At 64.8% G+C, this 57671-nt stretch carries 44 protein-coding genes and 1 tRNA gene (2 of these 45 cut by a window edge); 27 read left to right on the top strand and 18 right to left on the bottom strand.

Annotated elements, in window-relative coordinates:
- On the bottom strand, positions 1–190 hold the 5' portion of the coding sequence (locus ACT2BZ_RS13910; protein ID WP_457935732.1) for a DUF2793 domain-containing protein. Its footprint begins 1265 nt before the window's first position; the window shows 190 of its 1455 coding nt (coding positions 1–190); it begins with the start codon at positions 188–190; the stop codon falls past the left edge of the window.
- Between the two features lie 193 nt (positions 191–383).
- On the opposite strand from ACT2BZ_RS13910, the gene ACT2BZ_RS13915 reads away from it, so the two are divergent.
- The 3 genes from ACT2BZ_RS13915 to ACT2BZ_RS13925 are packed head-to-tail and all read left to right on the top strand — an operon-like array spanning position 384 to position 3765.
- Positions 384–2300, top strand: coding sequence for a polysaccharide biosynthesis protein (locus ACT2BZ_RS13915; protein WP_457935733.1), 1917 nt, complete (start codon positions 384–386; stop codon positions 2298–2300).
- Positions 2301–2332: 32 nt separating this feature from the next.
- Positions 2333–3232, top strand: a complete 900-nt coding sequence (locus ACT2BZ_RS13920; RefSeq protein ID WP_457935734.1) for a glycosyltransferase — start codon at positions 2333–2335, stop codon at positions 3230–3232.
- Positions 3233–3234: 2 nt separating this feature from the next.
- The gene (locus ACT2BZ_RS13925; RefSeq protein ID WP_457935735.1) at positions 3235–3765 is read left to right on the top strand and encodes a sugar transferase; all 531 of its coding nucleotides are present in this window, start codon (positions 3235–3237) and stop codon (positions 3763–3765) included.
- 2 nt (positions 3766–3767) lie between these two features.
- On the opposite strand, the gene ACT2BZ_RS13930 is transcribed toward ACT2BZ_RS13925, so the two are convergent.
- The gene (locus ACT2BZ_RS13930; RefSeq protein ID WP_457935736.1) at positions 3768–5048 is read right to left on the bottom strand and encodes an O-antigen ligase family protein; all 1281 of its coding nucleotides are present in this window, start codon (positions 5046–5048) and stop codon (positions 3768–3770) included.
- 273 nt (positions 5049–5321) lie between these two features.
- Here ACT2BZ_RS13930 and cysD point away from each other — a divergent pair, with 273 nt between their 5' ends.
- The 3 genes from cysD to cysQ are packed head-to-tail and all read left to right on the top strand — an operon-like array spanning position 5322 to position 8962.
- The gene (gene cysD, locus ACT2BZ_RS13935; RefSeq protein WP_457935737.1) at positions 5322–6227 is read left to right on the top strand and encodes a sulfate adenylyltransferase subunit CysD; all 906 of its coding nucleotides are present in this window, start codon (positions 5322–5324) and stop codon (positions 6225–6227) included.
- A 1-nt stretch (position 6228) separates the two neighbouring features.
- Positions 6229–8166 (top strand): sulfate adenylyltransferase subunit CysN, encoded by a 1938-nt coding sequence (cysN, locus tag ACT2BZ_RS13940; protein WP_457935738.1) that lies wholly within the window; start codon positions 6229–6231, stop codon positions 8164–8166.
- Positions 8144–8962, top strand: coding sequence for a 3'(2'),5'-bisphosphate nucleotidase CysQ (gene cysQ, locus ACT2BZ_RS13945; protein ID WP_457935739.1), 819 nt, complete (start codon positions 8144–8146; stop codon positions 8960–8962). Before cysN ends, cysQ begins: the two co-directional genes overlap by 23 nt.
- Positions 8963–9000: 38 nt before the next feature.
- On the opposite strand, the gene ACT2BZ_RS13950 is transcribed toward cysQ, so the two are convergent.
- The 4 genes from ACT2BZ_RS13950 to ACT2BZ_RS13965 form a co-directional block, all read right to left on the bottom strand.
- On the bottom strand, positions 9001–10143 hold the full coding sequence (locus ACT2BZ_RS13950) for a DegT/DnrJ/EryC1/StrS family aminotransferase (protein ID WP_457935740.1): 1143 nt from the start codon (positions 10141–10143) through the stop codon (positions 9001–9003).
- 240 nt (positions 10144–10383) lie between these two features.
- Positions 10384–11307, bottom strand: a complete 924-nt coding sequence (locus ACT2BZ_RS13955; protein ID WP_457935741.1) for a carbohydrate kinase family protein — start codon at positions 11305–11307, stop codon at positions 10384–10386.
- Positions 11288–11749 carry an RbsD/FucU family protein gene (locus ACT2BZ_RS13960; protein WP_457935742.1) on the bottom strand — a complete coding sequence of 154 codons (462 nt, stop codon included), beginning with the start codon at positions 11747–11749 and terminating at the stop codon, positions 11288–11290. Before ACT2BZ_RS13960 ends, ACT2BZ_RS13955 begins: the two co-directional genes overlap by 20 nt.
- A 2-nt stretch (positions 11750–11751) precedes the next feature.
- On the bottom strand, positions 11752–12978 hold the full coding sequence (locus tag ACT2BZ_RS13965; RefSeq protein ID WP_457935743.1) for an ROK family transcriptional regulator: 1227 nt from the start codon (positions 12976–12978) through the stop codon (positions 11752–11754).
- Between the two features lie 224 nt (positions 12979–13202).
- On the opposite strand from ACT2BZ_RS13965, the gene ACT2BZ_RS13970 reads away from it, so the two are divergent.
- The 14 genes from ACT2BZ_RS13970 to ACT2BZ_RS14035 all read left to right on the top strand — a co-directional run bounded on the left by ACT2BZ_RS13970 (position 13203) and on the right by ACT2BZ_RS14035 (position 34734).
- Positions 13203–14234, top strand: coding sequence for a substrate-binding domain-containing protein (locus ACT2BZ_RS13970; protein WP_457935744.1), 1032 nt, complete (start codon positions 13203–13205; stop codon positions 14232–14234).
- A gap of 113 nt (positions 14235–14347) precedes the next feature.
- The gene (locus ACT2BZ_RS13975) at positions 14348–15445 is read left to right on the top strand and encodes an ABC transporter permease (RefSeq protein WP_457935745.1); all 1098 of its coding nucleotides are present in this window, start codon (positions 14348–14350) and stop codon (positions 15443–15445) included.
- Entirely contained in the window at positions 15421–16224 is an 804-nt protein-coding gene (locus tag ACT2BZ_RS13980; protein WP_457935746.1) for an ATP-binding cassette domain-containing protein, read from the top strand. The genes ACT2BZ_RS13975 and ACT2BZ_RS13980 overlap by 25 nt, the downstream gene beginning before the upstream one ends.
- A gap of 137 nt (positions 16225–16361) precedes the next feature.
- Positions 16362–18830, top strand: coding sequence for a glycogen/starch/alpha-glucan phosphorylase (locus tag ACT2BZ_RS13985; protein ID WP_457935747.1), 2469 nt, complete (start codon positions 16362–16364; stop codon positions 18828–18830).
- A 60-nt stretch (positions 18831–18890) separates the two neighbouring features.
- Positions 18891–21104 (top strand): 1,4-alpha-glucan branching protein GlgB, encoded by a 2214-nt coding sequence (glgB, locus tag ACT2BZ_RS13990; protein WP_457935748.1) that lies wholly within the window; start codon positions 18891–18893, stop codon positions 21102–21104.
- Positions 21105–21121: 17 nt separating this feature from the next.
- Positions 21122–22390, top strand: a complete 1269-nt coding sequence (gene glgC / locus ACT2BZ_RS13995) for a glucose-1-phosphate adenylyltransferase (protein ID WP_457935749.1) — start codon at positions 21122–21124, stop codon at positions 22388–22390.
- 19 nt (positions 22391–22409) lie between these two features.
- Positions 22410–23855 (top strand): glycogen synthase GlgA, encoded by a 1446-nt coding sequence (gene glgA, locus ACT2BZ_RS14000; RefSeq protein WP_457935750.1) that lies wholly within the window; start codon positions 22410–22412, stop codon positions 23853–23855.
- A 1-nt stretch (position 23856) separates the two neighbouring features.
- Entirely contained in the window at positions 23857–25485 is a 1629-nt protein-coding gene (locus ACT2BZ_RS14005) for an alpha-D-glucose phosphate-specific phosphoglucomutase (protein WP_457935751.1), read from the top strand.
- Complete coding sequence (gene glgX, locus ACT2BZ_RS14010; protein ID WP_457935752.1) at positions 25485–27521, top strand: glycogen debranching protein GlgX; 2037 nt, start codon at positions 25485–25487, stop codon at positions 27519–27521. The genes ACT2BZ_RS14005 and glgX overlap by 1 nt, the downstream gene beginning before the upstream one ends.
- Positions 27521–29152 carry a beta-galactosidase BglA gene (gene bglA / locus ACT2BZ_RS14015; protein ID WP_457935753.1) on the top strand — a complete coding sequence of 544 codons (1632 nt, stop codon included), beginning with the start codon at positions 27521–27523 and terminating at the stop codon, positions 29150–29152. The genes glgX and bglA overlap by 1 nt, the downstream gene beginning before the upstream one ends.
- Before the next feature lie 266 nt (positions 29153–29418).
- Complete coding sequence (locus tag ACT2BZ_RS14020) at positions 29419–31011, top strand: peptide ABC transporter substrate-binding protein (protein WP_457935754.1); 1593 nt, start codon at positions 29419–29421, stop codon at positions 31009–31011.
- A 70-nt stretch (positions 31012–31081) separates the two neighbouring features.
- Positions 31082–32005, top strand: a complete 924-nt coding sequence (gene oppB, locus ACT2BZ_RS14025) for an oligopeptide ABC transporter permease OppB (RefSeq protein ID WP_457935755.1) — start codon at positions 31082–31084, stop codon at positions 32003–32005.
- Positions 31998–33116, top strand: a complete 1119-nt coding sequence (locus tag ACT2BZ_RS14030) for an ABC transporter permease (protein WP_457935756.1) — start codon at positions 31998–32000, stop codon at positions 33114–33116. Before oppB ends, ACT2BZ_RS14030 begins: the two co-directional genes overlap by 8 nt.
- Position 33117: 1 nt before the next feature.
- Positions 33118–34734 (top strand): ABC transporter ATP-binding protein, encoded by a 1617-nt coding sequence (locus ACT2BZ_RS14035; RefSeq protein ID WP_457935757.1) that lies wholly within the window; start codon positions 33118–33120, stop codon positions 34732–34734.
- Here ACT2BZ_RS14035 and ACT2BZ_RS14040 read toward each other — a convergent pair.
- Together ACT2BZ_RS14040 and ACT2BZ_RS14045 are read right to left on the bottom strand one after the other, a co-directional pair.
- Positions 34718–35461, bottom strand: a complete 744-nt coding sequence (locus tag ACT2BZ_RS14040) for a glycosyltransferase family 25 protein (protein WP_457935758.1) — start codon at positions 35459–35461, stop codon at positions 34718–34720. The genes ACT2BZ_RS14035 and ACT2BZ_RS14040 overlap by 17 nt on opposite strands.
- A 260-nt stretch (positions 35462–35721) precedes the next feature.
- Positions 35722–35798: transfer RNA gene (locus tag ACT2BZ_RS14045), tRNA-Pro, on the bottom strand.
- Positions 35799–36000: 202 nt separating this feature from the next.
- Here ACT2BZ_RS14045 and ACT2BZ_RS14050 point away from each other — a divergent pair.
- On the top strand, positions 36001–37521 hold the full coding sequence (locus ACT2BZ_RS14050; RefSeq protein WP_457935759.1) for a phosphomannomutase/phosphoglucomutase: 1521 nt from the start codon (positions 36001–36003) through the stop codon (positions 37519–37521).
- Positions 37522–37547: 26 nt separating this feature from the next.
- Positions 37548–39785, top strand: a complete 2238-nt coding sequence (locus ACT2BZ_RS14055) for an AGE family epimerase/isomerase (RefSeq protein ID WP_457935760.1) — start codon at positions 37548–37550, stop codon at positions 39783–39785.
- On the opposite strand, the gene betB is transcribed toward ACT2BZ_RS14055, so the two are convergent.
- The 5 genes from betB to betI all read right to left on the bottom strand — a co-directional run bounded on the left by betB (position 39779) and on the right by betI (position 46073).
- Positions 39779–41242 (bottom strand): betaine-aldehyde dehydrogenase, encoded by a 1464-nt coding sequence (gene betB, locus ACT2BZ_RS14060; protein ID WP_457935761.1) that lies wholly within the window; start codon positions 41240–41242, stop codon positions 39779–39781. The genes ACT2BZ_RS14055 and betB overlap by 7 nt on opposite strands.
- Before the next feature lie 68 nt (positions 41243–41310).
- Positions 41311–42966, bottom strand: a complete 1656-nt coding sequence (gene betA / locus ACT2BZ_RS14065) for a choline dehydrogenase (RefSeq protein WP_457941319.1) — start codon at positions 42964–42966, stop codon at positions 41311–41313.
- Positions 42956–43960 carry a threonine/serine dehydratase gene (locus ACT2BZ_RS14070; protein ID WP_457935762.1) on the bottom strand — a complete coding sequence of 335 codons (1005 nt, stop codon included), beginning with the start codon at positions 43958–43960 and terminating at the stop codon, positions 42956–42958. Before ACT2BZ_RS14070 ends, betA begins: the two co-directional genes overlap by 11 nt.
- On the bottom strand, positions 43957–45483 hold the full coding sequence (gene betC / locus ACT2BZ_RS14075) for a choline-sulfatase (RefSeq protein ID WP_457935763.1): 1527 nt from the start codon (positions 45481–45483) through the stop codon (positions 43957–43959). The genes ACT2BZ_RS14070 and betC overlap by 4 nt, the downstream gene beginning before the upstream one ends.
- Positions 45480–46073, bottom strand: coding sequence for a transcriptional regulator BetI (gene betI / locus ACT2BZ_RS14080; protein WP_457935764.1), 594 nt, complete (start codon positions 46071–46073; stop codon positions 45480–45482). Before betI ends, betC begins: the two co-directional genes overlap by 4 nt.
- Positions 46074–46244: 171 nt before the next feature.
- On the opposite strand from betI, the gene ACT2BZ_RS14085 reads away from it, so the two are divergent.
- From ACT2BZ_RS14085 to ACT2BZ_RS14095, 3 genes are read left to right on the top strand one after another with little or no spacing between them, the layout of a single operon-like run.
- The gene (locus tag ACT2BZ_RS14085) at positions 46245–47411 is read left to right on the top strand and encodes an acetyl-CoA acetyltransferase (protein ID WP_457935765.1); all 1167 of its coding nucleotides are present in this window, start codon (positions 46245–46247) and stop codon (positions 47409–47411) included.
- Positions 47408–48145 (top strand): SDR family NAD(P)-dependent oxidoreductase, encoded by a 738-nt coding sequence (locus tag ACT2BZ_RS14090; RefSeq protein ID WP_457935766.1) that lies wholly within the window; start codon positions 47408–47410, stop codon positions 48143–48145. The genes ACT2BZ_RS14085 and ACT2BZ_RS14090 overlap by 4 nt, the downstream gene beginning before the upstream one ends.
- A 13-nt stretch (positions 48146–48158) precedes the next feature.
- Entirely contained in the window at positions 48159–49163 is a 1005-nt protein-coding gene (locus tag ACT2BZ_RS14095) for an asparaginase (RefSeq protein WP_457935767.1), read from the top strand.
- 23 nt (positions 49164–49186) lie between these two features.
- On the opposite strand, the gene ACT2BZ_RS14100 is transcribed toward ACT2BZ_RS14095, so the two are convergent.
- Entirely contained in the window at positions 49187–50566 is a 1380-nt protein-coding gene (locus tag ACT2BZ_RS14100; RefSeq protein ID WP_457935768.1) for a TIGR03808 family TAT-translocated repetitive protein, read from the bottom strand.
- A 117-nt stretch (positions 50567–50683) separates the two neighbouring features.
- On the opposite strand from ACT2BZ_RS14100, the gene greA reads away from it, so the two are divergent.
- On the top strand, positions 50684–51154 hold the full coding sequence (gene greA, locus ACT2BZ_RS14105) for a transcription elongation factor GreA (RefSeq protein WP_457935769.1): 471 nt from the start codon (positions 50684–50686) through the stop codon (positions 51152–51154).
- A gap of 46 nt (positions 51155–51200) precedes the next feature.
- On the opposite strand, the gene scpA is transcribed toward greA, so the two are convergent.
- Complete coding sequence (gene scpA, locus ACT2BZ_RS14110; RefSeq protein ID WP_457935770.1) at positions 51201–53324, bottom strand: methylmalonyl-CoA mutase; 2124 nt, start codon at positions 53322–53324, stop codon at positions 51201–51203.
- Positions 53321–54763 (bottom strand): methylmalonyl-CoA mutase family protein, encoded by a 1443-nt coding sequence (locus tag ACT2BZ_RS14115; RefSeq protein WP_457935771.1) that lies wholly within the window; start codon positions 54761–54763, stop codon positions 53321–53323. Before ACT2BZ_RS14115 ends, scpA begins: the two co-directional genes overlap by 4 nt.
- A gap of 211 nt (positions 54764–54974) precedes the next feature.
- Here ACT2BZ_RS14115 and ACT2BZ_RS14120 point away from each other — a divergent pair, with 211 nt between their 5' ends.
- Positions 54975–56540, top strand: coding sequence for a helicase HerA-like C-terminal domain-containing protein (locus tag ACT2BZ_RS14120; protein ID WP_457935772.1), 1566 nt, complete (start codon positions 54975–54977; stop codon positions 56538–56540).
- Positions 56541–56574: 34 nt separating this feature from the next.
- On the opposite strand, the gene ACT2BZ_RS14125 is transcribed toward ACT2BZ_RS14120, so the two are convergent.
- Positions 56575–57303, bottom strand: a complete 729-nt coding sequence (locus ACT2BZ_RS14125) for a L,D-transpeptidase (RefSeq protein ID WP_457935773.1) — start codon at positions 57301–57303, stop codon at positions 56575–56577.
- Positions 57304–57470: 167 nt separating this feature from the next.
- On the bottom strand, positions 57471–57671 hold the 3' portion of the coding sequence (locus ACT2BZ_RS14130; RefSeq protein ID WP_457935774.1) for a haloacid dehalogenase type II. It continues 462 nt past the right edge of the window; 201 of the gene's 663 nt are visible here — the last part of the coding sequence; its start codon lies beyond the right edge, outside the window; its stop codon occupies positions 57471–57473.

Below are 57671 nucleotides of genomic sequence, written 5' to 3' on the forward strand. Positions count from 1 at the left end.
CGCTGGCGGCTGCCGCGACGATATAGCGGTTGCCGTTCGAGGGAGAGATCGGCGGCGACGCGAGGTGGCGGTCGAGCACGGCGAGTTGCACCAGCGCGTCGAGCGTCCTGATCGCTTCGTTGTGGGTAACATGTTTCTGCGCCTGCGAAGGCAATATGTAAGGAAGGCTAAGGTTTGCGGACTGGTCCATCTGGCGTTCCCCGATCAAAGAGGAGCCATTCTATTGCTGCAGGTCGGGGCGTGGATAAAATGGGTCGCCCTGGCACTGGACAGCCTGGGAAAGCAGGAGCAAAACGGACCTTGATTTATTTGCTGCAACAGACTCAATTGTAGTCAGGTAACTGAATCTCTGTTCTGAAAAAACTGACTTTACGGCAGTATAGATGTATCTAAGGCGGCTTGTGCATAATTTCATTGCGTTGCCCCGAGGCAGAAAGAAATTTATTTTCGTTTGCTTCGACGTGGCACTCTTGCTGATTCTTCAGTGGGTAAGTTTCTCGCTCAGATTGAAGGTGTTCTTCGTCCCGAATTTCTCCCAGGCCATCCTGATGATCGCTGCGCCGGCCATCGCGCTGCCGGTCTTCATCCGCATGGGGCTTTACCGATCGGTGCTGCGCTACCTGCCCGAGCGGGCGATCTGGACCATCCTTCAGGCGGCCTCCATCGCCGCGCTGGGCTGGGTTGGACTGGTCTTCCTGACCAGCATGACGGGCCATGGCGGGGCGGGCGTGCCGCGCTCCACGGCGGTCATCTACTGGCTGCTCAGCGCGTTCTTCCTGGTGGGCAGCCGCTTTGGCATGAAGTGGCTCCTGCGCGACAAGCCGGGCTCCCGGGCCGATACCAAGCGCACGCTGATCTACGGCACGGGCCGCTCGGCTCTGCAATTGACCAGGGCGCTCACCACCGCCCACGAACGAACCGTCTTCGGCTTCATCAGCGACGACGCCAGCCTGCAGGGCATGGATATCCTCGGCATCAGGGTCTATCCGCTGCAGGGGATCCCGGCGGTCATCGCCAATTTCGGCATAGACGAGATCATCGTCACGACGCCCTCGATCAGCAGTGCGGCGCATCGCGATCTGGTCCAGAAGCTGTCCGATCTGCCGGTCAGGCTCCGGATCCTGCCAGCCATCGCCGATCTCGCCGACGGCAAGTATTCGATGCGCGACGTGCGTGACATCGACATCGACGACCTGTTGCGCCGCTCGCCGGTGCCGGCCGACCCTGAGCTGATGCGCGGTGTCATCGAGGGGCGCGTCATCCTGATCACGGGGGCCGCGGGTTCGATTGGCTCGGCGCTCAGCAGGACGGTCGCCAAGCTCAACCCGCAGAAACTGATTCTGATGGATTTCAACGAGTACGGGCTCTACGAGATCGGCCGCGAGATCGCCAAGAACGCCGGCTTCCCGGTGCTGCGCGTGCTGGGGTCGGTGACCAACCCGGAACTGGCGCGGCGCACGCTAAGGCAGCACCGCGTCGAGACCGTCTACCACTGCGCCGCCTTCAAGCACGTGCCGATCGTCGAGACCAACTGCATCGAGGGCGTGCGCAACAACGTGCTTGGCACCTGGACCATCGCCGAAGCGGCGCATGAGTGCGGGGTCAAGACATTCGTCCTGATCTCCTCCGACAAGGCGGTGCGCCCGGCAAACGTGATGGGCGCGACAAAGCGCTGGGCCGAGCTCATCATCCGGCACTTTGCGGCGCTTTCCGATACAGAGACGGGAGTCAATTTCTCCACCGTTCGCTTCGGCAACGTGATCGGATCGAGCGGCTCCGTAGTGCCGCTCTTCAAGGAGCAGATCGCCGCCGGCGGCCCGGTGACGCTGACCCATGAGGAGATGACCCGCTACTTCATGTCGGTGCGCGAGGCCGCCGAACTGATCATCCAGGCCAGCGCCTTGTCGAAGGCCGGCGACGTGCTGCTGCTTGAGATGGGCGACCCGGTGCGGATCCGCGACCTCGCGCAGGACATGATCATGCTGGCCGGCCTGACTGTCCGCAGCGACGAGAACCCCGACGGCGACATCGAGATACTGACCATCGGCGCGCGCGAGGGCGAGAAGCTGCACGAGGAACTCGTCTACGAGCCGTCCGGAATCCAGCGGACCAGGCATCCGAAGATTTTGCGGGCCAGGCGCTTCAACGGCGTGACGACAGAGGTTCCAGGCCATCTGTCGGCGATGTTCGACAGGGTCGAGGCCGGCGACGAAGTCGCGGTGCGGCAGATGCTGTTCGATTTTCCGACCCATCGCGAGGAGCACGCGCAGGAGCGGGAGCTCAGGGCCGCCGAGGTCTGAGATTGGGAAGTTCCGGCAGCATTGCGATCCTGTTGGCGACCAGAAACGGCGCTGCTTTTCTCGACGAGCAGCTCGTTTCGCTGGCCGCGCAGAAGGCCGGTGTCATCGACGTCTGGGTCTCCGACGACGGCTCGACGGATGACACGCTGGCCATTCTCGCCGCCTGGAAGGAGCGTTGGAGCAGGGGCCGCTTCGAGGTTCTCAAGGGGCCGGAGAAGGGGTTTTCGGAAAACTTCAGGTCGCTTGTGACCAACCGCGCGATCGAAGCGGACTATTACGCCTTCTGCGACCAGGACGACATCTGGGATGACGACAAGCTGGAGAAGGCTACCGGCTGGATCGAGGCGCAGGCGAAAGACAGGCCGCTGCTCTATTGCTCGAGAACCATGAACGTGTCGCAGAGCGGCGTGCCCCTTGGAGCCTCGCCGCTTTTTGCGCGACGGCCCTCCTTCCGCAACGCGTTGGTACAGAGCATTGCCGGCGGCAACACCATGGTGATGAACCGGCGGGCTCGGAGCGTTCTTGCGGATGCCTCGGAACGCACCGGCTTCGTCAGCCATGACTGGTGGGCCTACCAGATCGTCACCGGTGTCGGCGGGCTGGTCAAATACTGCCCGGAGCCGAGCGTGCGCTACCGCCAGCACGACGGCAACCAGGTCGGCGCCAACACCTCCTGGCGGGCGCGACACGTCAGGTTGAAGATGCTCCTGCGCGGCCAGTTTTCGGAATGGACGGCGGCCAATCTGACGAGCCTCGGTCTTTGCCGGGACATGCTGACGCCGGACGCGCGCGCGGCGCTGGACCTGCTGGCAAAGGTGCATGGCGGGAGAGGACTTTCGCGGCTATACGCCCTCAAACGCTCGGGCGCATACCGGCAGACGCTGGTCGGCAACATCATGCTGTGGTTCGCCGCCGCCGCAGGGTGGATGTAGGCATGAAGCGCTTTCTCGATGTGGTCATTGCGCTGCCGCTTCTCGCGCTGATGTCGCCGCTGATGCTCCTGGCGGCGCTGTGGATCAGGCTGACTTCGGCGGGCCCCGCGGTATTTTCCCAGTTGCGCGTCGGCAAGGATCAGGCGCCTTTCCGCTGCCACAAGCTGCGCACCATGTATGCCGATACGGCGAGCCGGCCGACACACGAGGTGGCCGTGAATGCCGTGACGCCCTTCGGCAGGCTGCTGCGACGCTGCAAGTTCGACGAGTTGCCACAGCTCTGGAACGTCATAGAGGGCTCGATGAGCCTGGTTGGCCCGCGTCCATGCCTGCCGATGCAGCACGAACTGATTGCCCAACGTCAGAGGCTCGGCGTCTTCTCGCTGAGGCCCGGCATTACGGGGCTGGCCCAGGTGCGCGGCATCGACATGTCCACGCCGGCAGCGCTCGCCGAGGCCGACGCGGAATATCTCGCGAAGCAGTCGCTGTGGCTGGACCTGGGCATCCTGTTTCGGACCCTCATCCGGTTCTAGTCCTACCCACCCGGCTTCCAGCGCGTGATTGTGCCGCTCGACAGGAAGGTGCCGACGACCAGGAAGGCGATGAAGGCCGCGTCGAGAAGGTCGTGCCCGACGATGAGGCCGGTCATGCCGCCGATTCCGAAGGTCGCGACAAAGGTGACGAGCACCGCTGAGCCGAAGCGCTCGACCGGATCGTGGCTGGCGAATTTTCGCAACGCCGTGAGGCCAGCAAGCAGGAAGACCGCTACCAGCGAAATCAGACCTATGGGCCCGGCCTCGACCCAGGCTCCCAGAAATCCGTTGTGGAAGTGGGAAAACCGCAGGGGCAGCTCGCTCTTGACGGGATACTCGTCGCGGATGAGCAATTTCGTGAATTGTGGACCCTGGCCCAGAACGCGGTTCTGAAGCGCCAGGTGGATGCCCAACCTCCACAACAGCAGGCGCTGGCCGAGCGAGTTGTCGTAGTCGCCTTCCGTGCTTACCAGGCGCCAGTCGTTGGCCAGCGCCTCGACGCGACGCGGGACGGTTTCGCTTGCGGCGGCTGCAAACAACGCCAGGGCCAGGACAACGACCAGAAGCGTCCAGCGCGGGAAACCCGCCCGGATCTCGGCTCTGTAGATGTACAAGACCGCTCCAAGCGCGACGAAGAGCGCTACCCAGGTCATGCGTGTCCCCGACAAGAGGATGGCCACGGCGGCAGCGCCGACTGCGCCGTATAGGGCCGGGGCAAACCGTTTCTCCACGAGGAATGCACCGGCGAGCGCAACAGGCGCAGCGAGACAGGTGACGGTGGCGAAGATGATCGCGTTGCCGGCGCCGCCTTCGGCCCGACCGCCGTAAAAGGGATATTGGGCAGCTGCCAGGACGAGGGCGCCGTAGCAGGCGATCATGCTGCCGAAGACAGCCGCGCGCGCCAGGGCCTCCTTGTTCCCGGTGCTCCATCCCGAATAAAGCACCGGGAACAAGAGCAGCGTCAGGATCGGCCAGGCCTTTCCGGGCCAGCCGCCGATCATCGGGTTTGTGAAGATCGACAGGAGATAGACGGCCGAGTAGGCGTAGAGGGCGATGGTGATACGGATCATCGCGCGGTCGCGGCTGAGCGGCACTGCGCCGCGGCAGACATGGAGGAAGCCTTCGATACCCGCTCCGTTGACAAGGAAGCTCAGGGCCGAGCCGAAAACAGGTGCTACGGAGAAGCAGGCGAAGGTGAAGGCTGCGTTGACTTGCGACCGCGACAGGCTTGCGCAACGCCTGCCGAGGCGGGACAATGCGGAAACAGGTGGAAAAAGTGCCATGGCCTCGCGCGAATCGTCGATCTGACGGCAAGCAATGGCAGATTCATCCCCGGCGTGCAGCCTCTTTCGGGTATTGCCGGCCTGGCTGATGCTTGGCTTCGCAGAAACAATGTTCTACTGCGGCGGCGCGGCGGGCAAATTACACTTGCCGAATGGTGGCAAATTGGACGCGCGCTGCTTTATGAGACCGCCGAATGTGCGACACTGCCAGTCATTGATTTTCCACACCCGTGCTGTCCCCGGCGCGGCGCTTTTGTGTTGCTGAAGGTTCCCATGCTGGCAAGACTGACTCATCTCGACCGTCTCGAAGCCGAGGCGATCCACATCTTTCGCGAGGTGGCGGCGACTTTTTCCAAGCCGGTCATGCTCTACTCGGTCGGCAAGGATTCCTCGGTGCTGATGCACCTGGCGATGAAGGCTTTCTATCCCGCGAAGCCGCCGTTTCCTTTCCTGCATGTCGACACGACGTGGAAGTTCCGCGAGATGATCGAGTTTCGCGATGCGATGGCCGAGAAGCTCGGCTTCGACCTCTTGGTCCACATCAACGAGGACGGCGTGCGTGACGGCATTGGCCCGTTCACGCATGGGTCGAACACCCATACTCACGTGATGAAAACGGTCGGCCTGCGCCAGGCTCTCGACAAACACGGCTTCGACGCGGCCTTTGGCGGCGCCCGGCGCGACGAGGAAAAATCGCGCGCCAAGGAGCGCATCTTCTCGTTCCGCGACGCGCAGCATGTCTGGGACCCGAAGAACCAGCGGCCGGAAATGTGGAAGATCTACAACACCCGGGTAGCCAAGGGTGAATCGATTCGCGTCTTCCCGCTCTCCAACTGGACCGAGCTCGATATCTGGCAGTACATCCTGCAGGAGGACATCCCGATCGTGCCGCTCTACTTCGCCAAGGAGCGGCCGGTGGTAGAGCGCGACGGCATGCTGATCATGCGCGACGACGAGCGCATGGAGCTGAAGCCGGGCGAGACGTTGCAGAACCGCATGGTACGCTTCAGGACGCTTGGCTGCTATCCGCTGACCGGCGCGATAGATTCCGACGCCGATACGCTGGAAGGCATTGTCAGCGAGATGCTGACCGCCCGCACCTCCGAGCGACAGGGACGCATGATCGATCGCGATGAGTCCGGCTCCATGGAAAAGAAGAAGCGCGAAGGGTATTTCTGACATGCGCCACAGCACGGCCAAGAGCATCGAGGCGGTCGAGAGCGTCCGCGAATACCTAGCCGGGCAGGAGCGCAAGTCGCTGCTGCGGTTTCTGACCTGCGGCTCTGTCGACGACGGCAAGTCGACCCTGATCGGCAGGCTTCTTTCGGACACCAAGCAGATATTCGAGGATCAGCTGGCGACGCTGGAGCGCGATTCCAAGAAGCACGGCACCACCGGCGAGGATGTCGATTTCGCATTGCTGGTCGACGGGCTTGAGGCGGAGCGCGAGCAGGGCATCACCATCGACGTGGCCTACCGCTTCTTCGCGACGCCGAAGCGCAAGTTCATCGTCGCCGACACGCCGGGCCACGAGCAGTACACGCGCAACATGGCGACTGGCGCCTCGACGGCCGATCTCGCCATCGTGCTGGTCGACGCCAGGCAGGGCGTGCTGGCGCAGACCAGGCGCCATTCGATCATCGCCTCGCTGCTCGGCATCCGCCACATCGTGCTGGCGATCAACAAGATCGACCTCGTCGATTTCGACCAGGCGGTGTTCGACCGGATCGTCGCCGACTATGCCGGCTTCGCCAAGGATCTCGGCTTCGCGTCCATCGCGCCGATCCCGATGTCGGCGCGCTATGGCGACAATGTCGCGCGCCGCTCGGAGCGGATTGGCTGGTATTCGGGGCCGACACTGGTCGATCATCTTGAGACGGTGGTGGTCGACGACATCGCAGTGGAAGGACCGTTCCGCTTTCCGGTGCAATATGTGAATCGTCCCAATCTCGATTTTCGCGGTTTTGCCGGCACCATCGCCTCGGGCTCGGTCTCCCAGGGCGACGAGGTGGTCGTCGCCAAGTCCGGCAAGGGCTCGCGCATCAAGCGCATCGTTGCGCAGGGCGGTGATCTGGCGAGCGCCGTCGCCGGCCAGGCGGTGACGCTGGTGCTGGCCGACGAGGTCGAGATCTCGCGCGGCAACATGTTGGTGGCGCCGAATTCCCGGCCGCATGTCGCCGACCAGTTCGCGGCCAACCTCGTCTGGTTCAACGAGCACGCGCTGCTGCCCGGCCGCTCCTACATTCTGCGCACCGAGACTGACCAGGCGAGCGCTACGGTGACGGAGCTGAAGTGCCGCATCAACGTCAACAATTTCGCCCGCGAGGCCGCCAAGTCGCTGGAGATGAACGAGGTCGGCATCTGCAACATCTCGGTGCAGTCGCCAATCGCCTTCGACAGCTTTGCCGACAACCGGGCGACCGGCGCCTTCATCCTGATCGACCGGATCAGCAATGCAACGGTCGGCGCCGGCATGATCCTGCATCCGCTGCGGCGCGCCGACAATATCCACTGGCAGTCGCTCGACGTCGACAAGAAGGAGCGCGCGCTGGCCAAGAACCAGCGGCCGGCGGTGTTCTGGTTCACCGGCCTGTCGGGCTCGGGCAAGTCGACCATCGCCAACCTTCTGGAGAAGAAGCTGCACGCGTCTGGCCGCCACACCTACATACTGGACGGCGACAATGTCCGGCACGGACTGAACCGCGATCTCGGCTTCACCGACGAGGACCGCGTCGAAAACATCCGCCGTGTTGCCGAGGTGGCGAAGTTGATGGCCGATGCCGGCCTGATCGTCATCGTCTCCTTCATCTCGCCCTTCCGGGCGGAGCGGCGGATGGCGCGCGACCTGTTGCCGAAGGGCGAATTCGTCGAGGTATTCGTCGATACGCCCTTCGAGGAATGCGCCAAGCGTGACCCCAAGGGTCTCTATGCGCGGGCACTGGCCGGCAAGCTGAAGAACTTCACGGGTGTGGATTCTCCCTACGAAGCGCCGGAAGCACCGGAAATCCATCTCGAAACGCTCGGCAAGTCGCCCGAAATGATGGTAGAACTTCTCGACGAGTGGCTGATCGAACGCGACCGTATGGAACAGCAGTATGAAGAAGGCGGCGGCATCTGACGACGCGGCGATCCTCGGGGTCTTCGAAGATCTGGCGCTGAACGCCGGCCGAAAGGTCATGGAAGTCTTCCATGCCGGCTGCGCGGTCGACCGCAAGTCGGACGAATCTCCCGTGACCGAGGCCGACCGCGAGAGCGAGAAGATCATTCTCGCAGGGCTACGCGAGGCGTTCCCGTCGATCCCCTGCGTCGCCGAGGAGGAATCTGCGGCAGGAACCGCGCCATGCAGCGTCGGAGAGGCCTTCTTCCTGATCGACCCGCTCGACGGCACAAAGGAATTCATCAACCGCAACACCGATTTCACGGTCAACATCGCGCTGGTGCGCGACGGCACGCCGGAGGTCGGCGTCGTCTATGCACCATGCACCGGCCGTTTCTTTTCAGGCCGTCCGGGCAGGGCGGAACTGGTGGAACTGAACGAAGAGGGCGAGATCGCCGGCCGCCGGCCGATCCGGGTGCGCGCGGGTGCCGCGCCGCTGACCATCGTTGCCAGCCGTTCGCATCGTACGCCGGAGACCGACGACTTCATTGGCCAGTTCGAGGCGGCCGAGATCGTCTCGGTAGGGTCGTCGCTGAAATTCTGCCTGGTCGCCAATGGCGAGGCCGACATCTATCCGCGTTTCGGCCGCACGATGGAGTGGGACACGGCGGCGGGCGACGCGGTGCTGCGCGCCGCCGGCGGCTGCACCACCACCCTCGACGGCGAACCGCTCGGATACGGCAAGTGCAACCAGGCGAGCGACAGCGACTTTGCCAACCCCTATTTCATCGCCCGCGGCAACGTCCCCGGCCACTAGGCGGCTGGAACGGCGGAGTTGTCGGGCTGCCGTGCCGCCTACTCGGCGGCGAGCGTCGCCGCATTGCTGCCGATGAAGTTGCGGATCGTCGAGATGACGCGGTCCTGGTCTTCCGTCGACAAATAGGGGTGCATCGGCAGGCACAGGATGGTGTTGGGCAGGGCTTCCGAAACCGGCAGGCCGCCCGGCGCCACCGGGAAGTCGCGATAGGCGACCTGCTGGTGCAGCGGCTTGACGTAGTAGATCACCGAAGGAATGCCGTTTTCCTGCAGATGCGCTTTCAGCGCGTCGCGGTTCGGCGTCTCGATGGCGTACTGCGCCCAGGCCGAACGGTCGCCAGCGGGCGCGCGCGCCGCCTTGACGACATCGCCAAGACCCTCGGCATAACGCTCGCCGACGCGGTTGCGCGCCTCCATCTCGTCCTCAAGGATGGCGAGCTTTTCGAGCAGGATCGCCGCCTGGATCGTGTCGAGCCTGGAGTTCAGGCCGATATGGACATTGTCGTACTGCGTCTCTCCCTTGCCGTGGAAGGCGTAGGAGCGAAGTTTTTCGGCAAAGGCATCGTCATTGGTGAACATCGCGCCGCCGTCGCCGTAGCAGCCGAGCGGCTTGGCCGGATAGAAGCTGGTCGAGGCGACAAGCCCGAAGGAGCCGCACATGCGTCCCCCGGTCGAGCCGCCGATGGCCTGCGCTGCATCCTCGATGACGATGAGGTTTTCGCGTGCCGCAATCGCGGCGATCGCCTCGTAGTCGGCGGCGATGCCGAACAGGTCGACCGGGATGATCGCGCGCGGCACGAGGCGGCCCTCGGCCTTGATCATTTCTATCGCCGCCTCGAGGCTGGCGACATCGATATTGTAGGTGTCGGGTTCGACGTCGACGAAGACCGGTTCGGCCTTGGCGAGCGCCACGACCTCGGCCGTCGCCGCGAAGGTGAAGCTCGGCACGAAGACCGCATCGCCGGGACCGATTCCCGAGGCAAGCAGCGGCAGGAGCAGAGCGTCGGTGCCGTTGGCACAGGCGATGCAGTGCCTGGTACCGACATAGGCGGCGAGCTTCTGCTCGAACTCGGCGACCTGCGGGCCCAGAATGTAGCGGCCGTCGGCGACTACCTGGTTGATGGCCGCCGTCAGACGGTCGCCGATACGCTCGCGCTGCGCGCCAAGATCGATGAATTGCATGCGTCACCCGGATGATTTCAGTATCGGGTGGCTGATAGCAGAGATGGTATTGCCTCGAAAGCACCCGCCGAGGGCGCAAATGCGCGCATTGCTGGCGCCACGTTACCGGAACGTCAGGGTCCGCATGGCCCGGAAAGGCCGAAAACCCGGCAATCGGGGCCCCGCCGGCGCGGAACCGGCAAGCCGGCCAATTTTCCGAAACATAATGTGATCGGCAAGAATGCCCGGAAACGACCGGGTTCAGGCGAGTTCTGTCTTCCAGGGCGGGTTGGCGCCGGCGCGCGAGACGGTGATCGCCGCGGCCGCGGCGCCCAGCGACAGGGCACTGCGGATGGCGTCTTCCGAGAGGTCGGCGAGGGCGGACTTGGAGAGCGCGCCCTGCTCGTGCAGCGAGGCGAGGATGCCGGCGTTGAAGGTGTCGCCGGCGCCGACCGTGTCGACAACCGTCACGGGCTTCGGCTTGACGGTAACGCTGTGGTTCCTGGTGTAGCCTGTGGCGCCCTGGCTGCCGCGTGTGACGACGATCAGCTTGGGGCCGCGCTCCAGCCAGTCCGCGGCGATCTCGTCGACGCTGCCCGCCTCGCCGAACCATTTCAGGTCCTCGTCGGACAGTTTCACGATGTCGGCCATTCCCACCATGCGGTTCATGCGGGCAAGGTGCCTTTCCCGGTCGGGAATGAAGGCGGGACGAATGTTGGGATCGAGCATGGTGACGCGATGCCTGTGCTCACGCGCCATCAGCGCCTCATAGGTTGCGCCGCAGGGTTCCGGAATGAGGCTGATTGCGCCGAACAGCATGGCGTCGACCTCGGGGCCGAGATCGGGCAGGTCGTCCTCGGACAGCATGCGGCCTGCGGTGTTCTCGTCGTAGAAGACGTAGCTGGCGTGGCCGTCCACAAGGTGCACGAAGGCGAGCGTCGTCGGTCGGGAAGAGATGTGGGCAAAGCGCGTTCCGACATGGCTTGCAGCGAGTGATGCCTGAAGCTGTTCGCCGAACAGGTCCGACGACAGGCCCGAGAAGAACTCGACCGGCACGCCGAGCCGGCCGAGCGCGATCGCCGAGTTGAACACCGCGCCGCCGGAATAGGGCGCCAGAGCCGGCTCGCCGGTTGTCGCCGTGCGGGGCAGCATGTCGATCAGGGCTTCACCGCAGCAGATGATCATTGTCAGGTACTCTTCCAGGGTGGATGACGCCCTTGCGGACAATGAAATTGGCATACAGGCGCCTCTCGCCCGTCGCAACCACCGCAAAGGCCGACCGGACCCTGTCATAGAAGGCCTGGCCGGCGAGCGCTACGACCTCGCGGCCCGGAGCGCGGCGCTGGCAAGCGGCGACGATTTCGACATGCACCGGATCGAGTGCCTCTGCATCGCCGGCCGGCGCGGCGCGAAACAGCGCCTGCGGCACCGCATCGTCGACCGGCAGCACCGCGAGCACCGCGTCGATGACGTCGATCAGGGAATGCCCGTCGGCCCGCAGGACACGGTGGCCATGGGCTACGGCCGGATAGTTGGCGTCGACGATTGCCAGTTCGTCGCCATGCCCCATGGCGCGCAGCGTCGCCAGGAATTCGGGGCCGAGCAGGTCCGGGATCCCGATCAGCATGGTCAGGCCCAGCTCTGTTGTGCGCCGGAGCCGATCAGGAAACGTTCCGACAGGGGAAGGCTGGCGCCGCCGAGCGCGCGCGCATGAATGCCGACGGTGCCCTCGCGGACAGCCGGAACGCTGAGCCCCTCGACGTCGATATGCTGCAGCGCCTCGGTGACCGCCGCGACGAGCCGCTGGCGGGCGTTTGTGGGCATCCAGCCGTCAATGATGGCCGCTTCGAAGTCGATGACGGCCGATGCCGAGACAATGGAGTAGGCAAGCGCGCGTCCGGCGGTCTGGAACCAGGTTTCGAATTCCGGTTCCTCGCCACGCCATTCCTCCGGTTGCGTCCACAAATAGTTGGCGTCTATGCCCCGCTCATTGAGCGTTTTCTCGAGGATGGCAAGCGATGCAATGTCAATGAGTTGGGCTGGCCGACCCTCGGGCCCCGGTACCGGCATTGAACCGACTGCGCCGGCATTGCCGCTGTGGCCGCCAAACAGCCCGCCATTGAGGACAATTCCGCCGCCGGCGAAGGCGCCGATGTAGAAATAGATGAAATCGCGCAGGCCACCGGTCTGGCCAAACACCAGTTCTGCGCCGCAGGCAGCGGTCGCGTCGTTCTGCAGATAAACCGGCAGTTTACACTGCGCCATGATATCCGCGCGGATATCGCAATGGCGCCATTGGTCCATGATGTCGCGCGGCGCGCCCGCCGTATCCGCCCAGTTCCACAGCTCGAACGGCATGGCGATGCCGAGGCCGGCGATGCGCGCATTCTGGGTTGAAGTCAGGCCGGCTCGCATGCGCTTGATGCTATCGCTGACGAACTCGACCGTTTCGCGCGGCGCCGGGTAGCGATAGGAATTCTGGAGCATGGCCCGGACGTTGCCGAGCAAGTCGATGAGGACGAGTTCGGCGCTGCGTCGACCGATTTTCAGCCCGAGAAAATACGCTCCATCGGGGTTCAGCGACATCGGAACAGAGGGCTGGCCGACCTTGCCGCGTACCGGTTCCTGGCGGATGAGCAGGCCCTCCTTCTCCAGCTCGCGCATGATGACCGAGACGGTCTGAGCGGAAAGCCGGGTCATGCGGGCGATTTCGGTCTTGGAGAGGCTGCCGTGCTCGCGCACCAGCGAGAAGACGAGGCGCTCATTACGGTCACGCATGCCGCTCTGGTTGGTGCCATGGTGGAAGTGGCGGTCGGCCGGTTCGGTCGAACCTTGCCTGTTGTTGCCAGTATCCACGTCAAGCTCCTCCCATGCGCCGCATCCTTACGCGGGGACGCGACATAACCGCAACAATGAGTGTCACAGAGTGGCATGTCAATAATAAATCAGAATGAATTATTTATTATTGACTCTGCTCCGGCTTTGCTGTTTTCTGATCGCAAGGCGGCCAGCAGTTATCGGCCGCCGACCGGATGCCGAATGAACGGCACCGACTTTCTTTCACCCGGGAGGATTACACAGTGACCAAGATCGCACTTCTGAAATCGACAGTATTTGGCGCAGCCGCAGCTGGCCTGCTGGCATTCTCGTCCGCAGCTTCGGCTGCCGACACCGCCGCCTGCCTGATCACCAAGACCGACACCAACCCGTTCTTCGTCAAGATGAAGGAAGGCGCTGAGGCCAAGGCAGGCGAGCTGGGTGTCTCGCTGAAGTCATATGCCGGCAAGGTCGATGGCGATCATGAAAGCCAGGTCGCGGCAATCGAGGCATGCGTCGCCGACGGCGCCAAGGGCATCCTGCTGACGGCGTCCGACACCAAGGCAATCGTCGATGCCGTGAAGAACGCCCGCGATGCCGGCGTGCTGGTGATTGCGCTCGATACCCCGCTCGACCCGATCGACGCAGCTGATGCGACTTTCGCTACCGACAATTTCAAGGCCGGTCTTCTCATCGGCCAGTGGGCGAAAGCCAAGCTTGGCGACAAGGCGGCCGATGCCAAGATTGCAATGCTGGATCTCGCCATCTCGCAGCCTTCCGTCGACGTCCTGCGCGACCAGGGCTTCCTTCAGGGCTTCGGCATCGACCTCGGTGACCCGAACAAATGGGGCGACGAGACCGATCCGCGCATCGTCGGCAATGAAGTGACTGCCGGCAATGAAGAAGGTGGTCTCACGGCGATGGAATCGCTGCTGGCCAAGGACCCCGACATCAATGTCGTCTACACGATCAACGAGCCTGCAGCGGCCGGCGCGTTCGAAGCGCTGAAGGCAGCCGGGAAGACCGACGTGCTGATCGTCTCGGTTGACGGTGGCTGCCCGGGAGTCGCCGACGTCAAGGAAGGCGTGATCGGCGCCACGTCCCAGCAGTATCCTCTGCTGATGGCCTCGCTCGGCATCGAAGCGATCGCCAAATACGCCGCTGACGGTTCCCTGCCGGCGACCACCGAAGGCAAGGACTTCTTCGATACCGGCGTTGCGCTGATCACCGACCAGCCGGCCGAGGGCGTGGAATCGATCGACACCGCCAAGGGCACCGAGCTCTGCTGGGGTTGATATTCAGGTTGATCGACAATCCGATCTGACGTCAGATTGGGAGGAGGGCGGCCTCGAGCCGCCCTCTTCATAAGAGCCATTACATTGGCCAATCATATTGCAGGAGGGAATCCATGCCAGGGACAAGCGAGAAGCCATCAGGGTTCGAAGCCGGCCTGAGCGGTGCAGCCACCGCGGTTGCCGAATTCCACGAACCATACAAGACTCCATTGAAGCGTATCCAGCATTGGCTGCATCGGACGCCCTCGGCCGTGCCCATTATCGTGCTGCTCGTGGCAGTCGTGATCTTCGGCCTGCTGAACGGCAATTTCTTCAAGGCCTCGACGCTTTCGGTCATTCTCCAGCAGATCGCGATCGTCGGCATTCTCGGCTGCGCGCAGTCGATCGTGGTGCTGACCGCAGGCATCGACCTGAGCGTCGGCGCGATGGCGGTTTTCTGCTCGGTGTTGATGGGGCAGTTTACCTTCCGGTATGGAATACCCGCACCTGCAGCGATCGCCATGGGCCTGGCCGCAGGCACGGCGATGGGCGCGATCAACGGCTTTCTGGTGGCGCGAATCCGGTTGCCACCCTTCATCGTGACGCTCGGAACCTGGCAAATCATCCTGGCGTCGAACTACATTTACTCGGCCAACGAAACGATACGTTCCTCCGACATTTCAGAAAAGGCGCCATCGCTGCGCATCTGGGGCGAGGCTCTGGTCTTTGCCAGTGATGGCACTCCAAACAGCGGCTTCAAGGTGCTGCTTGCAGTCTTCCTGCTGATCGCGCTCGTGGCAATCATGGCCTATTTGCTGCGCGAAACGGCCTGGGGCAGGCATGTCTATGCGGTGGGAGATGATCCTGAATCGGCGAAGCTGGCGGGCGTCAACACCTCCAAGACACTTATCCAGGTCTATGCGCTGGCTGGCTTCTTCTGCGCCATCGCTGGCTGGGTGATGATCGGTCGCTTCGGCTCGGTATCGCCCTCGGCCTCGACCGGTGTGCTCGGCAATATCCAGTCGATCACTGCCGTGGTGATCGGAGGCATCTCGCTGTTCGGCGGCCGTGGAACGATCGTCGGCATGTTCTTTGGCGCGCTGATTGTCGGCGTGTTCGAAATGGGACTGCGCCTTGTCGGCACCGATCCGCAATGGACCTCGTTCCTGATCGGCGTACTCATCATTTTCGCAGTCGGTATCGACCAGTGGATCAGAAAGGACGCGGCATGACCATTCAACCAATCCTGACGGGCCGCAACCTCGTGAAGCGTTACGGCAAGGTTACGGCACTCGACCATTGCGATTTCGACCTCTATCCGGGCGAAATTCTCGGCGTCATCGGCGACAATGGCGCCGGCAAGTCGACGCTGATCAAGACGATCTCGGGCGCCGTGCAGGCGGACGAAGGCGAAGTGCGTCTCGAGGGCAAGGTGGTCAACTTCGCCTCGCCGATCGATGCGCGCAATGCCGGGATCGAAACGGTGTACCAGACGCTGGCCATGTCGCCGGCGCTGTCGATTGCCGACAACATGTTCATGGGTCGCGAGATCCGCAAGCCCGGCTTCATGGGCAACTGGCTTCGCCGTCTGGACCGGCCGGCGATGGAGCAGTTTGCCCGTGACAAGCTGAACGAACTGGGCCTGATGACGATCCAGAACATCAAGCAGGCGGTCGAGACGTTGTCGGGCGGCCAGCGCCAGGGTGTTGCGGTGGCACGTGCCGCCGCCTTCGGGTCGAAGGTGATCATTCTCGACGAACCAACCGCCGCACTCGGGGTCAAGGAAAGCCGTCGCGTGCTGGAGCTCATCCAGGACGTCAAGTCGCGCGGCATTCCGATCATCCTGATCAGCCACAACATGCCGCATGTCTTTGAAGTTGCAGACCGCATCCACATCCACCGGCTCGGCCGCCGACTGATCGTCATCAATCCGAAGGACTATTCGATGTCGGACGCGGTGGCTTTCATGACCGGCGCGAAGGAACCCGAGGGAACTGCCGAGGCTGCCTGAGGCTTCGACGGCAACACGCAAAATCCTTCCCCGGCGCATATTCGTTTGAAAAACGCCCGGGAACCGCTAGCATCGTTCCGGGAGGATTGCCGGGAACTGCCTGCGTTGCGGGCGGTGCAGAACACTATAGGGGCGACATGACGCGCGCTATGACATCCGAACTCCCGCAGTCCGTCCTGCAAAAATCCGATCCGAAAACGCTATCGAGCGAAATCCTAAAAGCGCTGAAATACCGGATCGGCAAGGACGCGACGGTCGCGACCCAGCATGACTGGCTGACCGCTTCGATCGAGGTGGTGCGCGACCGCATCATCGATCACTGGATCGAGTCGACCAAGGAGACCTACGAGCTCAAGGAAAAGCGCGTCTACTACCTCTCGCTGGAGTTCCTGATCGGCCGGCTGATGCGCGACGCATTCTCCAATCTCGGCCTTCTGGATTCGATGCGCCAGGCGCTCGAGTCGCTCGGCGTCGACCTCGACGTGATTGCCGCGCTCGAACCGGACGCCGCACTCGGCAACGGCGGCCTGGGAAGGCTCGCCGCCTGCTTCATGGAATCGATGGCGACCGTCGACGTGCCCACGCATGGCTACGGCATCCGCTACGCCAACGGCATGTTCCGCCAGGAAATCGCCGACGGATGGCAGGTCGAACTGCCCGAAACCTGGCTCGACCATGGCAATCCCTGGGAATTCGAACGCCGCGAGCGCTCCTTCGAGGTCGGTTTCGGCGGCCATGTCGAATCGGTTACCACGGGGCAGGGGCGTCTGGAGCGTCACGTCTGGAAGCCGATGGAGCGCATCCTTGCCGTCGCCTACGACACGCCCGTCGTCGGCTGGCGCGGCAAGCGCGTCAACACGCTGCGGCTTTGGTCGGCGATGGCGATCGACCCGATCCTGCTCGACGCCTTCAACGCCGGCGACCACATCGGCGCGCTGCGCGAGAGCAACAAGGCGGAATCGCTGGCGCGTGTGCTCTATCCGGCCGATTCCCACACGGCCGGGCAGGAACTCCGGCTGCGGCAGGAATACTTCTTTTCCACGGCCTCTCTGCAGGACATCATCCAGCGCCATTTCAGCCAGTTCGGCGACCTGCACTCGCTGCCCGACCAGGCAGCCATCCATCTCAACGACACGCATCCGGCCATCGCCGTGCCTGAACTGATGCGCCTCCTGATGGACGTGCACGGCATCGACTTCGACGATGCCTGGGACATAACCAAGCGGACCTTCGCCTACACCAACCACACCCTCCTGCCCGAGGCGCTGGAGAGCTGGCCGGTGCCGATGTTCGAGCGCCTGCTGCCGCGCCATATGCAGATCATCTACGCCATCAACGCCGAGGTGCTGCACGAGGTGCGCGCCGCCGGCAGCTTCAGCGACGAGCAGGTCCGCCGGATCTCGCTGATCCAGGAGGATGGCGACCGCCGCGTCAGGATGGGCAACCTGGCCTTCGTCGGCTCGCACAGCATCAACGGCGTGTCGGCGCTGCACACGGAGCTCATGAAGGAGACGATCTTCGCCGACCTTCACAAGCTCTATCCGGACCGCATCAACAACAAGACCAACGGCATCACGCCGCGGCGCTGGCTGATTCAGTGCAACCCCGGCCTGACCCGCCTGGCGCAAGAGGTTATCGGCGACAAGTTCCTCGACGACGTCAACGAGCTGAAGGGCCTCGACAAGTTCGCCGAGGATTCGGCCTTCCGCGAGAAGTTTGCCGGGGTGAAGCGCGCCAACAAGGAGCGGCTGTCGAACCTCGTGGCCGAGCGGCTCGGGATCAAGGTCGATCCGTCGGCGCTGTTCGACATCCAGGTCAAGCGCATCCACGAATACAAGCGCCAGCTGCTCAACATTGTCGAGGCGGTGGCGCTCTACGACCAGATTCGCTCGCACCCCGAACGCGACTGGATCCCGCGCGTGAAATTCTTCGGCGGCAAGGCGGCGCCGAGCTATCACAACGCCAAGCTGATCATCAAGCTGGCCAACGACGTCGCCAAGGTGATCAACCGCGACCCGGCGGTGCGCGGCCTGCTGAAGGTGGTGTTCATCCCGAACTACAATGTCAGCCTGGCCGAGATCATGATGCCCGCGGCCGACCTGTCGGAGCAGATCTCGACGGCCGGCATGGAAGCGTCCGGCACCGGCAACATGAAGTTCGCGCTGAACGGCGCTCTGACGATCGGCACGCTCGACGGCGCCAATGTCGAGATCAAGGAATGCGTCGGCGACGAGAACATCTTCATCTTCGGCCTGAAGACCGAGGAAGTCGCCGAGCGCCGCAACAACGGCTACGATCCCAAGGCGGTCATCGACGGATCGCCGGAACTGGCGCAGGCGCTGTCGGCGATCGCCACCGGCGTGTTCTCGCCCAGCGATCCGACGCGCTATGCCGAGCTGATCGACGGCCTCTACAAACATGACTGGTTCATGGTTGCCGCCGATTTCGATGCCTATGCCGCGGCGCAGCGCGATGTCGACGCCGTCTGGCGCGACAGCCCCGACTGGTACGCCCGCGCGATCCGCAACGTGGCGCGCATGGGCTGGTTCTCCTCCGACCGCACGATCCGGCAATACGCGAAGGATATCTGGAACGTCCCTTTATGATGTGAATTGCACAATAGCGGCGACAAGACCGCACAAGGGCCCAGGGAGGGCCTCGAGGAAATGACGAAGCCGCGCGCTTCAGCGACCAAGGACGGCCCCGCGCTTGCGTCTGCCGGCGACATGGAGGCGATCGTCGCCGGGGCGCATGGCAATCCCTTTGCTGTGCTGGGCGTGCACGAGGCGCCCGGCGGCGGCCTCGTCGCCCGCTGCTTCGTGCCGCATGCCGAGACCGTCAGCGCCTTCACGCTGGACGGCAAGGAAGCCGGCACGCTGGCGCGCCGCCATGATGGCGGCTTCTTCGAGGGCAAGCTCAAGATCCGCAAGCGCCAGCCGCTGCGCTACCATGCCCGCAACGCCGGCGGCGACTGGTGGCTGACCGATCCCTACTCCTTTGGTCCGGTGCTCGGTCCTATGGACGACTATTATATCGCCGAGGGCTCGCATCTGAGGCTGTTCGACAAGCTTGGCGCGCACCAGCTCGACCACGAGGGAGCGACCGGCTTCAACTTCGCGGTCTGGGCACCGAACGCCAAACGGGTCTCCGTCGTCGGCGATTTCAACGACTGGGACGGCCGGCGCCACGCCATGCGCAACCGTCAGGACACCGGCATCTGGGAGGTCTTCATCCCCGATCTCGCGCCCGGGCACGCCTACAAATACGAGATCGTAGGACCAGCCGGCGAGACGGTGCCGCTGAAGGCCGATCCCTATGCGACCCGCTCCGAGTTCCGGCCGGCGACCGCCTCCATCACCGCGGCGCCGCTCGCTCACCAGTGGGGCGACGACAAGCACCGCGCCTACTGGCGCAAGGCCGACAAGCGGCGCGAGCCGATCTCGACGCTGGAAGTGCATGCCGGATCGTGGCAGCGCCGCGACGATGGGAGCTTCCTGTCGTGGGACGAGATGGCCGACCGGCTGATCCCCTACGTCGTGGATTGCGGTTTCACCCATATCGAGTTCATGCCGATCTCCGAGCATCCCTATGACCCGTCCTGGGGCTACCAGACGACCGGCCTGTTCGCGCCGAGCGCCCGCTTCGGCGAGCCGGAAGGCTTTGCCCGTTTCATCGACGGCGCACACCGGGCCGGCGTCGGCGTCATCCTCGACTGGGTGCCGGCGCATTTTCCGGTCGACGCGCACGGCCTGGCCATGTTCGACGGCACGGCACTCTACGAACACGCAGACCCGCGCAAGGGGTTCCATCCCGACTGGAACACGGCGATCTACAATTTCGGCCGCCGCGAGGTGATCTCCTTCCTCGTCAACAATGCGCTCTACTGGGCGGAGAAATTCCACGTCGACGGACTGCGCGTCGATGCCGTGGCCTCGATGCTCTACCTCGACTATTCACGCAAGCAGGGCGAGTGGATCCCCAACGAGAAGGGCGGCCGAGAAAACCTCGAGGCGGTGAGCTTCCTGCAGAAGATGAACGAGGAGGTGTATGGGCACCACCCGGGCGTCATGACCATTGCCGAGGAATCGACGTCATGGCCGAAGGTGACGCAGCCCGTCTACGAGGGCGGGCTGGGCTTCGGCTTCAAGTGGAACATGGGCTTCATGCACGACACGCTCGAATATTTCGCGCGCGATCCCATCCACCGCAAGCATCACCACAACGACCTGACCTTCGGCCTGCTCTACGCTTTCTCCGAGAATTTCGTGCTGCCGCTCAGCCATGACGAGGTGGTGCACGGCAAGGGCACGCTGCTCACCAAGATGGCCGGCGACGAATGGCAGAAATTCGCCAATCTGCGCGCCTACTACGCCTTCATGTGGGGCTACCCCGGCAAGAAGCTGCTGTTCATGGGACAGGAGTTCGCACAGCGGCGCGAATGGAGCGAGGAGCGCGCGCTCGACTGGTGGCTGCTCGACGAGAAGCCGCACCGGGGCGTGCACAAGCTGGTGCGCGATCTCAACTATCTCTATCGCTCGCGTCCGGCGCTGCATGCGCGCGACTGCGAGCCCGACGGCTTCACCTGGCTGATCGCCGATGACAAGGACAATTCGGTGTTTGCCTGGCTGCGCAGCGCGCCGGGCGAGAATCCGGTCGCCATCATCTCGAATTTCACGCCCGCGCCGCGCGACAATTATCGCGTGCCGCTGCCGCTGGCCGGACGCTGGCGCGAGATCATGAATACCGACGCCGCCGACTATGGCGGCTCGGGCAAGGGCAATGGCGGCGCGGTGGAGGCGACGCCCGGCGAGGGCGGCGCTACGGCCACCATGGTGCTGCCGCCGCTGTCGACGATCATGCTCGAGTTCGTGGGCGAATGAGTAACGGGGAGGAGAAAATGGTGGAGGCCAGAAACAGAACCCAGCCGCTGGCGCGTGACGCCATGGCCTATGTGCTGGCCGGCGGCCGGGGCAGCCGGTTGAAGGAACTGACAGACCGGCGCGCCAAGCCGGCGGTCTATTTCGGCGGCAAGACGCGCATCATCGACTTTGCGCTGTCGAATGCCCTGAATTCCGGCATCCGCCGGCTCGGCGTCGCGACACAGTACAAGGCGCATTCGCTGATCCGCCACCTGCAGCGCGGCTGGAACTTCCTGCGGCCGGAACGTAACGAGAGCTTCGACATCCTGCCGGCCAGCCAGCGCGTCTCGGAGACGCAATGGTACGAGGGCACGGCCGACGCGGTCTACCAGAACATCGACATCATCGAGGACTACGGTCCCGAGTACATGGTGATCCTGGCCGGCGACCACATCTACAAGATGGATTACGAGCTGATGCTGCGCCAGCATGTCGACGCCAATGCCGACGTGACGGTGGGCTGCCTCGAAGTGCCGCGCATGGAAGCGACCGGCTTCGGTGTCATGCATGTCGACGGCAAGGACAACATCATCTCCTTCATCGAGAAGCCCGCCGACCCGCCCGGCATCCCCGACAAGCCCGAATGCGCGCTGGCCTCGATGGGCATCTACGTGTTCCGCACCAAGTTCCTGATGGAACAGTTGCGGCGCGACGCAGCCGAGCCGGAATCGACGCGCGACTTCGGCAAGGACATCATTCCTTACATCGTCGAACACGGTAAGGCGGTTGCCCACCGCTTCAACAAGTCCTGCGTGCGCGCGACGTCCGAGAACGAGGCTTACTGGCGCGATGTCGGCACGATCGACGCCTACTGGGAAGCCAATATCGACCTCACCGACATCACGCCCGAACTCGATCTCTACGACCGTGACTGGCCGATCTGGACCTATGCCGAGCTGAAGCCGCCGGCAAAGTTCGTGCACGACGAGGACGGCCGACGGGGATCGGCGGTGTCGTCGCTGGTCGCCGGCGACTGCATCATCTCGGGCGCCTCGCTGCGGCGCAGCCTGATCTTCACCGGCGCGCGCATCAATTCCTTCTCGACGCTGGAAGACGTCGTGATGCTTCCCGATTGCTATGTCGGGCGCAACGTCCGCTTGAAGCGGGTGGTGATCGACCACGGCGTGAAGATCCCGGAAGGCATGGTGGTTGGCGAGGACCCGATCCTCGATGCCAAGCGCTTCCGCGTTTCGGAAAAGGGCGTCTGCCTGATCACCCAGGACATGATCGACAAGCTGGAACTTTAGCGGGAAAGCATCGAGGCATATGCAGGTACTTGCGGTCACGCCCGAAATCTATCCGCTGATCAAGACCGGCGGACTGGCCGACGTGACCGGCGCCCTGCCGCTCGCATTGGCCAAGCTTGGCGTCTCCACGCGCACGCTTATCCCCGGCTACCCGGTGGTGATGAAGGCGTTCAAGAAGGGCAGGGCGCTGCACAAATATGCCGCGCTGCAGGGTGGCAAGGCTGCCATCTACAAGGCCGGCGTGGCGGGCCTCGACCTGCTGATTCTCGACGCGCCGCATCTCTTCGAGCGGCCGGGCGGTCCCTATGGCGACGCCACGGGTTCTGACTTTCCCGACAACTGGCGGCGCTTCGCGGCGCTCAGCCAGGCCGGCGCCGACATTGCCGCCGGTGCGATCAAGGGCTGGGTGCCCGATATCGTGCATGCGCATGACTGGCAGTCGGCGATGACGCTCGCCTACATGCGCTACGGCGCGGCGGTCACGACACCCTCGACGCTGACGGTCCACAATCTCGCCTTCCAGGGCCAGTTCGGCGCCGGCATCTTCGCCGAGCTCGGATTGCCGGCAGCGGCAATGAGCCTCGACGGCGTCGAATATTACGGCGGCGTCGGCTTTCTGAAGGCCGGCCTGCAGGCGGCCTGGGCGATCACCACGGTGAGCCCGACCTACGCCCAGGAAATCCGCACACCCGACTTCGGCATGGGGCTGGACGGCCTCGTCAACATGCGGGCGAGCGATCTCCATGGAATCGTCAACGGCATCGACGTCGAGACCTGGAATCCGGAGACCGACAGGCACCTCGTCGCCAACTACTCGGCGGCGGCTCTGGAGGCGCGGCGGGTCAACAGGAACGCGGTCGAAAAGCGCTTCAGCCTCGAACACGACGAGAGCCCGATCATCTGCGTCGTCAGCCGCCTGACCTGGCAGAAGGGGATGGACCTCCTGGTCGCCAATCTCGACGGCATGGTGGCGGCGGGCGTCCGCGTCGCGGTGCTCGGCTCGGGCGACGCAGCACTGGAAGGTGCGCTGCTGGCGGGTGCTGCGCGCCATCGCGGCCGGGTCGGCGTGGTGATCGGCTATGACGAGAGCCTGTCGCATCTGATGCAGGGCGGCTGCGACGCCATCGTCATTCCCTCGCGCTTCGAGCCCTGCGGCCTGACCCAGCTCTACGGGCTGCGCTATGGCTGCGTGCCGATCGTGGCGCGCACCGGCGGGCTCGCCGACACGGTGATCGACGCCAACGAGGCCGCGCTTTCGGCAGGTGTGGCAACCGGCTTCGAGTTCGATACCGCGCAACCCGGGTCCTTCATGCACGCAGTCTCGCGCGCGACGGCTGCCTATGCCGCGCCTTCGACATGGTCCGCGATCCAGCGGCAGGGCATGAAGGCCGATGTCTCGTGGGACCGCAGCGCCCGGAAATACGCCGATCTCTACAAGTCGCTCGTTGCAAGGAAGCCCGCCTGACATGACCCGGACCGTCGACACCAAACCCTATGACGACCAGAAGCCCGGCACGTCGGGCCTGCGCAAGAAGGTGCCCGTCTTCCAGCAGGAGAACTACGCCGAGAACTTCATCCAGTCGATCTTCGACGCGCTCGAAGGCTTCGACGGCAAGGACCTGGTGATCGGCGGCGACGGCCGCTACTTCAACCGCGAGGTGATCCAGACCGCCATCCGCATGGCCGCCGCCAACGGCTTCGGCCGCGTCATTGTCGGCAAGGGTGGCATATTGTCGACCCCGGCCGCCTCGCACCTGATCCGCAAGCGCAAGGCGTTCGGCGGCATCATCCTGTCGGCGAGCCACAATCCAGGCGGACCGCACGAGGATTTCGGCATCAAGTACAATGCCGACAATGGCGGGCCCGCGCCGGAGAAACTGACCGACGCGATCTTCGCGCGGACGAAGACAATCAGCCGCTACAGGATCGCCGACTTCGACCCGGTCGATATCGACACCATCGCGACCACGTCGGCAGGCGGCATGGCGGTGGAGGTCGTCGATCCGGTTGCCGACTACGCCGAGTTGATGGAGAGCCTGTTCGACTTCGACGCGATCCGAAGGATGTTTGCCGGGGGCTTCCGCATGCGCTTCGACGCCATGCATGCGGTGACCGGCCCCTACGCCAAGGAAATCCTGGAACACCGGCTGGGCGCGCCTGACGGCACCTCGCGCAACTACCACCCGCTGCCGGATTTCGGCGGCCACCATCCCGACCCGAACCTTGTCCACGCCAAGCATCTCTACGACGAGATGATGGGACCGGACGCACCCGATTTCGGCGCGGCGTCGGATGGCGACGGCGACCGCAACCTGGTCATCGGCAAGGGCATCTTCATCACGCCGTCGGATTCGCTGGCGATGCTTGCCGCCAACGCGCACCTGGCGCCAGGCTACAAGGACGGGCTGAAGGGCATCGCCCGCTCGATGCCGACCAGCGGGGCGGCCGACCGGGTGGCCGAGAAGATGGGCGTCGGCATGTATGAGACGCCGACCGGCTGGAAATTCTTCGGCAATCTGCTCGACGCCGGCATGGCGACGATCTGCGGCGAGGAGAGCGCCGGCACCGGTTCCGACCACGTGCGCGAGAAGGACGGGCTCTGGGCGGTGCTGCTCTGGCTGAACATTCTCGCGGTGCGCGGCGAGAGTGCCAAGGACATCGTGACGAAGCACTGGGCGACCTACGGCCGCAACTACTATTCACGCCATGACTACGAGGAGGTCGAGTCCGAGCGCGCCAACGCGCTGGTCGGCGAATTGCGCGCCAAGCTCAAGTCGCTGCCCGGCACCAGGGTGCGCGGCATGACGATCGCCGCCGCCGACGATTTTGCCTACCATGATCCGGTCGACGGCTCGGTGAGCGAGCACCAGGGCATCCGCATCCTGTTCGAGGGCGGCTCGCGCGTCGTGCTGAGGCTATCGGGCACCGGCACATCGGGCGCGACGCTGCGGCTCTATGTGGAACGCTACGAACCCGATCCCGACCGCCACGACATCGACACGCAGGAAGCGCTGGCCGAGCTGATCGCCGCCGCCGACGACATCGCCGGCATCCGCAGCCATACCGGGCGCGACGCGCCAAGCGTCATCACCTGATGACTCCGGGTCGAGCGCCGGGCGGCCACGCGCCGCGCTTCGGCGCGCAGGTCGGCAAGGAGGGCATACGCTTTGCCGTCTGGTCGGGGGCCGCGGAACGGGTCTGGCTGGCACTGTTCGACGCCAGCGGCGAGGAAGAGACCGCGCGGCTGGAAATGGCGCGCGCGGCGGACGGCACATTCTCGTTGACGGTGCCCGACCTGAAGGCCGGAACGCGCTACGGCTTTCGCGCCGACGGGCCCTACGCGCCGGAGCGCGGCCTGTGGTTCGACCCCGAAAAATTGCTTGTCGATCCCTATGCCGTAGAGATCGACCGGCCCTTCGCCTACAGCCCGGAATTGTCGCGCCGCCGCGGCGAGGGCGGCGATCCGGCAAAGCTCGTGCCGAAGGCAATCGCATGGGCTGCCCCAGAACCCGTGTCGATGGGACGTCCACTATTCGAACCCGGCGGCTTCATCTACGAGCTATCGGTGCGCGCCTTCACCATGCGCCACCCGGACATCGAGGAGAAGATCAGGGGGACGATCGGTGCGCTGGCCCATCCGACGGCGATCAGGCATCTTAAGAAAATCGGCGTTTCGGCCGTCGAGCTGATGCCGGTGACGGCCTGGATCGACGAGCGTCATCTGCCGCCGCTCGGCCTCTCCAACAGCTGGGGCTACAATCCGGTTACGCTGATGGCGCTCGATCCGCGGCTGGCTCCGGGCGGTGTCGCTGAGCTGCGTTCGACGGTGGCGGCGCTGCGCGAGGCGGGCATCGGCACCATCCTCGACCTCGTTTTCAATCATACCGGCGAGAGCGATGCCCTAGGCCCGACGCTGTCGATGCGCGGCCTCGACAGCCTGGCCTATTACCGCCACCAGGGCGACGGTCCGGTGCATCTGGTCAACGATACCGGCACCGGCAACACGCTGGCCTGCGACCATCCGATCGTCGAGGAACTGGTGCTCGACGCGCTTCGCCATTTCGTCCTCAACACCGGCGTCGACGGCTTCCGCTTCGACCTGGCCCCGGTGCTCGGACGCACCGCGGATGGGTTCGACCGCAAGGCAAACCTGCTGCTGGCGATCCACAACGACCCGGTGCTGAAGGACCGGGTTATGATCGCCGAACCATGGGATATCGGCCATGGCGGCTACCAGCTCGGCAATTTTCCGAACGAGTTCCTCGAGTGGAACGACAAGTATCGCGACGACATCAGGCGCTTCTGGCGCGGCGACCATGGCATGGTAGGCGCGCTGGCAACCCGGCTCGCGGGTTCGTCGGACGTCTTTCGCCACCGCAATGCGCTGAGGTCAAGGAGCGTCAACTTCATCGCGGCGCATGACGGCGCTACCCTCGCCGACCTCGTAAGCTATGAGCGCAAGCACAACGAGGCGAATGGCGAGCAGAACCGCGACGGCCACAACGAGAACCTGTCCTGGAACAACGGCGTGGAAGGCGAGATCGATGACCCGCAGATTGCCGGCCAGCGCCGCAACGACGCGCGGGCGCTGCTGGCTACGCTTTTTGCCTCGCGCGGCACCATCATGCTGACGGCGGGCGATGAGTTCGGCCGCACCCAGCGCGGCAACAACAATGCCTATGCGCAGGACAACGCCATTACCTGGCTCGACTGGGCCGGGCGCGACACAGGACTGGAGGATTTCGTGGCGGCCCTGGCGGCGATGCGCAAGGACATGCCGGCGCTGACGGACACACACTTCCTGACCGGCGACCTGCTTCCCGGCGCGGAGGTGGCCGACGTCGAATGGCTGAGCGAAACCGGCGCACCGATGACGGCGGAGCTCTGGGAGGAGCACGAGAGACGGCGTCTAACGATGGTTCTCGGCAACGCGGGCGGCAAGACGAAACGTATCGCAGTGATGATCAACGGCGACCGCGCCGACGTCACCTTCGCGCTCCCCGTCCGCGCCGGCCATGCATGGGAGCGGCTGGCGACGACGGATGAAGACGGGCGGGGCGACTGGCAGGTGACGGGCCGCAGCGTCGCATTCGCCGCCGAGACGATTGCCAAGGCGAAGGGGAAAGGCTGATGGACGAGGACAGGCCGGACGGCGACTGGTGGCGCGGCTGCGCCATCTACCAGGTCTACCCGCGCTCCTTCCAGGACCTGTCCGGCAACGGCACCGGCGACCTGAAGGGCGTAGCGCAAAGGGTCGGTCACATCGCCGCGCTCGGCGTCGATGCGGTCTGGCTGTCGCCCTTCTTCAAGTCGCCGATGGCCGACATGGGCTACGACGTCTCGGACTACAGGGCGGTCGATCCGACCTTCGGCACGCTGGAGGACTTCGACGCGCTGGTTGCCGAACTGCATGGCCACGGGCTGAAGCTGATCATCGACCAGGTGCTGTCGCACTCCTCCGACAGGCATCCCTGGTTCATCGAGAGCCGAGCGAGCCGCGCCAATCCGCGCGCCGACTGGTATGTCTGGGCCGATCCGCGGCCCGACGGCACGGCGCCGAACAACTGGCTGTCGGTTTTCGGCGGCCCGGCCTGGGAATGGGATTCGACGCGCCGGCAGTACTATCTGCACAATTTCCTTGCCTCGCAGCCCGACCTCAACTTCCACAACCCGGAGGTACAGGAGGCGCTGCTCGACGCGATGCGCTTCTGGCTCGACCGCGGCGTCGACGGTTTCAGGCTCGATACGGTGAACTACTACGCGCATGACCGCTGGCTGCGGGACAATCCGCCGCTCGCCGAAAGCGTGGCCGGCACGATCGACGAGACCAATCCCTACCTGTTCCAGTCGCATCTCTTCGACAAGACGCAGCCCGAGACGGTCGAGTTCCTGAAGCGGTTCCGCGCGCTGCTCGACGAATACGAGGCGCGCGCCTCGGTCGGCGAGGTCGGCGACGAAGACAGGTCGCTGCAGACGGTGGCCGCCTATACGCGGGGCGGCGACAGGCTGCACATGTGCTACACCTTCGACCTGCTGGGACCGAAATTCTCGGCCGCCCATGTGCGCGGCTGCGTCGAGGCCTTCGAGGCGGCCGTCGCCGACGGCTGGGTCTGCTGGGCCTTCTCCAACCACGACGTTGTGCGCCATGTCTCGCGCTGGACGCCGCCGGGCGGCGACACCGACGCGGTGGCGCGTTTCTCGATCGCGCTGCTTGCCTGCCTGCGCGGTTCGATCTGCCTCTACCAGGGCGAGGAGCTCGGCCTGACCGAGGCGGAAATAGCCTTCGAGGACCTGCGCGATCCATTCGGCATCCGCTTCTGGCCGGGCTTCAAGGGCAGGGACGGCAGCCGCACGCCGATGCCCTGGGAAGCGGGGGCAGAGAATGCCGGTTTCTCGACGGCAAAGCCCTGGCTGCCGATACCGCCGGAGCACCGGGCACGCGCGGTGGACGTCGAGGAGGCTGATCCGCACTCGGTGCTCGCGCGCTACCGCGAGGTACTGGCGTTTCGAAAAGACCGTCCGGCGCTGCGGCTGGGCTCGATCGCCTTCCTCGACGCGCCGGAGAACGTGTTGGCCTTCTGGCGCGACAGCGGCGACGAGCGGCTGTTCTGCGCTTTCAACTTCGGCGGGGAGCCCGTCGAATGGCCGCTGCCGCCCGGCATCGGCACGCTGGAGATGCTGCTCGACGGTGAGGGCCGCACAGTGCACGACACGGTGGAACTGCCGCCATTGGGCGTGCTGGTCGGTCGGCCGCTCGGCTGACAGTCGAAAAAAAAGTGCGCGAAAAGCACCGCCGTCCGGCGGATTTCAGAGTTGACGGCAAGCAAAACGGCCGGGATTCGCTGACGCTACCTTGGGTCATTCAGTCGTCTGTTGAATTTGCAAATGCACCTGTCTAGTGTCCGGTCCATGACTGGAAGGCTCGCGCCTTACCAGTTCGCCCTAGAATGCCGGAGAGACCGGTTTTCGGGCGTCAAAACAGCCGAAAACGTGTTCTGAGGGGACACGTCAACAAGGGAGAACTTGAAATGCTGAACAGGCTGCTCAGGGCGACGGTGTTCGCCTCCAGTCTACTCCTTGCAGGCGGCGCCTTTATTACGCCCGCACTTTCGGAGACAGTATATAATCGCGGCAATTCGGCCGATCCGGAGTCGCTCGACCCGCACAAGACCTCGACCGTCTACGAGGCGCACATCCTGCGCGACCTGTTCCTTGGCCTCGTGACCGAGGACCAGAATGCCGAGACCATCCCGGGCGCGGCGGAAAGCTGGACCGTTTCGGACGACGGCACGGTGTACACCTTCAAGCTGCGCGAAGGCGCGGTCTGGTCCGACGGCAGCCCCGTCACCGCCGACGACTTCGTCTATTCGTTCCAGCGCCTGCAGGATCCGGCGACTGCCGCCGAATATGCCTCGATGCTCTACGTCATCAAGAACGGCGAGGAAGTGAACACCGGCAAGATGAAGCCGGAAGAGCTCGCCGTGAAGGCTGTCGACGCCAACACCTTCGAGGTGACGCTGAAGTCGCCGACGCCCTATTTCATCGAGATGCTGACTCATCAGGCGGCCTATCCGGTCAACCGCAAGGCCATCGAGAGCATGGGTGCCGACTGGATCAAGGCCGGCAACCTCGTCTCGAACGGCGCCTACACGCTCGCCGAATTCGTGCCTAACGACCACATCAAGCTGATCAAGAACCCGAAATTTTATGACGCCGACAATGTGAAGATCGACGTCGTCAACTACTTCCCGACCGAGGACCGCTCGACCGCCGTCAAGCGCTTCGAGGCCGGCGAGCTCGACAGCAATGACGACATCCCGACCGAGCAGCTCGCCGACTTGCAGGCGAAGTTCGGCGACCAGCTGCGCATCGGACCCTATCTCGGCACCTACTACTACGCCGTCAAGACGACCAAGGCGCCGTGGGACAATGCCGAGCTGCGCAACGCCATCTCGATGGCCATCGACCGCGACTTCATCGCCGAGAAGGTGTGGCAGAACTCGATGCTGCCCGGCTATTCGATGGTGCCCCCCGGCATCACCGGCTACGAGTCGGCTGTCGCTTCCTACGCCGACATGTCGCAGATCGATCGCGAGGACAAGGCCAAGGAAATCCTCGAAAAGCTCGGCTACACGCCCGAGAATCCGCTGAAGATGGAGATCCGCTACAACACCTCGGAAAACCACAAGAACACCGCCGTCGCGATCCAGGAGCAGCTCAAGCCGCTCGGCGTCGAGGTGACCTTGCTCAACACCGACACCAAGACCCACTACGGCTTCCTCGAGCAGAAGGGCGATTTCGACGTCGCTCGCGCAGGCTGGATCGCCGACTACAAGGATCCCGAGACCTTCCTCGGCATCTCGGTGGCGGCAAGCGGCAACAACTACTCCGACTTCAACAATCCGAAGTTCGAGGAGTTGATGAAGCAGGCGGCGGCAGCCGGCGGCAAGCCGGAAGAGCGCATGAAGCTGCTGGCCGAGGCGGAGCGCGTGCTGGTCGACGAACTCGGCAATATCCCGCTGCTCTACTACAGCTACAAGAACCTCGTCTCCGACAAGATCCATGGCTTCGATGAGAACGTCATGGACCGTCACCCGACGCGTTTCATCAGCAAGGACTGATCCTGGACCGTAGCGCCGCCTCCCGCGTCAACCGGGGGGCGGCGGCATTTAAGGACAGGAAAAGGCCAACATGCTGATCTACGTGTTCCGGCGGCTTCTGACCGCCATCCCGACGCTATTCGTCATCGTCACCCTTGCGTTCTTCCTGATCCGCGTGGCGCCCGGCGGTCCCTTCAATCAGGAGCGGGGATTGAGCCCCGAGATCAAGGCCAACCTCGAGGCGCAATTCGGCCTCGATGACCCGATCTGGCTGCAATATGTGCACTATCTGAACAACCTGCTGCACGGCAATTTCGGCCCGAGCTACAACCTGCCGGACTTCACTGTCGGCGAACTCTTCGCCAACGGCCTGCCGATTTCGATCCAGCTCGGCGCTGCCGCGCTGACGCTGGCGTTGCTGGTTGGCGGCACGCTCGGCATCATTGCCGCGCTCAACCAGAACAAGGCAGGCGACTACGCCGTCATCGCCACGGCGACCGCCGGCAGCACGATCCCGAGCTTCGTCATAGCGCCGGTGATCCAGCTTGTTTTCGGCCTGACCTGGAACCTGTTGCCGATCGGCGGCTGGAACGACGGCGCGCTGCTCAACAAGATCGGCCCGGTCCTGACGCTGTCGCTGCCGCAGATCGCCATCGTGGCGCGCCTGATGCGCGGCTCGATGATCGAGTCGCTGCGCGCCCACCACATCCGCACGGCGCGCGCGCTCGGCCTGTCGCGCTGGTCAGTCGTCGTCAAGCACGCCCTTCGCGGCGCTGTGCTGCCAATCATCTCCTATGCAGGTCCGGCGGCCGCAGCGCTGCTGACCGGCTCGATCATCGTCGAGACGATCTTCGCCATTCCGGGTGTCGGCCGCTATTTCGTCGATGCGGCGCTGAACCGCGATTACACGCTGGTGATGGGCACCGTCGTTGTGATCGCCGTCTTCACCATCCTCTTCAACCTGATCGTCGACATACTCTACGCGGTGGTCGACCCGAGGGTGCGCTATGACTGACGCGGCGATCGAGCAAGCAGTCCAGGGGCGCTCCTTCTGGGGCGACGCCTGGGCCAGGCTGAAGGCCAACAAGGCGGCGATGGTCAGCCTCTACTACCTGCTGTTCGTGACGGTGCTCTGCGTCGCGGGGCCCTATTTCGTGCCGCATCTCTACACCACCATCTATCCCGACTACGTGCGCACGCCGCCGAGCATCACCGCCTATCCGAAAGCCGACATGGTCGAGACGGCGCTTGGCGATGCAGTGAAACGCATGCGCGTCGAGCTGAAGTCCTGGCAGCAGGAAGGCGACCGGATCACCGTAACGGTGACCGGGTCGAAGAAGCTCGACGAGCGCAACATCCGCTATCTCGACCGCTCCGACACGTTCGACGACGCCAGGGTCGAGAGCATGGCGCCGGACGGGCTGGAAATGGTGATGAGCGCGGCAATCAAGCAGCAGTATTTCCTATTCGGCACGGACAATACGGGCAGAGACCTGTTGTCCCGCACGCTGATGGCCGGTCGCATCTCGCTGGCCATCGGCCTGCTCGCCGGCGTGGTGGCAGTCGCCATCGGCGTCGTCTATGGCGCGACGGCGGGCTTCATCGGCGGCAAGACCGACGAGGTGATGATGCGCATCGTCGACGTGCTCTACTCGCTGCCCTTCATCTTCTTCGTCATCATGCTGGTGGTGTTCTTCGGCCGCAACTTCGTGCTGATGTTCCTGGCCGTCGGTGCGGTGCTGTGGCTCGACATGGCGCGCATCGTGCGCGGCCAGGCGCTGTCGATAAGACGCCAGGAATATGTCCAGGCGGCCGAGGCGCTGGGCGTCACGCGCCGCGGCATCCTGCAGCGCCATATCGTCCCCAACCTGCTCGGCGTCGTCGTCATCTACATGACGCTGCTGGTGCCGCAGGTGATCATCCTGGAGAGCTTCCTGTCCTTCCTTGGGCTCGGCGTGCAGGAGCCGATGACGAGCTGGGGCGTGCTGATCTCGGCCGGCGCCAAGAACATCGGCTCGGCCAACTGGATGCTGATGTATCCCGCCTTCTTTCTTGTTTCGACGCTGTTCGCGCTGAATTTCGTCGGTGACGGCCTGCGCGACGCGCTTGACCCGAAGGATCGCTGAGATGGCTGGACAAACCATTCTGTCGGTCAAGGACCTGCATGTCGGCTTCGACACGCTCGACGGCAGGGTCGATGCGGTGAAGGGCATCAGCCTGCATGTCGATGCCGGCGAGACCGTCGCCATCGTCGGCGAATCCGGATCGGGCAAGAGCCAGACCATGATGGCGGCGATGCGGCTGCTTGCCTCCAACGGCAGGGCGAGCGGCCACGTCGACTACCGAGGCCAGAACCTGCTCGAACTCGACCGCGCCGGCATGGACGGCATACGCGGCAGCAAGATCACCATGATCTTCCAGGAGCCGATGACGTCGCTCGATCCGCTCTACACCATCGGCAATCAGCTGATCGAGCCGATCAGGCGGCACCGGAAACTGTCGCACGCCGATGCGCGCAAGGAGGCGCTCAGGCTGCTTGAGCTGGTCAGGATTCCCGAACCCGAGCGACGCCTGAAATCCTATCCCTACGAGATGTCGGGCGGCCAGCGGCAACGCGTGATGATTGCCATGGCGCTGGCCAACGACCCCGACATTCTGATCGCCGACGAGCCGACGACGGCGCTGGACGTGACGGTGCAGGCGCAGATCCTGACGCTGCTTGCCGAGCTGCAGCGTACGCTTGGCATGGCCATCGTCTTCATCACGCACGATCTCGGCATCGTGCGGCGGCTGGCCGACCGCGTCTATGTCATGCGGCAGGGAGAGATCGTCGAGGAGGGCGCGACGGATGCGCTCTTCACTGCGCCCAGGCACGAATATACCAAAATGCTTCTGGAAGCGGAGCCAACCGGCCGGAAGGCTGCGCCCGCGCAATCCGCGCCGGTGCTGCTGGAAGGTCGCGACGTCGAGGTGACGTTCAAGATCGGCGGCGGGTTCCTGCAGGGCCAGCCGATGCTGCTGCGCGCCGTCAACCACATCTCGCTGGCGCTGAAGAAGGGCCAGACCATCGGCGTCGTCGGCGAGTCCGGTTCCGGCAAGTCGACGCTCGGGCGCGCGCTGCTGCGCCTTCTGCCGAGCGAGGGCGTCATCCGCTTCGACGGGCGCGATATCGCGCCGCTCGACCGCGAGGCGATGAGGCCGCTGCGCCGCGAATTGCAGCTGGTGTTCCAGGATCCGTTCGGCTCGCTGTCGCCGCGCATGACGATCGGCCAGGTCATCACCGAGGGGCTCCTGGTGCACGAGCCCTCGCTGAGCTACGCCGAGCGCGACGCCCGCGCCGTCGAGGCGCTGCGCGAGGTCGGTCTCGACCCGTCAATGCGCAACCGCTACGCGCATGAGTTCTCCGGCGGCCAGCGCCAGCGCATCGCGATTGCCCGCGCCATCATCCTGAAGCCGAAGATCGTCGTGCTCGACGAGCCGACCTCTGCCCTCGACCGCTCGGTGCAGAAGCAGATCGTCGACCTGCTGCGCGACCTGCAGGCTGCGCACGACCTGTCCTATCTGTTCATCAGCCACGACCTCGCCGTCGTGCGCGCCATGGCCGACTACATCGTGGTGATGAAGCAGGGCAGGATCGTCGAGGAGGGACCGACAGAGGCGATCTTCGATCGGCCGCGCGAGACCTACACGCAGGAACTGATGGCGGCAGCGCTCGACCAGACGCGGTTCAGGCTGATTGCGTAGGTTTGGACATGCGCGGATCGACCTTTCCACGCGCCTGCCGCAGCATCCGCTTCCAGGCCCATTCGACGCGCTGCATCCACAACGGTCTGGTTTTCCCGTTGAGCGAGCTCTTGAACGCCCCGTTCTGAGAGCCCTGTTCGACGATCGGTCGCTCGAACCACAGCACTTCAACGCCGGCTTCCGCATCGATGATATTGATCTGGTGATCGATGCCGCGGGTCATGTCGTTGCGCGAAAGCCATTCAAGTCGGGCCTCGGCGACAGGGCGCGTGATCAGATAGGAATCCGCGCATCGGCTGGTCGTTGCGGGATACAGATGGCGACCGGGCTCGAGGTCGCTCGCGGCGATGTAGTAGTTGCAGCCATTGCCGAGATAGACGGCAGCCAGGCGATCGGGGTCGCCGAGCTCGCCGAGGCAAGCGGCGAGTTTATGCACGAAGTCGCTTGCGAGAAAGACGTCATCCTCGAAAACAAGGCAATAGGGCTTTCCGGACCTAAGGAAATCGCGCCACACGCCGATGTGCTTCAGAGCGATGGAGTATTCGCCAGGCCGCATTGGCGCAGCGTCGAGCCGAGCCGGGTCGATGTCCGGGATGTCGTGGTCGAGGTAGAAGTGAACCGGTACGCCGCGTGCCGCAAACTCCCGGCGGATGTGCTCTTCGCGGTCTTCATAGCCCTGCTTGACGTGGCAGACTCGCGTATATACTTGGTCGAAAAGATCACTCATCCGGCATCTTTCAGGCACTGCAGGACTTATTCTATCCGGCGAAGCATGAGCCTGCAGGCAGCATCGATGCGCACGACCGGGAGTTGCACTCGCACCGGCCTATAGTGTCAGAGAGGGCGCCAGGCAAATCAAAAGATCGAGCCGACCGAACGCTTATTGTAGTCGATGCGACAGCTATTGATCGTTCACGGGCAGCGGTATTCCATTGCACGCTTCTGCGCGCGCAAGTATTCGATCGACAGCAATGTCATTGATTTTTCTGGTCGGAGTGGCAGGATTTGAACCTGCGACCCCGTCGTCCCGAACGACGTGCGCTACCAGGCTGCGCTACACTCCGTGACCAGACGCGGGCTTATAGCCGCCGCCTCTCGATCCTGCAAGCGCCAAAGCTCAGCCTTTCCGTGAAACATTTCGCAATTGCAGCATTGGCCCCGGAATTTGGTTTGAAGCTGGAACGATGCTGCCTATACAGGGTTATGCCCGTGCCTTGCGCCGGCTTTGCCGACGCTCGGAAATACCAAACAGGAGACCCGTAGCCGTTGTCGTTCAAGATCGTTTCCGATGCCCGCCCGAACAGTTTTGCCTTCGAGACCAGCGCGCTGATCAAGCCCTCGGGCTTTCGCGAATATGACGCGCGATGGTGGTTCGGGCATCCGGGATCGGAACGCGAGCCCGACCTCAACCTGATCGGCGTGCAGGCGCTCGGCATGGGACTCGGAACGCTGATCCAGCGGCTTGGCGCCGGGCCCGATATCGTCACCGGGCACGATTTCCGAAGCTATTCCATGGCGATCAAGCTGGCGCTGGTGTCGGGCCTGATGGCTGCCGGCGCGCGCGTCAAGGATGTCGGGCTGGCGCTGTCGCCGATGGCCTATTTCGCGCAGTTCGCGCTCGACGCCCCCTCGGTCGCGATGGTCACCGCCTCGCACAACGAGAACGGCTGGACCGGCGTGAAGATGGGTGCGCAGCGACCGCTGACCTTCGGTCCGGACGAGATGTCGGCGCTGCGCGACATCGTGCTCGGCGGCGACTTCGACCTGAGGGGCGGCGGCAGCTACGAGTTCGTCGCGGACTTCAGGCAGACCTATCTGGACGACCTTGCCGAGGGCAAGAAGATCAAGCGCAAGCTGAAGGTCGTTGCCGCCTGCGGCAATGGCACGGCAGGCGCCTTTGCGCCCGAACTGCTCGAGCGCATCGGCTGCGAGGTGATCCCGCTCGACGCCGAGCCCGACCACTCTTTCCCGCGCTATAATCCGAACCCGGAAGACATGGAGATGCTGCACGCCATTCGAGACAAGGTGCTGGAGACAGGCGCCGATGTCGGGCTCGGCTTCGATGGCGACGGTGACCGCTGCGGCGTGGTCGACAATCTCGGCAACGAGATCTTTGCCGACAAGGTCGGCGTCATGCTGGCGCGAGACATCTCGGCGCTTCATGCCGACAGCCAGTTCGTCGTCGACGTCAAGTCGACCGGCCTTTTCAACACCGACCCCGTCCTGCAGGCAAACGGCGCCAAGACCGACTACTGGAAGACAGGCCATTCCTACATCAAGCGGCGCGTCGCCGAGCTCGATGCGATTGCCGGCTTCGAGAAGTCGGGCCACTTCTTCTTCAACCCGCCGATCGGCCGCGGCTATGACGACGGGCTGGTGACGGCGATCGCCGTCTGCGAGATGCTCGACCGCAACCCGGGCAAGTCGATGGCCGAACTCTACGCGGCGGTACCCCAAACCTTCGGCACGCCGACCATGTCGCCGCATTGCGACGACGACAAGAAGTACCAGGTGGTCGAGCGGGTGCTCGCCGACTTCGAGGCGATGAAGGGCAAGGGCGATAGCTTCGCCGGCCAGAAGATCGTCGAGCTGATCACCGTCAACGGCGTGCGCGTGGTCGCCGAGGACGGCACCTGGGGCCTGATCCGCGCCTCGTCCAACAAGCCCGAGATGGTGGTGGTGGTGGAAAGCCCCGTGTCGTCGGAGCGCCGCCGCGAGATGTTCGAAGCGATCGACGCGGTCTTGCGCAAGAGCCCGGAAGTCGGCGAATACAACCAGACCTTCTGATGATGCCGGACCGGACGGAAGCCTCCATGAAAGATCCTATCGTCAGCTTCGTGATGAGCGGCGGCGTCGGCTCGCGGCTGTGGCCGCTGTCGCGCGAGGACAACCCGAAGCAGTTCCACGATTTCGTCGGCGACGGGTCGATGCTGGCGAAGACCATCCGCAGGCTGAAGGCGCGCGACTGGGCACCGACACCGGTGCATCTGATCGCCTCGGAGCGCCATGCCGAGCGGCTGCATGACGAGCTCGAGGGTTTCGGCATGTCGGGCTCGGCGGCGATTTTCGAGCCGGTCGGCCGCAATACCGCGGCGGCCGTCGCCATCGCCACGCTGCAGACGCTTGCCGAGCATGGCGACGCACTGGTGCTGGTGGTGCCGTCCGACCATGAGATTTCGACCGAGAAACGGTTCTGGGAGACGGTCGAGAAGGGCATTCCGGCGGCCGATGATGGCCGCGTCGTGGTCTTCGGCATCAGGCCCGACCATCCCGAGACCGGCTATGGCTATATCGAAGCAAAGGGCGATGGCGGCGTGCTCGACGTCTCGCGCTTCGTCGAGAAGCCGGACCTCGAAACGGCGCAGGCCTATGTCGCCGACGGCTCCTACTACTGGAACGCCGGCATCTTCCTGTTCAAGGCCTCGGCGATGCGCGAGGCCTTCAAGGAGCACGACCCGGAGGTCTGGGACGCGGCGGAAAGGGCCCACAAGGCGGCGACGACCGACAGTTCCGGGCTCTACATGCCGCTCGATCTCTACAACGCCATCCCCTCGAACTCGGTCGACTACGCCATCATCGAGAAGCTCGGCGGTATCGCCATGGTGCCGGCAGGCTTCGAATGGAACGACCTTGGCTCCTGGCAGTCGCTGCTCGACGCCAGCCCGGCCGACGAGAACGGCAACGTCATCGTCGGCGACGTCGTCGCCATCGATTGCGAGAATTCCTATTTCCGCTCCGACGGCGGCTTGCTGTCCGCGATTGGCCTGAAGAACGTGGCTGTCGTCGCGACGCCAGATGTGACCTTCGTCGCGCCGGTCGATCGCAGCCAGCACGTCAAGCAGATCGTGCAGCAGCTCGAAAAGAGCGGCCGGCTGGAGACCAAGGTGACGCCATCGCCCGACCCGATACTGGTGCCGGGCGCGTGGCGGCGGCGGGTGCGCCACTGGCTCTTTCGCGAGACATTGCCGCTATGGTCGACAGCGGGCGTGGACGAGGTGCATGGCGGCTTCCACGAAGCGCTGGCGATGGACCGCACGCCCCTGATGAAGCCGAAGCGCATGCGCACCATGGCACGCCAGGTCTATGCCTTCGCGGTGGCCAAGCAGCGCGGCTGGGACGGTCCGGCCGACCGGCTCGTGTCGCACGGGCTCGACTTCATGGCGAGGAACGGCCGCACCGAAAACGGCGGCTGGGCGCGCACGATGGCTCCTGACGGCGCCATTCTCGATGCGACCGAGGACGCCTACGACCATTCCTGCGTGCTCCTGGCGCTGGCTCATGCGCATCGCTGCGGCAATCCCGATGCGTTGAGCCTTGGCCAGGAGACGCTGTCCTTCCTCGACGCCCATCTCAAGGACGACCGGGCGGGTGGCTTCTTCGAGACGCCGGAGCGCGCGGGTCCGCGCCGCTCCAACCCGCACATGCACATGCTGGAGGCGTTCCTCGCCTGGCACACGGCGACCGGCGACATGGACTATCTGCGACGCGCCGAGGAGATCGTTGCGCTGTTTCGGGACCACTTCTTCGATCCCGACAGCTGGACACTCGGCGAGTATTTCGGCGATGACTGGCGGGTGCTGCCCGGCGAGGACGGCGACTGGACCGAACCCGGCCATCATTTCGAGTGGGCCTCGCTGCTCGTCGAATTTGTCCAGAAGAGCCGGCAGCCGGAGATGCTGCCCTATGCCCGCAAGCTCTATGCCTCGGCGATCGCCAACGGGCTGAACCGGGCCACGGGCCTGGCCTACGGCGCGGTGTCGCGCCAGGGCCTGCCGCTCGACCGGGTGTCGCGCAGCTGGCCGCAGACCGAGGCCATCAAGGCCGCGATCGCGCTCGACGGCACCGGCGGCCCCGACCTCAAGCCGGAGATCGAGACGCGCGTGGCGCGGCTCTTCCGCTGGCATATCGAGCCGGCGCCGCTCGGCATGTGGATCGACCAGATCGACGAGCGCGGCATGTCGATGGCGACGGAGGTGCCGGCCAGCATCTTCTACCACCTCGTCAATGCGCTGATGCAGTATATCGACGGGACGACCGAGACCGATCAGTAGGGGCTGTCGACGTCGCCCGTCTCGACATAGACTGACTTCTGCTGGGAATAGTGCTCGAGCGCGGCCAGCGAGTTCTCGCGGCCGATGCCCGACTGCTTGAATCCGCCGAACGGAATTTCCACCGGCGTCAGATTGTAGGCGTTGATCCAGCAGGTGCCGGCCTGCAACTGGTTGACGACGCGGTGGGCGCGCGGCAGGTCGCGCGTGAAGACGCCGGCGGCAAGGCCGAACTCGACATTGTTGGCGCGCTCGATGACCTCGTCCTCATCGTCGAAGGCGAGCACGCTCATCACCGGGCCAAAGATTTCCTCGCGCGCGATGCGCATGTCGTCGCGCACGCCGGTGAATACCGTCGGCTCGATGAAACAGCCATTCTCGAAACCCTGCAGCGACGGCACACCGCCGCCGCAGGCAAGCGTTGCGCCCTCGTCGCGGCCGATGCCGACATAGGACAGGACCTTCTCGTGATGGGCCCTGCTGACCAGCGGACCCATCTGCGTCTCCGGGTCGAGCGGGTCACCGATGCGGATGGTCTTGGTGCGTTCGACCAGGCGTTCGACGAATCGGTCGTGGATGCCTTTCTGGACGAACACGCGGGTGCCGTTGGAGCAGATCTGCCCGGTCGAATAGAAGTTGCCGAGCATGGCGCCGCCGATGGCGTTCTCGATGTCGGCATCGTCGAAGACGAGGATCGGCGACTTGCCGCCGAGCTCCATGGTGGCGTGCTTCATCTTCGAACCGGCCAGCGCCATCACCTTGCGGCCGGTCGGCACCGAACCGGTGAGCGAGACCTTGGCGACGACGTCGTGGCCGACAAGGGCAGCGCCGACGTCGCCATAGCCCTGCACGACGTTGAACAGCCCGTCCGGCAGGCCGGCCTCGGTGTAGATCTCGGCGAGTGCCAGTGCCGACAGCGGCGTACTCTCGGAGGGCTTGAACACCATGGCGTTGCCCATGGCGAGTGCCGGGGCCGACTTCCAGCCGGCGATCTGGATCGGATAATTCCAGGCGCCGATGCCGACGCAGACGCCCAGCGCTTCGCGACGGGTGTAAGCAAAGGGGCCGCCGAGATCGACATAGTCGCCGGTGAAGGCGGCGACCGCGCCGCCGAGATATTCTAGGCAATCGGCGGCCGACGGGGCGTCGGCAACCAGCGTCTCCTGGAGGGCCTTGCCGGTGTCGAGCGTTTCGAGCCGCGCGAGATCGGCGTTGCGGGCGCGCAGCAGGTCGGCGGCGCGGCGCAGGATGCGTCCGCGCTCGACCGGCTTCAGCCGCGCCCAGGCGGGCTGCGCCTCGCGCGCCGCCTCGACGGCGAGCTCGACGATGTTCTCGGTCGCCGAATGCAGCATGGCGATGGTCTCGCCGGTCGCCGGGTAGATGACCGGGATAGAAGCACCGCGCTCGTCATCGACGAAACGGCCGTTGATGTAGTGCGATGACCTTGGCTGGGCGCGCATCGAATTCTCCGCTTTGCCTCGAAGCATGGTCCCTTCGCGGGCGCCGCGCAACGTTGCGTTGCTCTGTCCTAACGGTCCGAGGTCTGCCAGCGCGGGTTGATCCACGGCTCCTGGTTCGACGGTGCAAGCGGCGTGCGCCCGAGAATGTGGTCGGCGGCCTTCTCGCCGGTCATGATCGACGGCCCGTTGAGATTACCGTTGGTGACGCGCGGGAAGATCGAGGAATCCGCGACCCGCAGGCCCTCGACGCCGATGACCCGGCATTCCGGATCGACGACGCTCGTGGGGTCGCTGGCCGCACCCATGCGGCATGTCCCGCAGGGGTGGTAGGCGCTCTCGGCGTGCTGGCGGATGAACTCGTCCAGCTCGTCGTCGCTCTCCACGTTCGAGCCCGGCGAGATTTCCTTGCCACGATAGGGATCGAACGCCTTCTGGGAAAAGATCTCGCGCGTCAGCCGGATCGCGTGGCGGAAGTCGGCCCAGTCCTCGGGGTGAGACATGTAGTTGAAGCGGATCTCGGGCTTTGCCCAGACATCGGCCGAGCGCAGGGTGACCGTGCCGCGCGACTTCGAACGCATCGGCCCGACATGCGCCTGGAAGCCATGCGACTTGGCCGCCGCCTTGCCGTCGTAGCGGACCGCCGCGGGGATGAAGTGGTACTGGATATCGGGGTATTCGACGCCGGCCGCCGAGCGCACGAAGGCTGCCGCCTCGAAGTGGTTGGTGGCGCCCAGACCGGTCTTGAAGAACAGCCATTGCGCACCGATCAGCGCCTTGGAGAACGGGTTGAGCACCGAGTAGAGGGTGATCGGCTGGGTCGATTCCTGCTGGATGTAGAGTTCCAGATGGTCCTGCAGGTTCTGCCCGACCCCCGGCCGGTCGGCGACGATGTCGATGCCGTGCTGCCTGAGTTGGGCGGCCGGACCGATGCCCGACAGCATCAGCAGTTTCGGCGAATTGATGGCCGAGGCGGCGATGATGACTTCACGCTTTGCGTTAACGACTTGAATCTGTTTGCCAGCTTCGATTTCGACGCCGACGGCACGTTGATTCTCGATCACCACGCGCCGCGCGAAGCCCTTGACCAGACTCACGTTTTTGCGCTTCAGCGCCGGCCGCAGATAGGCGTTTGCGGTCGACCAGCGGCGGCCGCGATGGATGGTCTGCTCCATGGCGCCGAAGCCTTCCTGCTTCGAGCCGTTGTAGTCTTCGGTGAGTTCGAAACCGGCCTGGTGGCCGGCTTCCACGAAGGCGGCGTAGAGCGGATTCTTGCGCGGGCCGCGCTGCACGTGCAGCGGCCCGTCGGTGCCGCGCCATCCGGCTTCGCCGCCGTGCGAATGCTCCATCCGCTTGAAGTAGGGCAGCACATCGGCATAGGCCCAGCCCGAGGCGCCGGCCTCCGCCCAATGGTCGAAGTCGCCGGCATGGCCGCGCACATAGACCATGCCGTTGATCGACGACGAACCGCCGAGAACCTTGCCGCGCGGGGTGGCCAGAACCCGGTTGCCGAGATGCGGCTCGGGCTCGCTGGAAAAGCCCCAGTCGTAATGGCTCATGTTCATCGGGATCGACAGCGCCGAGGGCATCTGGACGAGCGGGCCGATATCGCTGCCGCCATATTCGATGACGATCACCGAATGCTTGCCGTCCTCCGAGAGGCGGTAGGCGAGGGCGGAACCGGCAGACCCGGAACCGATGATGACGTAGTCGGCCTCAAGCTGCATCGACATGCACCATGAAATCGGGGAGCGAGACATTGCCGCCGGTGGCGACCACCACGACGGTCTTCCCCTTGACGTCCTGCCCGCCTTCGAGAAGGGCAGCGAGCGAGGCAGCGCCCGAGGGTTCGAGCACCAGCTTCATGCGCTCGAAGGCCATCTTCATGGCGCGACGGACGGCAGCGTCCCTGACGGTGATGCCGGTGACGCCGGCGCGCTTTGCCGCGGCGAAGGGCGCTTCGCCCGGCCGGCGCGCCATCAGCCCGTCGCAGATCGACTTCGGGCCGAGCGGCATGGTCTCGATCTGGCCATGTGCGAGCGATGTCCCCATGCCGTTGAAGCCTTCCGGCTCGACGCCGAGCAGGCGGGTCTGCGGCGACAGGTAATGGAAGGCGAGGGCGACGCCGCCGATCAGCCCGCCGCCGCCGATCGAGCAGAACAGGACGTCGGCCGTCGCGCCTTTGGCGGCAAGCTGGTCGAGCGCCTCGAGGCCCGCCCCGGCCTGGCCGGCGACGATCTCCGGATCGTCGAAGGGGTGCAGCAGGGTGAGGTTCTCGTCCGCCGAAATCTGGCGGGCGCGTTCGGAGGCGACTTCCTCGCGGGCACGGTCGCCATGATCGGTCAGGACGACGGTAGCGCCATAGCCGGCGGTGGCGTCGCGCTTGGCGGCCGGCGCGTCGATCGGCATGACGATGGTGACGGGAATGCCGAGCGCCTGGCCGGCTGCGGCCAGTCCTTGCGCGAAATTGCCCGACGAATAGGCGACGACGCCGCGCTTGGCCTCATCGGGCGAAAGCTGCTTCAGCCGCCAGTAGGCGCCGCGGACCTTGAAGGAGCCCGCCCATTGCAGGGACTCGGGCTTGACGAAGACGCGCGCCGCCCCGGTCTTCCGGGCGAGCGCCGCGGACTCGAGTAGCGGCGTCACCTGCGTTGCCTTCGAGGTTTCGGCGTAGGCGCGGCGGAGATGGTCGAGCGTGGGCACGAGAGCTGGCATCGTCATTCTCCCCTCGGGAAGCGCTTGTCTTCCTCGAGCGTGTTGAGGTCCATGTGGTTGCGCATGTAGCGTTCGGACGCCTTCTGCAGCGGCTGGAATTCCCACGGGTAGTAGGCGCCGTTGCGCAGCGCCGGATAGACGATCCAGCGGCGTGCCTGGCTCTCGCGCACCTCGGCGTCGAAGCGCGCCATGTCCCAGCGCGCGCGCACCCGTTCCATGAAGTCGGCGACGAGGCCGGCCTGTGCCGGATCCGCCGCGAGATTGGTCCTTTCCAGCGGGTCGGCGTCGAGGTCGAAGAGCTGCGGCGGGTCGATTTCGCAGTGAACGAACTTGTAGCGGCCGTCGCGGATGGCGATCATCGGCGCCTGCGAGCCCTCTGCGGCGTATTCCATCAGCACCGGTGTGGAGCGCGCCTCGCCGCGCGCCAGCGGCAGCAGGCTCTCGCCGTCGGTCCATGGCGCGATGGCCGACAGGTCGATGCCGACGAGGTCGCAGAGCGTCGGGTTGATGTCGAGATTGGAGACTGGGGCCTCGACGAGACCGGGCTCGATGCCCTTGCCAGCAATCATCATCGGCACGCGGGCCGAGCCCTCGTAGAAGCACATCTTGAACCAAAGGCCGCGCTCGCCGAGCATGTCGCCATGGTCGGAGCAGAACAGGATGATCGTGTCGTCGAGCATGCGCGTGCGCTCAAGCACGTCGATCAGTTCGCCAACCTTGTCGTCGAGGTAGGAAATGTTGGCGAAATAGGCGCGGCGCGAGCGCCGGACATTGTCCGGCGTGATGTCGAAGCTCGCATAGTCGCTCGCCGCATAGAGGCGCTGCGAGTGCGGGTCCTGCTCCTCGACCGGGATGAACCCGACCTCCGGCTCGAGTGCCGGGCAGCCCTCGTAGAGGTCCCAGTATTTCCTGCGCGCGACATAGGGGTCGTGCGGGTGGGTGAAGGAGACGGTCAGGCACCAGGGCTGGCGGTCCGCCTTGTCGGAAGCGCGCGCCAGATCGTAGAGCTTCTGCACCGCATGGAAGGCGACCTCGTCGTCATACTCCATCTGGTTGGAAATCTCGGCGACGCCGGCGCCGGTGACGGAACCGAGATTGTGGTACCACCAGTCGATGCGCTCGCCGGGCTTGCGGTAGTCGGGCGTCCAGCCGAAATCAGCCGGGTAGATGTCAGTGGTGAGGCGCTCCTCGAAACCGTGCAACTGGTCGGGCCCGACAAAATGCATCTTCCCCGAAAGGCAGGTTAGGTAACCGGCACTGCGCAGGTGATGCGCATAGGTCGGGATCGACGAGGCGAATTCCGCGGCGTTGTCGTAGACGCCGGTGCGCGATGGCAATTGCCCGCTCATGAAGGAGGCCCGGCCGGGCGCGCAAAGCGGCGAGGCGGTGTAGTTGTTGGCGAAACGTACCGAGCGTGCGGCAAGCGCCTTCAGGTGCGGCGCGTGCAGGAATTCGGCCGGACCATCCGGAAACAGCGTGCCGTTGAGCTGATCGACCATGACGATCAGGATGTTGGGACGACCGGTCATGCGATGGCTTTCCGCGTGGCGAGCTTGGTTTCGAGATAATCTTCGACGATAGCGACCGCGCTCGCGGCATTCGGCGTGCCGTCCTTCAGCGCGCGGCGGATGTAGAGCCCGTCGATGAGTGCGGCGATCGCCTCGGAAGCCTGCTCGGCCTCGGCCCGCGGCATCAGGTGAACGAGGCCGCTCATCAGGTTTGAATGCAGCCGGCGTGCGTAGATGCGCAGCAGGCGGCGCAGCGCCGTCGACTTCTGCGCCTCGACGTAGAAGGCGAGCCACGCCGCGATGGTCTCGGACTGGAACTGCTTGTCGGAAAAATTGACGGCGATGGTGGCCGAGACGCGCTCGCGCAGCGTGCGGCAGGCTGACAGCGCCTGGCGCGTGTCGCCGTTCAGCTCGGTCAGAAGGTGGCGCATGGTGGCCTGCAACAGGTCATCCTTGGCGCCGAAATAATGATGCGCCAGCGCCGAGGAGACACCTGCGCGGCCGGCGATCTCCGACATGGTGACGTCGAGCGAGCCGCGGTTGCCAATGGCCGACAGCGTCGCGTCGATCAGCGCGCGGCGGCGCAGCGGTTCCATTCCGATCTTGGGCATGGGCAAGGAAATCCTCCGGCAGCAACGATATTTTTTATTGACTGATCAATCAACGCAAAATCGAAGCCGGTCTGGATCATGGCTTCGGGCTTTACGCGCAGCAATTGCGCGTCCATTTTGGGTGCAAATGACAGACGGTGGCCCCCGACCTGGGCGCCGGGAGGAATTGACATGACTGCTTGTATCGTGGGCTGGGCCCATTCGCGCTTCGGCAAGCTCGAGGGCGAGACGCTCGAGAGCCTGATCACCAAGGTCGCCGCCGACGCGCTCGACCATGCCGGGATCGGTCCCGACGACGTCGACGAGATCGTGCTCGGCCATTTCAATGCCGGCTTCTCTGCCCAGGATTTTACCGCAAGCCTCGTGCTGCAGGCCGACGACCGGCTGCGCTTCAAGCCCGCGACGCGGGTGGAGAACGCCTGCGCAACGGGCTCGGCTGCAGTGCGCGCCGGCATCCGCGCCATCGACGCCAGGGCAGCGCGCACGGTGCTGGTGGTCGGCGCCGAGCAGATGACGACGACGCCCGGACCCGAGATCGGCAAGAACCTGCTCAAGGCATCCTATCTGCCCGAGGACGGCGACACGCCGGCAGGCTTTGCCGGCGTCTTCGGCAAGATCGCGCAGGCCTATTTCCAGCGCCATGGCGACCAGTCGGACGCGCTGGCCATGATCGCGGCGAAGAACCACAGGAACGGCATGGGAAACCCCTATGCGCAGTTGCGCAAGGATTTCGGTTACGACTTCTGCCGCCAGGAGAGCGAGCGGAATCCTTATGTCGCTGGACCTTTGAAGCGTACCGACTGTTCGCTGGTCTCGGACGGCGCGGCAGCGCTCGTGCTGACCGACAGCGACAATGCGCTGTCGATGCGCCGCGCCGTGGCCTTCCGCGCCAACGAGCACGTGCAGGATTTCCTGCCGATGTCGAAGCGCGACATATTGCTGTTCGAGGGCTGCGAGGAAGCCTGGGCGCGCGCGCTGAAGAAAGCCGGCGCGACGCTCGATGACCTCTCCTTCGTCGAGACGCATGACTGCTTCACCATTGCCGAACTGATCGAATACGAGGCGATGGGGCTGGCAAAGCGCGGCGAGGGCGCCATGGTCGCGATGGAAGGCCAGACGGCGATGGACGGCCGCCTTCCGGTCAACCCGTCGGGCGGGCTGAAATCCAAGGGCCACCCGATCGGCGCCACCGGCGTGTCGATGCACGTGCTGACCTCGATGCAACTCACCGGTGAGGCAGGCGACATCCAGGTGCCTGATGCAAAGCTCGGCGGCATCTTCAACATGGGAGGTGCGGCGGTCGCCAACTACGTCTCGATCCTGGATCGCATCAGATGAAGCATCCGGCGATCGTCACGGGCGGCGCATCGGGGATCGGCATGGCGGTCGTCAAGCGGCTGCTCGACGATGGCTGGCCGGTCGCGGTGATCGATGCCGACGCAGATGCCCTGTTCGGCGCCGAGAGCGCCTTCGCTGACGAGAACGCGATCTTCCTCGAGGCAGACGTGACGGACGAGGACGAGCTGGGTGCCGTGTTCGACGAGGTGGTCGACAGGCTGGGGCTGGTTGGCGGGCTGGTGAATTCGGCCGGCATCCTGCGCGACCTGTCGGTCGAGGAGACGAGTGCCGAGCTGTTCCGCGAGATGCTCGACGTCAACCTGGTCGGCTCCTTCATCACCGCCAAGGCGGCGCTGGAGCGGATGGGCGCGACCCTGTCGATCGTCAACATCGCCTCGGTTTCCGCCCTTCGCGCCAACCGTGGCCGTGTCGCCTATGGCGCGTCGAAGGCCGGCGTCAAGCTGATGTCGGAGGTGATGGCGCTGGAATTCGGCAACCGCAATGTCAGGGTGAATTGCGTGGCGCCCGGGCCGGTCGAGACGCCGATGGTCATGAAGTCGCACAGCGCTGAGGACCGGCGTTTGTGGTTGCGCCAGATTCCCCAGGCGCGCTATGGCGAGCCCGACGAAGTGGCCGCCGCGATCGCCTTCCTGCTGTCGCCAGAGGCGAGCTACATCAATGGACATACGCTGACGGTCGATGGCGGCTTTTCGTCGGCGGGGATCGTCGGCTGAACAGGAATTCATCGTGAGCAATCCGGTACTGGTGGAGGTGCTGCGCGGCGGCATCGTGGAAAGTCGCCACCGCGGCGCTGTCTATGTCTGCGGGCCCGACGGCAAGGCTGTGCTGGAAATCGGCGACACGGCGCGCCCCGTGTTCCCGCGCTCGGCGGTCAAGGCGATCCAGGCGCTGCCGCTGGTGGAGACAGGCGCGGCAGACGCCTATGGTTTCGGCAGCCGGGAACTGGCGCTGGCCTGCGCCTCCCATACCGGCGAGGCGATGCATACCGAGCTGGCGGCCTCGATGCTGGCGCGCGCCGGGCTCGACCATACAGCGCTGGAATGCGGCAGCCACTGGCCGTTCAGCCACGATGCCTTTGTGGCGCTCGCGCGCTCGGGGAAAGAGCCAAACGCGCTCTGCAACAATTGCTCGGGCAAGCATTCCGCCTTCCTCTGCACCTGCGTGCATGAGGGCATTGACCGCAAAGGCTATGTCGCCGCCGGTCATCCGTTCCAGGAGATGGTTCGCAAGACCATGCAGGAGGTGACGGGAGCCGTGCACGACGCCGGCAACGCGGCCATCGACGGCTGCTCCATCCCTACCTACGCGGTGCCCCTGACGGCGCTGGCGCAAGGCTTTGCCCGCATGGCGACCGGGGAGGGGCTTGCACCCGGACGCGCCAGGGCTGCAAGGCGACTGCTCGACGCCTGCATGGCCGAGCCGCTGCTCGTGTCCGGCACGGGCAAGGCCGACGCGGCCCTCATGCAAGCCGCGTCCGGCCGGATATTCACCAAGGTCGGGGCGGAAGGCGTTTACTGCGCGGCGGTTCCGGAACTGGGCCTCGGCATTGCGCTGAAATGCGACGATGGCGCCGAACGCGGTACCGAGAGCATGGTCGCAGCGGTTCTGGCAAAGCTGCTCGCCGCCGACAAGGACGTCGCGGCACGCCTGACCGATATCGCCAACGCGCCGATCAGAAGCCGGATCGGCGCGGTCGTCGGGGGGCTGCGCCCCACGGACGCTCTGGCCTGAAAGGCAGGCTGAGGCCGCCGGCGTCAGCCGACGTGATTGCGCTCGACCGTCAGATGCGCGTAGCCGGAACTGCCGCCGGAAGCCATGTCGCCGGTGGCGGCATCGGACCAGCGGTAGCCGACCACCGCCCCGTTCGAGGCGCCTGAGATCACATTGTCGGAAATGACCGCCGGCCCGGCCCCGTCCACCACAGTGACGGCGATGCCCGTGGGCGCCGCGCGGATGACGTTGCCGGTCGCCACCACGTTGCGCATGTAGGGTCCCCAGCCGATCTTGATGCCGTAGAGCGGCGCGTTGTCGACCATGTTGCCAGTGACGGACGTGTCGGCCTCGACGCTGATGCCGACGCCGAAGCCCGGCGCGTCGGCGGGGTAGGGCCCCGTGGTCGAGAGATTGCGCACGAGATTGCCCGAGCAGACGGCCGCACGGCCGCCCTGGTCGAAGTTGACGACCGAGATGCCGTTCGCTGCGCCATCGACGATGTTGCTGTTGATGATGGCGCCCTCGAAGGCGAATTCGGCGTAGAGCGCTGTCTCGCCGGACCGGCTGCAGGTGTTGCCGGCGATCTGCAGGTTGCTGGCGCTGTTGGCGCGGATGGCGGAGAAGGCGCAATCGCTGACGACGTTCCCGGATACCACCACCTTGTCGGCGCGGAAGACGTTGATGCCGTTGCCGTTCTGGCCGGTGCCCCCATTGCGCGCCGAGATGCGCTCGACGCGGTTGCCGGTGACCATGGTGGCGTCGTCGGCGACCTGCCAGCGATGCACCAGTATGCCGCCATTGGCGCAGTCGGAGACGCTGTTGCCGCTGATGGCGAGGCCCTTGCCCTCGACGGAATAGATGCCGGCGTCTGCAGCGCCCGAGATCGTCGTGCGCTCGATGCGCCCGGCGACCCGCTCGAGCGACAGCCCGTTCTTGCCACTGCCCACGATCTGGCAATTGTCGATCACGGCGTGTGCGACGCGGCGCAGGTCGAGCAGGCCCTGCGCATAGTCGCCCATCCAGCGGTTTGCTCCGTCGAGCACCAACCCGCTCATTTCGATATGCACGGCGTCCTCGGCGGCCATCAGGTGGCCGTCGCCGCCATAGACGATGCGCGTCGCTCCCGGCACGCCGCTGAGGCGCAGGTAGGGCGGCAGGGTGAGGTTGGAAACGACATAGGTGCCGGCTGGCAGGAACACCGGAATGTTGCGATCGGACGCTTCGGCCAGCATCTTGGCGAAGGCGCGGCTCTGGTCGTCGAGCGCGCCCGGCCGGACTCCCAGATCGCTGGCACTGATCGACCCGCGCATCGCGGTTAGCTCTATGCCCTTCAGCCCGGCGGCAAGCAGCGAATTCGGCAGCGCCAGCCCGGCAACGCCGGCGATTGCCGTCTGCCTGAGGAGGTTGCGTCTGTTCAACATCGGCACAGTTTCCCGGTTCGATGTTCTGCGTCGCAGGAAACGTGCCATCCGACCGAAGGCCGGCAATTTGCGCCGCCGCCGCTTGTCGAAAGCCCTGCCGCTGCCTAGGTTGAGGTGATGAGCAGGGCATTCACACGCGAAGACGACAGCGACGGCCAGATCGCCGATATCGGCGAGCGTCCCGTAAGCACACACCGCAACCTGGTCACTGCAAGTGGGCTGGCCCAGATCGACAGCGCGGTCAACGAACTGCGCGAGGAACTGGCCAAGGCCGAAGCCGACGCGGACCGGGAGCGCATTGCCAGGGTTTCGCGCGATCTGCGCTACTGGTCGGCGCGCCGCGAGAACGCTGAATTGTCGGAGCCGGAGCCGGGCAGCGAAGTCGTGCGCTTCGGCATGACCGTGACCGTTGAGGGCGATGACGGCAAGCAAAAGGCGTGGAAGATCGTCGGCGAAGACGAGGCCGACGCAGCCAAAGGCAGCGTTTCGCATGTTTCGCCGATGGCGCTGGCGCTGTTCGGCAAGACCGTCGGCGAAACCGCCACCGTCAATGGCAAGGAATGGGAAATCGTCAAGCTTGAGATCTAGTCCGGGCTAGCCGCGGTCGTTCGATCAGCGAACCGCCGCAAAAACCTCACCCTCCCACCAACCGCTCCATCAGGCGCGCCGCCGCTTCCGGAATGACCGTTCCGGGCGGGAATATCTCGACGGCGCCGGCCTTGCGCACCGCCTCGTAGTCCTGTGGCGGGATGACACCTCCGGCGACGATCATGATCTCCTTGCCGCCGAGCTTGTCGAGGGCCGCGCGCAATTCCGGCACCAGCGTCAAATGGCCGCCGGCGAGCGATGAGGCGCCGACGATATTGACCATGCGCTCGGTAGCGAGCTTGGCGATCTCTTCGGGCGTCTGGAACATCGAGCCGACGGTGACGTCGAAGCCGAGGTCGGCGAAGGCGGTGGCGATGACTTTCTGGCCGCGGTCGTGGCCGTCCTGACCCATCTTGGCAACCAGGATGCGCGGCCTGGCGCCGGTCTTCTGCTCGAAGGCCTCGATCTTTTCCAGCACGTCGTCGACGGCGGCGTTCTCGCCGATCTCCTTGCGATAGACGCCCGAAATAGTCTGGACGGTCGCGACGTGACGGCCAAACACCTTTTCGAGCGCCAGCGAGATTTCGCCGACCGTTGCATGCGCGCGCGCCGCGCGGATGGCAAATTCCAGCAGGTTGCCGTCGCCTGCCGCCGCATTGGTCAGCGCATTAAGGGCGGTCTCCACGGCAGCCACGTCGCGCGTGCCCTTGAGCGCCTGCAGCTTGGAGAGTTGCCGCGCCCGCACCTCGGCATTGTCGATTTTCAGGACGTCGACTTCCGTATCCTTTTCCGGGCGCCATGCATTGACGCCAACCAGAGCCTGCTGGCCGGAATCGATGCGCGCCTGGGTGCGCGCCGCGGCCTCCTCGATGCGCAGCTTGGGGATGCCCTTCTCAATCGCCGCGGCCATGCCGCCGAGCGTCTCGACTTCCTCGATATGGGACATGGCGCGGGCCGCGAGATCGTGCGTCAGGCGCTCGACATAGGCCGAACCGCCCCACGGATCGATGAAGCGGGTGGTGCCCGATTCCTTCTGCAGGATGAGCTGCGTGTTGCGGGCGATCCGGGCCGAATGGTCGGTCGGCAGCGCCAGCGCCTCGTCGAAGGCGTTGGTGTGCAGCGACTGCGTATGCCCTTGCGTGGCGGCCATCGCCTCGATCATGGTGCGTGCGATGTTGTTGTAGGGATCCTGTGCGGTCAGCGACCAGCCCGAGGTCTGGCAATGGGTGCGCAGCGACAGCGAGCGGGAATCCTTCGGCGAAAAGTTCTTCTGGATCAGGCCGGCCCATAGCAGGCGGGCGGCGCGCAGCTTGGCGACCTCCATGAAGAAGTTCATGCCGATCGCCCAGAAGAAGGACAGGCGGGGCGCGAAGCTGTCGATGTCCATGCCTGCCGCAACGCCTGCGCGGGCGTATTCGATGCCGTCGGCAATCGTATAGGCGAGCTCGAGGTCGGCCGTCGCGCCGGCTTCCTGCATGTGGTAGCCGGAAATCGAGATCGAGTTGAACTTCGGCATCTCGCGCGAGGTGTAGGAGAAGATGTCGGACACGATCCGCATCGAGGGGCGCGGCGGGTAGATGTAGGTGTTGCGCACCATGAACTCTTTCAGAATGTCGTTCTGAATGGTTCCTGCGAGGTCCTTCTGCGAGACGCCCTGTTCTTCGCCGGCCACGATGTAGAGCGCCAGTATCGGCAGCACCGCGCCGTTCATGGTCATCGACACCGTCATCTCGCCGAGCGGGATCTGGTCGAAGAGCTGGCGCATGTCGAGGATGGAATCGATCGCCACGCCGGCCATGCCGACATCGCCCGAGACGCGCGGGTGGTCGCTGTCGTAGCCGCGATGCGTGGCAAGGTCGAAGGCGACGGACAGCCCCTTCTGTCCGGCTGCCACGTTGCGGCGGTAGAAGGCATTCGATTCCTCGGCCGTCGAGAAGCCGGCATATTGCCGGATCGTCCAGGGCTGGCGGACATACATGGTCGGGTAGGGGCCGCGGATGTTGGGCGCGATGCCCGGCCATGTGTCGAGGAAGGGCAGGCCGGCAAGGTCGTCGGCGCCATAGGCGCGCTGGACGGCAATACCTTCGGGCGTCGCCCATTGCGAAGGGTCCATCGCCGGCAGTTCGGGCGTCGCGGCGGTCCAGTCAATGGTGCTGAAATCGGGGATCATGCCGCGTCTCCGAGTGCCTCGTCGATCCTCTGCGGGATCAGCCTGTCGCAGAACACGGCGCCCTCGGTCGGAACCGGACGTTGTTCGGCCGCGAGCGTCTTCACGGGTCGCTCGGCTGCCGGCGGATAGAGCGTCGTACCGACAATCTGCCGCTCGCCATTCCGGTAGAGCTTCGCGCGCGTTTCGCCCGCTTCGCGCACCCGGCGCTGGATGTGGCCATCGGCCAGGCTCTTCAGGATGCCGCCTTCCGTCTCGATGGTCTGGAATTCCTTCCAGGCGGCGGCACAGAGGGAATCGGTGAGCCCTTCGACGCTGCCCGAGCCGGAGGCGGGGTCGGCGACGAAGTCGAGATGGCTCTCGCCGGCCATCAGCAACTGCGCATTGCGCGCGATGCGGCGCGAAAAGCCATCCGGCAATCCGTGCGCGATGGTGTGCGGCAGAACCGAGATCGTGTCTGCGCCCCCGACCGCGGCGGCAAAGCCGGCGATTGTGCTGCGCAGGATGTTGGTTTCGGGATCGCCGGTCGTCATCATCCGGTAGGAGGTCTCGGCATGGATGGTCGCGGCGTCCGGGCTCATCATGCAGGCGACCTGTATCCGTGCCCATAGCTTGCGCAGCGCCCGCACCTTGGCCATCGACAGGAACTGGTCCTGGTCGACGCTGAGCACGAAGCCGATATGCGGCGAGGCGTGGACAAGCGCCTGGCGCGCATCCTGGAAGAGCCGCAGATGCGCGACGGCCGAGGCGATGATCGCACCGAGTTCCTGCGCCTCGGTGGCGCCAGCATTGTGATAGACGCGGCCGTCTGCCTCGAGCAGGACGCCCGGTATGCCGACCGCGAAGAAATGCGCGAGCGACTGCGGCATCGATGCCTGCAATGCCTCGATCGACATGGCGAGGCGCCCCGTTCCGGCGAAGATCGCGGCCGGATCAATGCCGAAGGACAGGCTGAGCTTCGAGGGGTCGGCGCCGCGGCGTGTGAGCAGCGCGACCAGCCAGTCGGCCATTGCCCGGCTCGCCGGATTGACGTCCATGCGCAGATGCGTGCGGTTGAGCTGGATGCCGTCGAGCACGGTCTCCAATCCTTCCGGCGTTGCCGGCAGACCGTAGCCGAAGGCATTGGGCGCACCTTCGAATACCAGCGCAAGCCCGGTCGCGCCCTGCTCGAGATCGGCCCGGGCCTGTGCGTTGGCGCGCGCCGGGTCGGGATCGTCGGCGCGCTGCACCACCACCCACGGCAGGTCGGGCTGGCGGCGCGGCAGCAGCGCCGCATCGGCGCTTCTCGGCATCAGCGGGTCGATGGCGATGCCGTCGTCGGTCAGCGTGACGAGCTCGTCCGCAGACTTGACGCCCCCCTTTGCGCCTTCGACCAGGGAGAGCCATTTCTCCCGGTCAGCAACCGGAAATTCGAAACCTTCTAGCGCGCTTGTCGTACTCATCCGCATCCTTGCAATCGCCCCGCCCTGGGCAGCCCGGCGACACTAAGGCGACCGGCCCGGAGCCGCAATCCGAAATGGTCGCCGCGCTGCCAACTTGCCGGTCCGGGAACCGGAAATTCAAGCTTTCGCATTGTCGCGCTTCGATGGCGCAACTATAGGTTTCCTTGAGGGGTGCGCCGGCCGGACGCGCCAGACGACGGAGACCGATCGCATGGCTGACGAAACCAGCATCTTCCTTGGCGCCAGCCGCAAGCCGGATGATTCCTACCAGAAGCCCGAAGAACTGCTGCTGAAATACGCCAACCGGCATGGCCTCGTGACCGGCGCCACAGGCACCGGCAAGACCGTGACACTGCAGATCCTGGCGGAGGGGTTCTCGAACCAGGGCGTGCCGGTCTTCTGCGCCGACGTGAAGGGCGATCTGTCAGGTATCGCGGTGATGGGCGAACCCAAGGACTTCCTTGCGGCCCGGGCCAAGACGATCAAGCTCGACCCTTATGAATTCCAGGACTTTCCGGTCATCTTCTGGGACCTGTTCGGCGAGCAGGGCCATCCGATCCGCGCCACCGTCTCCGAGATGGGGCCGCTGTTGCTGTCGCGGCTGATGAACCTCTCGGAAGCACAGGAAGGCATCATCAACATCGCCTTCCGCATCGCCGACGAGGAAGGCCTGCTGCTCCTCGACATGAAGGACTTGCAGTCGCTGCTCAGCAACATTGCAAGCCGCGCCGACGAGATCGGCACGAAATACGGCAATGTCACCAAGGCCTCGGTCGGCGCCATCCTCCGCTCGCTGCTGATCCTCGAGCAGCAGGGCGCGGCGAATTTCTTCGGCGAGCCGGCGCTCAAGATCGCCGACATCATGCGCACGACGCGCGACGGACGCGGCGCCATCAACGTGCTGGCGGCCGACAAGCTGATGATGAACCCGCGCCTCTACGCCACGTTCCTGCTGTGGCTGCTGTCGGAGCTGTTCGAGGAATTGCCCGAGGTCGGCGACCCGGACAAGCCGAAGCTGGTCTTCTTCTTCGACGAGGCGCATCTCCTGTTCGACGACGCCCCGAAGATCCTGGTCGACAGGGTCGAGCAGGTCGTCCGGCTGATCCGCTCGAAGGGCGTCGGCGTCTATTTCGTGACGCAGAACCCGCTCGACGTGCCCGATACCGTGCTGGCGCAGCTCGGCAACCGCATCCAGCACGCGCTGAGGGCCTACACGCCGCGCGAGCAGAAGGCGGTGAAGACCGCTGCCGACACGTTCCGGCCCAATCCCGATTTTGACTGCATGGATGCCATCACCCAGCTAGGCGTGGGCGAGGCGCTGGTCTCGCCGCTCGAGGCCAAGGCCGTGCCGGCCATGGTGCAGCGGACGCTGATCCGGCCACCATCGTCGCGCATGGGACCGCTGACGCCGGAGGAGCGCCGCAAGCTGATCAACACCAGTCCGGTCGCCGGGCTCTACGACGAGACGATCGACCGCGAATCGGCGTTCGAGATGCTGGAGAAGCGGGCGGCCGAAGCCGCCAAGGCCGAGGAGGCGGCGCAGCAACGCGAGGCAGAGCAGGAAGAAGACGGGCGGTCGCGCTGGACGATCCCGGGCTTCGGGGATGACGACGATGACCGCGGCAGCTCGAAGTCCAAGAGCCGGCGTGCGCCGCGCCGGTCGAACCGGCAGTCGGTGACCGAGGCGGCGATCAAGTCGGTTGTCCGTTCGGTCGGCTCTTCGGTCGGCCGCGCCATCGTGCGCGGGATCCTTGGCAGCCTCAAGAAGGGGTTCTGACCCTTCCTGAGGAGTTTATGCCGGACGTCTGGCCCTAGGAGACGGCAAAGCCCGAGCCGACCACGATCGGCGCCTTGCCCGGCACGCGGTCGTAGAGGTCGATAATGTCCTGATTCATCAGGCGCACACAGCCGGACGAGACCGACTTGCCGATCGAGTTCCATTCGGGCGAACCGTGCAGCCGGTAGAGCGTGTCGACCCCATCCTGGAAGATGTAGAGCGCGCGGGCACCGAGCGGGTTGTCGAGGCCGGGCGGCATGCCGCCATTGTCGACGCCATACTTCGCGAGTTCGGGCTGGCGCGCGATCATCTCCTCGGGCGGGGTCCATTTCGGCCACTTCTGCTTCCACTGGACGTTGGCGCGACCGGCCCATTCGAAGCCGGCGCGGCCGAGGCCTACGCCGTAGCGCATGGCCTGCCCATTGCCGAGCACCAGGTATAGGAAATGCGCAGAGGTATCGACGACAATGGTGCCCGGGCGCTCGCCGGTCGGGTCGGATACGACCTGGCGCAGGAAGCGCTTGTCGATCTTCTCGATAGGCACAGCCGGGATCTGGTATCCCTCGTCATAGACCGGCCCGTACATGGTGACGTACGAGCCATAAGCTGCGTTGACGTCGACGGGTGGCTGCGGGTTGGCGGCATAATTGTGCCCGACATTACCGCGAGCAGTCGTACAGGCCGAAAGGGCCACCGAAGCCGCGCCGGTAGCCGCGAGTCCTAGAAGGCGTCGCCTGGTAAGGTGGATGCTGGATGCTGTCATGTTGCCTTCTTCAGAATTTATTGCCGGGTGACCGTTCAAGCGACCGGCGTACACCCGATAAGTTTCCAAACCGATAGGTGGTTCCAAATGGGGTGATAGGGTGTGCAAAGAAAGGCCAAGCTGTGACAGTCCTGCCGCTGTTGCAATTTCGCAACGAACGGCAAAGGTCACTCGGCTGTCAGCAGTCCTTCCAGCGACGGCAGGATGAGAGACGGGTTCAGGTCGCCATATTCGTCGGGCTGCGCCGTGCGATTGATCCAGACGGTCCGGAAGCCGAATTTTGTCGCGCCGGCAATGTCCCAGCGGTTGGACGACTGGAACGAGACGGCGTCCGGGTAAAGTTTCCAGCCTGAGGTCACCAGGTCATA

It is taken from the genome of Mesorhizobium sp. 10J20-29 (genome assembly GCF_054130485.1).

Bases quoted from the DNA above. Each gene is read 5' to 3' on its own strand.
- ACT2BZ_RS13915 (WP_457935733.1), top strand. From the start codon at position 384: ATGTATCTAAGGCGGCTTGTGCATAATTTCATTGCGTTGCCCCGAGGC.
- ACT2BZ_RS13925 (WP_457935735.1), top strand. From the start codon at position 3,235: ATGAAGCGCTTTCTCGATGTGGTCATTGCGCTGCCGCTTCTCGCGCTG.
- ACT2BZ_RS13930 (WP_457935736.1), bottom strand. From the start codon at position 5,048: ATGGCACTTTTTCCACCTGTTTCCGCATTGTCCCGCCTCGGCAGGCGT.
- cysD (WP_457935737.1), top strand. From the start codon at position 5,322: ATGCTGGCAAGACTGACTCATCTCGACCGTCTCGAAGCCGAGGCGATC.
- cysN (WP_457935738.1), top strand. From the start codon at position 6,229: ATGCGCCACAGCACGGCCAAGAGCATCGAGGCGGTCGAGAGCGTCCGC.
- cysQ (WP_457935739.1), top strand. From the start codon at position 8,144: ATGAAGAAGGCGGCGGCATCTGACGACGCGGCGATCCTCGGGGTCTTC.
- ACT2BZ_RS13950 (WP_457935740.1), bottom strand. From the start codon at position 10,143: ATGCAATTCATCGATCTTGGCGCGCAGCGCGAGCGTATCGGCGACCGT.
- ACT2BZ_RS13955 (WP_457935741.1), bottom strand. From the start codon at position 11,307: ATGATCATCTGCTGCGGTGAAGCCCTGATCGACATGCTGCCCCGCACG.
- ACT2BZ_RS13960 (WP_457935742.1), bottom strand. From the start codon at position 11,749: ATGCTGATCGGGATCCCGGACCTGCTCGGCCCCGAATTCCTGGCGACG.
- ACT2BZ_RS13975 (WP_457935745.1), top strand. From the start codon at position 14,348: ATGCCAGGGACAAGCGAGAAGCCATCAGGGTTCGAAGCCGGCCTGAGC.
- ACT2BZ_RS13985 (WP_457935747.1), top strand. From the start codon at position 16,362: ATGACGCGCGCTATGACATCCGAACTCCCGCAGTCCGTCCTGCAAAAA.
- glgB (WP_457935748.1), top strand. From the start codon at position 18,891: ATGACGAAGCCGCGCGCTTCAGCGACCAAGGACGGCCCCGCGCTTGCG.
- glgC (WP_457935749.1), top strand. From the start codon at position 21,122: ATGGTGGAGGCCAGAAACAGAACCCAGCCGCTGGCGCGTGACGCCATG.
- glgA (WP_457935750.1), top strand. From the start codon at position 22,410: ATGCAGGTACTTGCGGTCACGCCCGAAATCTATCCGCTGATCAAGACC.
- ACT2BZ_RS14005 (WP_457935751.1), top strand. From the start codon at position 23,857: ATGACCCGGACCGTCGACACCAAACCCTATGACGACCAGAAGCCCGGC.
- glgX (WP_457935752.1), top strand. From the start codon at position 25,485: ATGACTCCGGGTCGAGCGCCGGGCGGCCACGCGCCGCGCTTCGGCGCG.
- bglA (WP_457935753.1), top strand. From the start codon at position 27,521: ATGGACGAGGACAGGCCGGACGGCGACTGGTGGCGCGGCTGCGCCATC.
- ACT2BZ_RS14020 (WP_457935754.1), top strand. From the start codon at position 29,419: ATGCTGAACAGGCTGCTCAGGGCGACGGTGTTCGCCTCCAGTCTACTC.
- oppB (WP_457935755.1), top strand. From the start codon at position 31,082: ATGCTGATCTACGTGTTCCGGCGGCTTCTGACCGCCATCCCGACGCTA.
- ACT2BZ_RS14030 (WP_457935756.1), top strand. From the start codon at position 31,998: ATGACTGACGCGGCGATCGAGCAAGCAGTCCAGGGGCGCTCCTTCTGG.
- ACT2BZ_RS14035 (WP_457935757.1), top strand. From the start codon at position 33,118: ATGGCTGGACAAACCATTCTGTCGGTCAAGGACCTGCATGTCGGCTTC.
- ACT2BZ_RS14040 (WP_457935758.1), bottom strand. From the start codon at position 35,461: ATGAGTGATCTTTTCGACCAAGTATATACGCGAGTCTGCCACGTCAAG.
- ACT2BZ_RS14055 (WP_457935760.1), top strand. From the start codon at position 37,548: ATGAAAGATCCTATCGTCAGCTTCGTGATGAGCGGCGGCGTCGGCTCG.
- betB (WP_457935761.1), bottom strand. From the start codon at position 41,242: ATGCGCGCCCAGCCAAGGTCATCGCACTACATCAACGGCCGTTTCGTC.
- betA (WP_457941319.1), bottom strand. From the start codon at position 42,966: ATGCAGCTTGAGGCCGACTACGTCATCATCGGTTCCGGGTCTGCCGGT.
- ACT2BZ_RS14070 (WP_457935762.1), bottom strand. From the start codon at position 43,960: ATGACGATGCCAGCTCTCGTGCCCACGCTCGACCATCTCCGCCGCGCC.
- betC (WP_457935763.1), bottom strand. From the start codon at position 45,483: ATGACCGGTCGTCCCAACATCCTGATCGTCATGGTCGATCAGCTCAAC.
- betI (WP_457935764.1), bottom strand. From the start codon at position 46,073: ATGCCCAAGATCGGAATGGAACCGCTGCGCCGCCGCGCGCTGATCGAC.
- ACT2BZ_RS14085 (WP_457935765.1), top strand. From the start codon at position 46,245: ATGACTGCTTGTATCGTGGGCTGGGCCCATTCGCGCTTCGGCAAGCTC.
- ACT2BZ_RS14090 (WP_457935766.1), top strand. From the start codon at position 47,408: ATGAAGCATCCGGCGATCGTCACGGGCGGCGCATCGGGGATCGGCATG.
- ACT2BZ_RS14100 (WP_457935768.1), bottom strand. From the start codon at position 50,566: ATGTTGAACAGACGCAACCTCCTCAGGCAGACGGCAATCGCCGGCGTT.
- greA (WP_457935769.1), top strand. From the start codon at position 50,684: ATGAGCAGGGCATTCACACGCGAAGACGACAGCGACGGCCAGATCGCC.
- scpA (WP_457935770.1), bottom strand. From the start codon at position 53,324: ATGATCCCCGATTTCAGCACCATTGACTGGACCGCCGCGACGCCCGAA.
- ACT2BZ_RS14115 (WP_457935771.1), bottom strand. From the start codon at position 54,763: ATGAGTACGACAAGCGCGCTAGAAGGTTTCGAATTTCCGGTTGCTGAC.
- ACT2BZ_RS14120 (WP_457935772.1), top strand. From the start codon at position 54,975: ATGGCTGACGAAACCAGCATCTTCCTTGGCGCCAGCCGCAAGCCGGAT.
- ACT2BZ_RS14125 (WP_457935773.1), bottom strand. From the start codon at position 57,303: ATGACAGCATCCAGCATCCACCTTACCAGGCGACGCCTTCTAGGACTC.